This is a genomic window from Rhizobium sp. WYCCWR 11128 (genome assembly GCF_013416305.1).
Lineage (GTDB): Bacteria > Pseudomonadota > Alphaproteobacteria > Rhizobiales > Rhizobiaceae > Rhizobium > Rhizobium indicum.
In genome coordinates this window covers 288,200-344,096 of record NZ_JACCEZ010000005.1, presented here as the reverse complement: position 1 = coordinate 344,096, position 55,897 = coordinate 288,200, and the positions used below count along the sequence as shown (strand labels likewise).

The window sequence follows — 55,897 nt, the reverse complement described above, 5'->3', positions numbered from 1 at the left end:
CATCGGCGATCAGGCGGCTGCGCGCCTCGAGGATCGCCAGGTAATCGGGCAGCGTCGTCTTGCTTCCGAGACGGGTGCGCATGACGACGCGGTGGTCCATCCTGTCCGCGTCCGGTCCCGCCAAGCGTTCGCGGTGAAGTGCGAAAGCCTCCGCCGTGACCAGCGGACCATATCTCGTCATCAGATCGAATATCTCGTTGAAGGCGGGGATGACGGTGCGGGCAACCTTGGCGCCGGCCTTTTGAAGACGTCCCAGAGCTGCCTCGAACGCGGCGACGACGCCGGCTTCAGCGCCATCGAAGACGATGTTTTCAGGCACGATGAGTTCCAGCCCTTGCAGGGGAAGCCCAACGACATCGGGCGCCGTCAGGCCGCGCATCGCCGCGTCGATCCAGACCGCGTCCCTGACGCTGCGGCAGAGCGGTCCCAGCGAATCCAGGCTCTTTGCCAGCGGATAGACCCCTGCCATCGCGTGGCGGCCGCGTGTCGCCTTGTAGCCGACGATGCCGTTGAAGGCGGCGGGAATGCGCACCGAGCCGCCGGTATCGGTGCCCATGGCGACCGGCACCAGTCCGGCCGCGACAGCGACACCGGCGCCGGAGGATGAGCCGCCCGGAATGCGCCGGAGATCGGTGCCGCGCGGATTTACCGGCGTGCCGTAATGCGGATTGATGCCGAGGCCGGAAAAGGCGAACTCGCTCATATTGGTGCGTCCGACGGCGACCATGCCCGCCTGCCTGAGCAAAGCGACGACGGCCGCATCTTGCTTGGCCGGCATGTCCTTTGCCAGAACAACGGAGCCCGCCGTCGTCGGTAGGCCTTCAATGTCGAAAAGATCCTTCCAGGCGATGGGAATGCCGTCCAGCAATCCAAGCGAGCGCCCTTCCCGCAGACGTCGCGAAGAGGCGCGCGCCTCCTCCATCCCCCGGCTTTCGGACAGTGTGGTGAAGACCGCCTTGTCGGCATAATTCGCGATGGAATCGAAAACTGCCTCGGCGACCTCGACCGGATCGGCCGCGCCACCTTGAATGAGGACGGAAAGCTGCGCGACCGACATCGCGCCGAAGGATTTGCTCATGGGACTATCCAGAAGAAAGATGTTCCTCTCTGGACTACCGCGGATCATTCCGATGAACCAGAGCTTCACGATATTTTGCATTTATTGGTACGATTTTTTGAACACTGCGTTTGAAGATCGCCCCTTCAATTGCCACGATCGAAGACACACATGCTGCTCGCATGCGGAAGCGGTTCGGCACGAGGGTGAGAGTTTGCTCTTAAGAGACCGGCGCCGCATGTGTTGCAGGAGTAATTAAAATGACAGATTGTGAAACTTTAAGCCGTCGCCAGGATATGGTGACCCTCCATGTAAAAGAGGACGAAACCGCCGGTTTAGGCGAGCGCGATTATGTAGATCATGTCAGCGCCCAGAAACTTTCGGCCTTCGAGCGCATTGTCGTGGTCGGAGCGCTGGTTCTCTTGAGCTTTGCGGGTTTTGCCGCATATTCTTCCGGCAATACGGACCCGATGACGACATCGGCCATTGCCGCCCCGGCCGGCGATAACGTGCCGCAGCATCCGGCCTACGGCCATTGCCGCGACAGCAGCCCCTACGCTGAGAGGGTTTGCTGATAGCAAAACATATTGCCGGGCGTGGAAACCTTTGCCCAGGCTGCATCGACAGCAGGAAAAGGGAAAAGGACCATGGCCGGCGACATCGACTACAAGCTTCACCGCTTCATCGACGCCCAGAACGGGATCTATGAGCGGGCGCTCTTGGAGCTGAAAGCCGGGCGCAAAACGTCCCACTGGATGTGGTTCATCTTCCCGCAGATCGCCGGTCTCGGCACGTCGGCGATGGCCGAAAAATATGCGATCCGCTCGGCGGAGGAAGCCGCCGCCTATCTCGCCGATCCCATTCTCTCAAGCCGGCTGCTGCGTTGCGTCGAGGCGATCCTGTCCGTGAACGGCCGATCGGCGCACGAAATCCTGGGCTCACCCGACGACTTCAAGCTGCGCTCGTCGATGACCTTGTTTGCCGCGATCAGCGATCACGGTTCGCCCTTCCACCAGGTGATCGAGCATTTCTATCAGGGAAAATTCGACGAACGGACGATGGAAATCCTTAGCGCCAGCACAGACTGACTTTATGCCGGTCGGCTTAAAATCTGAATGCTGTTGAAAATTAAATAGTTATCGGCCCGGCCTGCTCTCCAGCGTAGCAATTTCCTCGGAAATTTCGCTCAACCGCTGACGCAGATCGCTGTCGGTGCCGTCATCGACCTCTTCCTCGCCGAAACAATAGCGCGCATCATGGAGCTCCAGCTTGGCTTCGAGCTCGGCGCGCTTGGCATATAGGCGTTTGAGATAGACGTAGTTCATCTCCCTGCCTCCACATCGCCCTCGGGTTAGTGTGAAAACGGCATGGAAGCGGTAAGGTTCCCCTCCCCACACACTTGCGGTGCTCAGGCGAAAGAAGCGATCGCCGCGTGGCACGCCTTGGCGAAATGACCGCAGCAGCCGGCAGCGCCCATGGCCTGACGGCTGACGCGTGCGCCCTCGAGCAGCAGCGTCAATGTATCGGCAAGAAGCTGGGGTTCGCGCGCGCCGGCCGCCAAACAGAGCCCGGCCAGGCGATCACGCTGTTCGGCCTTGTGCCGCTCGATCATTTCGTGGGCTGGATGGCCCTCGCCCTTCAGCTCGATGGCGGCATTGGCGAGATCGCAGCCGGCGGGCTCGCCGTTCAGACATTGCGCCCGCAGCTCCACCCAGGCGTCCAGCTGGGCGCGCGGATTGCCGGGATAGGCCGTTTCCAGATCGCGCCAGATGGCACCCGCCTTTTCGGAGGCGCGGCGAAGCGTTTCGCAGACGAGCTCGTCCTTCGAGCCGAAATGCCGGTAGAGCGTCATCTTGTTGGTCAGAGCCGCGTCGGCAATGGCATCGACGCCGATGCCGCGAATGCCGCGCTCGCGGAAAAGCTCCGAGGCGGTCGAGACGATACGCTCCCGCGGCGGGATGCGATCTTCTGGAACGGCTGCGGAGATTTCATTCGAAGTTTCTGATTTTTTTGCGGACGTAGTCCTTGACATCAATGTGACCGATCGGTAACAAATGCATTGTTACTTACCGGTAACACCACGAAACGCGAAAGTCAATGCCGAGGGCATGGCAGCGGAAAGTGGAACACGGGCGACTGCCCACGAAAGGAGGACAACCATGACAAAGACCAGAGATGACCTGACGATATCCGAAGCCCTTCGCGACCCCCTGATCGCCATGGTGTTGCGCGCCGACGGCGTAAAGCTTGAAGACTTCAAGCAACTCCTGGAGACAGCCGCCCGCAAACGCGAACCGCGCTCGACTTCGGTGGGCAATATAATCGGAGCGCTCGCAAGCCGCGCCAATCTGCCGGCAATGCCCTGCTTCGGCTGAAGAAGCCGCCTGACCAGCTTGGGGATCTCTCCCTGCCCCCGTCAAGGGCTGCCGTCTCGACCAGACGGCGGCCCTTGCCGCTTTAAGGCATGTCGCACAAAAGTGTGCAGCGGTTTTGCGGCAACGGCATGCGTAAAAACAAAGACTAAGGCGCAAGGAGTGAATCTGAAAGATCGCGACGCGCTTTAGAGGATCGGCTTGCCGCCGGTTGTCGTGCCGCGGTCTTGCGGCAGTCTAGTTTTCGGACTAAAGTGACTAGAAAATTGGTCATCAAGAGGGCGTCATGGCGAGTGTCAATTTAGCGGAAGCCAAGGCCCATCTCAGCGAATTGCTCAATCGCGTCGAAGCCGGCGAAACCGTCGAGATTTTGCGGCATGGCAAGCCGGTGGCGCAGCTCGTGCCCGTCAAGACGCGCAAAAAACCGATCGATGTCGAGCGGCTGAAGGCATTGACCGCCTCGATGAAGCCGCCGGCCAAGCCGGTCGATTCCGCGACCTTCATCCGCGACATGCGCGACACCGACCGTTACTGATGCTTTATATCGACACGTCAGTCCTCATCGCCGCCTGGACGATCGAAACCCGCACGGACGACGTGCAGCAATGGCTGGCGACGCTTCGATCCGAAGAGATCGCGGTCAGCGGTTGGACGATCACCGAATTTTCGAGCGCCGTCGCGCTCAAGGCAAGAGCCGGACAGATCGACCCGGCCGATCGCGGCAAGGCATTGGCGATGTTCAGAGAATTATGTTCGACGACGTTCGAGATCCTGCCGATATCGCGAGCGCATTTCATCGAAGCGGCACGCATGACCGATCAATTCGACATCGGTCTTCGCGCTGGCGATGCACTCCATCTCGCTGTCGCGCTCGGCAGCGATGCCGCGCTCGTCACACTGGACAAGGGGCTGGCGAAGGCTTGCACCATCGTCGGAGCAAAGCACCAGCTGTTATGATGCCACCGGCAGATCAATCCACCATCGCAGCCGTCGACACGATGCCGTAGGGTTATCTTCTGTTGCGATTTGCCTCTACGACAGCTATGCCATAGTAATGTAACATGATCGCAGTTTTATGAGGTGCGTGGAATTGGACGGAAAGACATCATCCGCAGTTTACTCCGAAGATGAGGGTGTTGCCGGCGAGACCGGTGGCAAGGGCGCGCGACGCGCGCGCGTCAGCGGCATCGACCGGGCGCTTCAGGTGATCGATCATCTTTACGAGACCGGATCGCCCGCCGGCGTCTATGCCATCGCCAAGGCGGTGAAGGCGCCGCTGTCGACCGTTTACGTCATCGTCGACGACCTCGTCGAGAAGAACATGCTGACGCGCCAGACCGACGGCTCGATCTGGCTCGGCGCGCGGCTCTACCATTACGGCCTTGCCTATGCCAGGTCGCTGGATTTCATGAGCATCGCTACCCACGAAATGCACGATCTCTGCCGGCAGGCCGGCGAAACCGTGCAGGTCTGCGGCCGTGACGGCGACTATATGCTGGTGCTGGCCATGGCCGACGGCCCGAGCCATTTTCAGGTGGCGTCCCGCGTCGGCACAAGGGTGCCGCTGAACTGGACGGCCTCCGGCCGCCTGCTCGTCGGCCACCTGGCCGAGGAGGAGCGCATCGAACTGTTCAAGCGCTGCGCCCGCTCATCACCGACCGGCCGCGCCGAGATCGATCCGGGCACGCTGTCGGAAGCCGCCGGCAAGGCCTTCGAATCGCGGCTGTCGATCCAGGCTGGGGAATCGGATTATGCGGTTGCCTGCATCGCCTCGCCGATCTGCGATCGCGACGGCCAGTGCGTCGCTACCATTTCCATCGTGCTGCCGGAACAGAAGGCGTTTTCCGACGAGAACCACTACACGGCCCATGTGCGCAGTTCAGCGGAACGGATCGAAAAACTGATGGGCTGGCGCAACCGCTGAGGATTGCGCCTCAGCGGATCCTACCTGTAGGAATAGCCGTGGCTGTGGCGCACCAGCTTGCGCGCCCGCGGCACATAGCGGCTGGCGGTGAAGGCATCGGTGCCCATCACCGCGTAGCGCGGCTCGAACAGCTTGCTCAGGACCGAAACGTCGCCGTTGGAATCCGTCGCCTCGAGATCGGAATCGACCAGATCGAAAATGGTGAATTCCGCTTGCGAGCCGACCGAAAGCCGGTTCTCCATCGACAGCTTGATGACCGATGCCGGCGCATGGGTAACGGCTTCCACCACCTTGTCGAAAGGCATGCCGACGCTGAGCAGTTTCGACATCGTCGTCGCCAGATCCCAGACCGGAAAGTTCATCGAATGGCCGTGCAGATCGGTCGAGATCGAGAACGGCAGAAGCCCGCGCGCGATCGCCGCCTCGGCGACCTTGAAGGAGAAGGAGGCGCCGCCATGGCCGATGTCTAGGCGGATGCCCTCGGAGGCGCAGCGCTCGGCGAGATTGAAGAGATCCTCGTCTTCCATGATGCTCGACCCGGCCTTGCCGTTGAAGCAATGCGTGACGACGTCGCCGGGGCCGAGAATCTCAAGCACCTCGTCATAGAGCGCCGGCGGCTCGCCGACATGCACCATCATCGGCACTTTCAAGATCTTGGCGATCTTCTTGCCGAGCTTGACCGGCGTAACGCCCCAGGATCCGGTGATGACATGGCTGGCGCGCACCTTGATGCCGACGATGTGCTCACTGTTTTCTGCATAGACCTCGAGAATACGGTCGAGATCGATATCGCGGATATCCCGTAATTCCGCGACGCGGTTGCAGGCGACGAGGCCGATCGAGCCGAGATTGAGGAAGGCCTTGATGCGCTCGCGCGAGGGCTCGATGATATATTCCCGGAAGCCATGGAAATTCGCCTCACCGGCCGAGCCGGCATCGACCAGCGTGGTGACGCCGCGCTCGACGCCGCATTCGGACGGACGGATGGAAATATCGGTGCCACCGTGCCAGATATGCACGTGCAGATCGACCCAGCCCGGCGAGATGAAGGCGCCCTTGCCGTCGATGCGCGTCACATCCTGCGAGACGGAAAGCGACGGACCGATCTCGGCGATCCTGCCGTCGGCATTGACGAGAATGTCGGTTGCCCCCTCTGATGGGCCAGAACCGAAAGCCATCGGTTTGACATTGGTGAGGAGAAGCGGCTTCTTCGCCTGGTCGCCGGACATGACATGCATTCCTTTCGAAGTCTCGGACCGGGATCGCTCCCGGTCATCCGTCTGCGGGTCATTATGGAAGAGTAATGGGTAGCGAAAGATGCACAAGGGCACCTGGATCGCCACAATTCCATAGTTATGTTATATAAGTCTTTATAATAGAATAAAGCCGAGGACGCCGCTGTCAAGAAAAATGACGCGGTCGTCATCGCTGAAGAAACGTGAGCGGCGCGCTCCATCCGAGGCGCGCCTAGTTTCGAAGAGCGGGCGAATTCGCGTTTCTTTTCAATCTCGAAGAATAGAATAGTCAAGCCGTTCCAAGTGATCCGGATCGGCGATGGCGTCGATCGCGGCGATCCTGCCATCGACGATCGTCAGCGCCACGACGACGCGGAGCTGGCCCTGGATCTCCACGACGAATCCAAGCTCACCGCCGACGTTGGCGATTTCTGCCGCCTGCGCCCGACCCTTGAAGGCTTCGGCCACGTGAGCCGCGCCGCGCATTTCGCCAATGGTGCCGAAGCGGGCGGCCGTCGCATCCGGCCGGAAGACGACATCAGGGGCAAGCACCGCGATCAATCCCTCCAGATCGCCATTGCGCGACGCCGTCAGAAAGGCCTCGGCGATCGTCCGCTTGCGGCCGAAATCGACATCAGGCGCTTCGCCCACCCCCTGCACCCGCCGGCGGGCGCGGCTTGCGAGCTGGCGGGTGGCGGCGGACGAACGGCCGATGATCGGCGCGATCTCGTCGAAGGGCAGGTCGAACATGTCGTGCAGCACGAAGGCGACACGTTCGGCGGGCGCCAGCGTCTGCAGCACGACGAGCAGCGCCAGCCCAACCGAATCGGCAAATGCGGCTTCGCGCTCGGGATCGTTCGCGGGATCGGCGATCCCGGCATGGACAGGCGCCTCCAGCGGCTCCTCGCGCCGGGTCTTGCGGGCGCGCAGCATGTCGAGGCAGATGCGGGCCACCACCGTCGTCAGCCAGCCGCCAAGATTGCCGACCCCTGTCGTATCGGTGCGGCTGAGCCGCAGCCAGGCCTCCTGAACGGCATCCTCCGCTTCGCTGCGCGAGCCGAGCATGCGATAGGCTGCGGCCCTCAGATGCGCTCTGTTCGCCTCGAATTCTTCAGTCAGCCATTTTTTCTCGTCCATTTGTCACATTCCTCCGCTGCATCCCGTCAAGGCCATGACGAATGAACCCCGGCCGATGTGACAGCGCCGGCGGATCGTCAAACAGTAAACCTATAGAGGAGACTTATCATGCAGGAGAGAATGGGAAATCCCGCCCTCGTCCTTCCCGCAGCCATGCAGGCGCTGGCGGCTCTCAGCAAGGTGCCGGCCGAAACCGGCCTTTCGCCCAAGCTGCTCGAACTCGTCAACCTGCGCGCCAGCCAGATCAACGGCTGCAGCGTCTGTGTCGACGGGCATCCGCGCATCGCAAAGAAGCTCGGTGAAACCGACGAACGGCTCTTCGCCATCGGCGCCTGGCGCGACTCGCCCTATTTCAGCGATGCCGAGCGGGCAGCCCTTGCGCTGACCGAGGCGGTGACCCGCGTCAGCGACCGCGCCGACCCTGTGCCGGATGATATCTGGGACGAAGCGACCCGGCATTATGACGGCAGGAGCCTTGCGGCACTCGTCATCGCCATCGCCAACATCAATGTCTGGAACCGGCTGAACATCGCCACCCGCCAGATCGCCGGGGCCTGGAAGCCGTAAACGGCGAAGTTGCCGGCAGCGCGTCACCCCTGCGCTGCCGGCAACCACTATCCCTAATCAGCATAGCTTCAGGCCACGCGAAACAATCGATCGTTCAGATGATGCCGCCGCCGCCGGCAGCGGAGGCCGGACGCTCGGCCGCCACCTTCCTGCGGTAACCGCTGGCGCGGTAGACGGCGATCGGGTCGATCGCGCCGCCGGCCCTGCGGCGGGCTTCGGCCAGAATCGGCTCGACATCGGCGCGATAGGCGCGCTTCAGCGTTTCCGACGCCATCAGCGCGTCATTGTCGTCCTGGTAGCCGGAGAGCGCCTTGCGGTCGACGAGCAATGCCTGCGCATAGGCGCGGCGGATTTCGTTGGAGCTGTTGATCAGGCTTTCGATCGGGTCGGTGACATTGTGCGACTGGTCGATCATATGGGCCGGATTGAAGTCGTTGACACCGCGCTGCTCGGCGTCGACCAGCTCGTTGAAGACCAGGAACAGCCGGTAGGGATCGATCGCGCCGGCGTCGAGATCGTCATCGCCATACTTCGAATCGTTGAAGTGGAAGCCGCCGAGCTTGCCGAACTGGATCAGCCGGGCGACGATCATCTCGATGTTGGTGTTCGGCGCATGGTGGCCGAGATCGACGAGGCAATAGGCCTTGGGGCCGAGCGTCTGGGCGATCAGGTAGTTGGTGCCCCAATCCTGCACGATGGTCGAATAGAAGGCAGGCTCGTACATCTTGTGCTCGGAGAACAGCTTCCAATCGTCGGGCAGCGCCTTGTAGATATCCGCCATCGAGGCGAGGTAACGCTCGAAAGCCTTGGTGAAATGGCTCTGGCCGGGGAAGTTCGAGCCGTCACCGATCCAGACCGTCAGCGCCTTGGAGCCGAGCGCCTTGCCGATCTCGATGCATTCGAGATTGTGCTCGACCGCCTGCGCCCGCGTCGCCGCGTCGGTGTGGCTGAGCGAGCCGTATTTATAGGAATGGGCCTGGCCCGGCGCATCGGAAAAGGTGTTCGAATTCATCGCATCGAAGCCGAGGCCGAGCGCGTTACCCTTGGCCTTCAATTCGCTAGCATCCGCCTTGTCCCAGGGAATATGCAGCGAGACGTTCGGGGTCGCCTGCGTCAGCTGGTTGATGACGGCGCAATCGTCGAGCTTGTCGAAGATGCCGCGCGGCTCGCCGGTACCGGGGAAACGGGCAAAACGCGTGCCGCCGGTGCCGACGCCCCAGGAGGGCACGGCAACGAAGAATTCCGCAACCTTCCGGGTGACCGCCTCGATATCGACGCCGCGACGGGCAAGCGTCGCGCCCAGTGCCTCGTAATCGGCCTTCAACGCGGTTGCCCGCTTGTCGTTATCAGTCGCGACCAGATCTGGCGCAATCCTGGAATCTGTCATCTATTCCTCCCTGGTCGCGAACCATAGGGCATGGTTCGCGTTCAAACGCTTACATGTCTTCAAACGAAGGAGCTACGATGGACGTTGTCCGCATTCTTCTTGCGATCATCCTGCCGCCCCTTGGCGTATTCTTGCAGGTCGGGATCGGCCTGCATTTCTGGCTCAATATACTGCTGACACTCTGCGGCTATCTGCCGGGGATCATCCACGCAATATGGGTGATCCTCCGGAAATAGCTCTATCCGTTTGCTTTACGCGTTCCGGACGCAAAACCGCTGCACACTGTTGCTGGAATTGCTCTAGCGCGTAAAACTCTGCACATTGCCGGCATCGACGTTGATGATGTTGCCGGTCGATTTTGCCGAAAGGTCCGATGCGAGGAAATAGATCGCCTCGGCGATATCTTCCGGAAACACGTTGAGTTTCAGCATCGAACGCTTGCGGTAATGTTCCTCGAGATCGTCCACCTCGATCTTGGACGAGGCGGCGCGCTGCTCGCGCCATTCGCCGCTCCAGATCTTCGAACCGCGCAGGACCGCATCCGGATTGACGGTGTTGACGCGGATGCCGGTATCCGCGCCTTCCAGAGCCAGGCAGCGGGCGAGATGGATTTCAGCAGCCTTTGCCGTGCAATAGGCAGACGCGTTCGGCGAGGCGGCAAGACCGTTTTTCGAAGCGACGAAAATGACATTGCCGCCGAGCGCCTGACGGCGGAACAGGCGGAAGGCTTCGCGCGAGACGAGGAAATAGCCGGTCGCGAGAATATCGATATTGCGGTTCCACGTCGCCAGTTCGGTCAATTCGATCGGCGCGGAGGAGGCAATGCCGGCATTCGAGACGAGGATATCGATGCCGCCGAATTCGACGCAGGCTTCCGCGAAGGAGGCGATCACCGCATCTTCCTTGGTGACGTCGAGCCGGACGCTGCGCACGGCGTCGGCGCCGAACTTCTTGACGAAATCGGCTTCGGTGCCTTCGAGCGCTGCCTGGTCGATATCGGCAAGCACCACGCAGGCACCTTCGCCGACGAGGCGTGCGGCCGTCGCCCGGCCGATGCCGCCGGCGCCGCCAGTGACGAAGGCAACGCGGCCGGCAAGGCTCTTTGGCTTCGGCATGCGCTGCAGCTTGGCCTCTTCAAGCAGCCAATATTCGATATCGAAGGCTTCCTGCTCCGGCAGTCCCTGATATTCGGAGACCGTCGAGGCGCCGCGCATGACGTTGATGGCGTTGACGTAGAATTCGCTGGCAATGCGGGCCGTCGCCTTGTCGCGGGCAAAGGACAGCATGCCGACGCCGGGCACCAGGAAGATGACGGGATTGGCGTCGCGGATGGCGGGCGAATTGTCGTGCTTGCAGTCGTTGTAATAGCGGGCGTAGTCGGCGCGGTAGTCCTCTAGCGCCTTGTCGAGACCGGCAACGATCGCGTCGACATCCGGCTTGGCCGGGTCGAAATCGACGATCAACGGGCGGATCTTGGTGCGCAGGAAATGGTCAGGGCAGCTGGTGCCGAGCGCGCCGAGCGGACGCAGATCCCGGGAATTGACGAATTCGAGCACGGCGTCCTGATCGTCGAAATGACCAAGCTTACGCTCCTGCTTGCCGATGCGGCCGCGGATCTCCGGCATCAGCCGGGCGGCGATGGCGCGGCGCTCAGTGACGGCCAAGCTCTGTGCGACCGCGCCGCCGAAAATGGTCTTGCCTTCGGTCTTTTCGGCAAACCAGACGATCGCCTTGTTGATGATATCGAGCGTCAACTCGTAGCAGGCCTTGGCATCGTTCGCCCAGGTGAAGAGACCGTGGCTCTCGAGCACGACGCCCTTGGCATTCGGGTTTGCGGCAACGAATGCGCCGAGGTCGAGGCCGAGCTGGAAGCCCGGACGGCGCCAGGGCAGCCAGCCGATCTCGTCGCCGAAGATCTGCTGCGTCAATTCCTTCGAATTCTTCGACGCGGCGATCGCGATGATCGCATCGGGATGCATGTGGTCGACATGAGTGAAAGGCACGAAACCGTGCAGCGGCGTGTCGATCGAGGCAGCGCGGGCATTCAGGTTGAAGGTGCAGTGCGGCAGGAAGCCTACCATGCGGTCTTCGTCCTCAACGCCCTTATAGATGCCTTTCAGCGATTCCAGCTTGTCCTGGTAGAGCGTCGCGAAACCGTCGAGCTTGATCGTGCCGACGTCGCCGCCCGATCCCTTGACCCAGAGTACCTTGACCTTTCCGCCGGTCAGCGGATCGGTTTCCAGCACCTTCGCCGAAGTGTTGCCGCCGCCATAATTGGTGATGCGCTTGTCGGCGCCGAGCAGGTTGGAGCGATAGAGCAGCTTGCCAGGCTCATCGAGGCCTGCCGCATAAGCATCATCCCACCGGTTTTCCAGAAGCCGGACGTTCGCCGCCATGTCATCCTCCCATATGAAATCTTCATCGAGACGCAAAGTTCGCGCCCCTTTTCGCTGACGGTATCGCTCATCAAAACGCAGCTTGTCAATCGAAAACGATCAAATTCGATTATTGTGCAGCGCAATATGAAAATTTATGATCGTTTTTGATTGACACATTCTCATATGTGCGAAATAAACGATCGAAGGAGGAGCCCCATGCACGAACGCGAACGTCATCGCATCATTCTGAGCGCCGTTCAGGAAAAGTCCGTCGTGACGGTTCAGGATATTTCCGAACTTACCGAGGCTTCCGAGGCGACGATCCGGCGCGACATCGCGGCTCTTCATGTTCAGGGCAAGATCCGACGTGTGCGCGGCGGCGCCGAGGCCGTGCATCCGCCGCAGCTCGGCAATCTCGCCGGGCGCCCCTTCCGCGTTTCGGAATCGGTCAATATCGACAAGAAGCGCGCAATCGCCCGCCAGGCCGTCGAGCTTTGCGATCCGGGCGACGCGATCATCATCAACGGTGGCACGACCACCTTCCAGATGGTGCATTTCATGGCGGCGCACCGCCTGCAGGTGATGACCAATTCTTTCGCCATCGCCGAACATCTGGTCAAGCATTCGAAGAACACGGTGACTGTGCCGGGCGGCGCGATCTATCGCGAGCAGAGCCTGATCCTCTCCCCCTTCGACAATGACGCGATCCGCAATTTCTACGCCCGCCGCTTCTTCATCGGCGCGCAGGGCGTCGGCCCGCTCGGCATCATGGAAGCCGATGCGCTGATTATTCAAAGCGAACAGAAGCTGATGCATCAGGCCGACGAACTGGTCGTCATGGCCGATTCCAGCAAGTTCCATCGCCGGTCGAGCCTCATTCTGTGCCCGCTCGAGCGTGTGTCTACGATCATCACCGATGACGGCATTCCAGAGGAAGCCGTCAGGATGATCGAGAATGCCGGCATCAGGCTCATTGTCGCGAGCCCGGTCGCCCAGGCAATCAAGGAGGATTCCTCGTCGGTCGCATAAGGCGCCGGGGAGGTGTGAAGAGTGTCAATCAAGTGGGAGGATGAAAGCATGAAACTCGCAAAGAAACTCGCAATCGGCGTGGCATTTGCCGTCGCCATGATGGCCGGCACGGCAAGTGCTGCCGACATCAAGATCGGTCTCGTCGTCAAGTCGCTCGGCAATGGCTTCTTCGATGCTGCCAACAAGGGTGCGCAGGAAGCCGCCAAGGAACTCGGCGGCGTCGAGGTCATCTATACCGGTCCGACGACGACGACGGCCGAAGGCCAGATCGAAGTCATCAACTCGCTGATTGCCCAAGGCGTCAGCGCCATCGCCGTTTCGGCCAACGATCCCGACGCGCTCGTTCCGGCGCTGAAGAAGGCTACACAGCGCGGCATCAAGGTCATCTCCTGGGATTCCGGCGTGGCACCTGAAGGCCGTATCCTGCAGCTCAACCCGTCGTCCAACGAGCTGATCGGCAAGATGTGCCTGACGCTCGTCAAGGACCATCTCGACGGCGGCAAGGGTGACTTCGCCATCCTGTCGGCCACGACCACCTCGACCAACCAGAACATCTGGATCGACCAGATGAAGAAGCAGCTCAAGGATTTCCCGGGCCTCAACCTCGTCACCACAGTCTATGGCGACGACCTCTCGGACAAGTCCTATCGTGAAGCCGAGGGCCTGCTGAAGGCGAACCCGAACATCAAGGTCATCGTCGCTCCGACGACGGTCGGCGTTCTCGCCGCATCGAAGGTTGTCGAAGACAAGGGCCTTGTCGGCAAGGTCTACGTCACGGGTCTCGGTCTGCCGTCCGAAATGGCCGGCGCGATCAAGTCGGGCGCCACGAAGGAATTCGCCATCTGGAACCCGATCGATCTCGGCTACTCCGCAACGCAGATCGCCTATCGCCTCGTCAAGGGCGAGACCGACGGCAAGCCGGGCAGCGAGATCGAAGTCGGCCGCATGGGCAAGATCAAGGTCGGCGACAACGGCGAAGCCGCCATGGCCGATCCGTTCGTCTACAATGCTTCGAATATCGACCAGTTCTCCAAGGTCTTCTGATCCGAAACCACCGCATTAAAGCCCGGCGGCCTGATGGCCGCCGGGATTCTCATTCGACACTGGTAGAAGCTTGATGAACGCTGCCTTTCAACAAACCGCCACGGACAGCAAAACCGGTGATGCGCCCGCCATTCTGGAAATGCGCGGCATCTCCCAGATCTTTCCGGGCGTGAAGGCGCTCGACAATGTCAGCATCGCGCTGCATCCCGGCACGGTGACCGCGCTGATCGGCGAAAACGGCGCCGGCAAATCGACGCTCGTCAAGATCCTGACCGGCATATACAGGCCGAACGAAGGCGAGATCCGGGTCGACGGCCAGCCGGTGACCTTTGCCAGCGCCCAGGCAGCAATCGACGCCGGCGTCACCGCCATCCATCAGGAAACCGTGCTGTTCGACGAACTGACGGTTGCCGAAAACATTTTCCTCGGCCATGCGCCGCGCACGCGTCTGCGCACCATCGACTGGCAGGCGATGAACAGCCGCGCCAAGGCACTGCTGACCGCGCTCGAAAGCAATATAGATCCGACAATCCGGCTGAAGGACCTCTCGATCGCGCAGCGCCATCTGGTGGCGATCGCGCGCGCTCTGTCGATCGAGGCCCGAATCGTCATCATGGACGAACCGACGGCAGCCCTTTCCCGCAAGGAGATCGACGATCTCTTCCGCATCGTCCGCGGCCTGAGGGAAAAGGGCAAGGCGATCCTCTTCATCAGCCATAAGTTCGACGAGGTCTACGAGATCGCCGACGATTTCGTCGTCTTCCGCGACGGCCGCGCCGTCGGCCAGGGCCGGCTCAAGGAAACGCCGCAAGACGAGATCGTCCGCATGATGGTCGGCCGCGACGTCGAGAATGCCTTTCCGAAGGTCGATGTTGCCATCGGCGGCCCGGTTCTCGAGATCCGCAATTACAGCCACCGCACCGAATTCCGCGACATCTCCTTCACCCTGCGCCAGGGCGAGATTCTCGGCATCTACGGCCTGATCGGCGCCGGGCGTTCGGAACTGTCACAATCGCTCTTCGGCATCACCAGGCCGCTCTCCGGCAAGATGATGCTCGAAGGCCGCGAGATCACCATCCATTCGCCGCAGGACGCGATTCGCGCCGGCATCGTCTATGTGCCGGAGGAACGCGGCCGCCACGGGCTGGCGCTGCCGATGCCGATCTTCCAGAACATGACGCTGCCGTCGCTTACCCGCACCTCGCGCCGGGGCTTCCTCAGGGCGGCAGAAGAATTCGCGCTCGCCCGCAAATATGCCGAGCGGCTGGACTTACGCGCAGCCGCCCTTTCCGTCCCGGTCGGCACGCTCTCCGGCGGCAATCAGCAGAAGGTCGTCATCGGCAAATGGCTGGCGACCGCGCCGAAGGTCATCATCCTCGATGAACCCACAAAGGGCATCGACATCGGCTCGAAGGCGGCCGTGCACGGCTTCATCAGCGAACTCGCCGCCGAGGGCCTGTCGATCATCATGGTCTCGTCCGAACTGCCCGAAATCATCGGCATGTCGGACCGCGTCCTGGTGATGAAAGAGGGGCTCGCCGCCGGGATTTTCGAACGCGCCGAGCTGTCTCCGGAAGCGCTGGTGCGCGCCGCCACTGGCAATGCATGAGGCCCGCAATGCAAGGTAAGAGCATGGCAAGACTGATCAGAAAACGCGAAACCCTGCTGTTCCTCATCATCGTCGTGATGATCGCGATCTTTTCGACGCGCGCTGCCGATTTCGCAACGCCGGAGAATCTCGCCGGCATTTTCAACGATACCTCCATCCTGATCATCCTGGCGCTGGCGCAGATGACGGTCATCCTGACGAAATCGATCGACCTGTCCGTCGCCGCCAACCTCGCCTTCACCGGCATGGCGATCGCGATGATGAATGCCGCCTATCCCGATCTGCCGCTCGTCGTGCTCATCCTTGCCGCGATCGTGATCGGCGCCTGCCTCGGCGCTATCAACGGCTTTCTCGTCTGGGCGCTCGAAATCCCGCCGATCGTCGTCACGCTCGGCACGCTCACCATCTACCGCGGCATGGCCTTCGTGCTCTCGGGCGGGGCGTGGGTGAACGCCCACCAGATGACGCCGGTCTTCTTGTCGGTGCCGCGCACGCCGATCCTCGGCCTGCCAGTTCTCGGCTGGGTGGGCATCGTCATCGTGCTTCTGATGTATGTCCTGCTCAGATACACCCAGTTCGGCCGCTCGGCCTATGCGACCGGCGGCAATCCGACCGCGGCCGTCTATGCCGGCATCGATACGGGCTGGACGAAATTCCTGGCCTTCGTCCTGTCGGGCGCGCTAGCCGGCCTTGCGAGCTATCTCTGGGTGTCGCGTTATGCCGTCGCCTATGTCGATATCGCCAACGGCTTCGAGCTCGACAGCGTCGCGGCCTGCGTCATCGGCGGCATCTCGATTGCCGGCGGCGTCGGCTCGGTCGCCGGCACCGTGCTCGGCGCGCTTTTCCTCGGCGTCATCAAGAATGCACTGCCGGTCATCGGCATTTCACCCTTCACGCAGATGGCAATCTCCGGAACCGTCATCATTCTCGCCGTCGCCTTCAACGCCAGGCGCGAGCGCAACCGCGGCCGCATCATCCTGCGCGACCGCGCCGCAGCCGAGATCAGAACGGAGGCCGTAGTATGAGCACCGTGTCCACACACGAAAAGCGGGTCATCCCCGACCGCCTCGGCACACCCTTCCGCCGCATCGCCGCGAGCTGGGAAGTGCTGCTCTTTGCCGTCGCCATCCTGATCTTCATCTTCAATTCGCTGGCCTCGCCCTATTTCCTCGATGCCTGGAACCTCTCGGACGCCACCTTCAATTTCACCGAAAAGGCAATGATCGCCTTCGCCATGGCACTGCTCGTCATATCGGGCGAGATCGACCTCTCGGTCGCCGCGATCATCGCGCTCGCCTCGACGGCAATGGGCGCGGCAGCACAGCTCGGCATCGGCACACCGGGCCTGGTCGCGATCGGCATCGGCACCGGCCTTGCCTGCGGCATCTTCAACGGCGTTCTGGTCTCGGTGCTGAAACTGCCGTCGATCGTCGTCACCATCGGCACGATGAGCCTTTTCCGCGGCATTTCCTATATCGTCCTCGGCGACCAAGCCTATGGCAAATACCCGGCTGATTTCGCCTATTTCGGCCAGGGCTATGTCGTCTGGGTATTCTCCTTCGAATTCGTGCTCTTCATCGTGCTGGCGATCCTCTTCGCCGTGCTGCTGCATGCGACGAATTTCGGCCGGCAGGTCTATGCGATCGGCAACAACGACTTCGCCGCCCGCTTCTCCGGCATTCCGGTCGAGCGCGTCAAATTCATCCTCTTCCTGTTGACCGGCGTCATGAGCGGCGTTGCCGCCGTCTGCCTGACCTCACGCCTCGGCTCGACCCGGCCGTCGATCGCCCAGGGCTGGGAACTCGAGGTCGTCACCATGGTCGTGCTCGGCGGCATCTCGATCCTCGGCGGTTCCGGCACCATCGTCGGCGTCGTCATCGCCGCCTTCGTAATGGGCCTCGTCACCTTCGGCCTCGGCCTGCTGAACGTGCCCGGCATCGTCATGTCGATCTTCATCGGCCTGCTTCTGATCATCACCATCGCCATCCCGATCATCGCCCGTCGCATCAAGGTCATGAGCTCCCGATGACTTTAGAAAAACACGCCTTCAAGATGCAGCTCAATCCCGGCATGGAAGCCGAATACCGCAGGCGGCATGACGAGATCTGGCCGGAACTGGTCGATCTTCTGCACAAGTCGGGCGCCAGCGACTATTCCATTCATCTCGATCGCGAGACCAACACGCTGTTCGGCGTGTTGACGCGGCCGGCCGACCACACGATGGCGAGCCTGCCGGACCATCCGGTGATGAAGAAGTGGTGGGCGCACATGGCCGACATCATGGCGACCAATCCCGATAATTCGCCGGTCCAGAGCGACCTGGTCACCGTCTTCCATATGCCATGAACGCCACCTCCTATCGCCGCATCGCCGTCCTCGACATCGGCAAGACGAATGCCAAGGTCGTCGTCCTCGACAGCGAGACGGGCGCCGAGATCGTCGTCCTGAAACGGCCGAATATCGCGATCAAAACCGGTCTCTATCCGCATTACGACGTAGAGGCTCTCTGGTCCTTTGCGCTCGATGCACTGAAGAGCCTTGCGCGCGAACCTGGCTTCGACGCCATTTCGATCACCACCCATGGTGCATCCGCTGCACTGCTTGCCCGAGACGACACGCTTGCCATGCCTGTCATCGACTACGAACACGAATATCCGCAGGAAATCCGCGACGCCTATACGGCGCTCCGCCCCTCCTTCGACGAAACCTTCTCGCCGCACCTGGCGATGGGTCTGAACGTCGGCGCGCAGCTGCACTACCAGAAGACCGCCTATCCCGAGGAATTTGCCAAGGTTGCGACCATCCTCACCTATGCGCAATATTGGACGGCGCGGCTGACGGGTATCGCCGCCAATGAGCTGACCTCGCTCGGCTGCCACACCGACCTCTGGAACCCGAGGGAGGGCCACTATTCCTCGCTCGTCGACAGGCTGGGCATTCGCGACCTCATGGCGCCGATCCGTTCCGCTTTCGATGCGCTTGGCCCAGTCCTGCCGGATATAGCCACGGAGCTCGGCCTCGCCGCACCCGTGCCGGTCTATTGCGGCATTCACGATTCCAATGCCTCGCTGCTGCCGCATCTCGTCCATCGCGAAGCACCCTTCGCCGTCGTCTCCACAGGCACATGGGTTATCAATTTCGGCGTCGGCGGCGATCTCGGTCACCTCGATCCGAAACGCGATGCGCTCGCCAATGTCGATGCTTATGGCCGCGCCGTCCCCTCCTCGCGTTTCATGGGTGGCCGGGAATTCGAGATCCTGTCGGCCGAAATCGGTCCTGTCGGCGAAAAAGCCGCTCAGGCGGCAATCGGCCCGGTTATCGGCAAGGGCATGATACTCCTGCCGAATATCGCGCCCGGTTCCGGACCCTTTCCGGGAAAGACAAGCCGCTGGATCGGCGCCGAAGAGGCAAGCCGCGAGGAGCGCTCTGCCGCTGCCTGTCTCTATCTCGCTTTGATGACCGATGCCTGCCTCGGCCTGATCGGTGCCAAAGGCCCCGTTATCGTCGAAGGGCCTTTTGCCCTCAATGGGACCTATCTCAAGCTGCTCGCCGCCCTGACCGGCCGCGAGGTCATGGCCCTTCCGGGCTCGACCGGCACCAGCCAGGGTGCTGCCCTTCTCACCGGCATCCGGCCGGTATCGGGTGCCGAGACGCATATTCCGCCGACCGATATCCCAGGACTGACCACCTATCGCGATCGCTGGCACGCAGCGATGGAATAGGACCTTTTCCAAGAACGGCCTTGTTCGTCCTCGTCTTGCCGCTAGTGTGGCACTCCAAAATCATGTCGAGGAGATAGCATGACAGAGACATTCGATCCGCGCGCCCTTGCCGCCCGGCTTCACAGCCTGCGCCAGGCCGGCCTGCAGGAGGCCACGGACACTTTCGCGCTGCCAGCCGATCTGCATCAGGCGATGGAGGCGCAGAATTTGCTCACTGCTGCGGACCGTATTTCGAGCAATGCCTGGAAAGTCACGGTCTCGCCGCAGGGCCAAGCGGTCGCCGGTACGCTGTATCCCTATGCCAAAGCCGTTTCGGGCGCGGACATTCCCTGGTATCCGGGCCTGAAATTCGAGACCGAGATCGCCGTCCGTCTCGGCAGCGACCTGCCGGTCCGCGCGGGCGTTCCCTACAGCCGCGCCGACGTGGTCGAGGCGATTTCCGCTGTCTATCTCGGCGCCGAGCTGCTGGTCAGCGCTGTGAAGGAAAGCGGCAGCGTTTCGTTTCTGCTGTTCGTCGCCGACCGCCTCGGCAATAGCGGCTATGTACTCGGCCCGGAGGTCGAAAAAAGTGTTGTCGACACCGTTGGGGGAACGCCGCTCAAGGTCACCCATGCCGGCCGTACGATTTATGATGGTCCGGCGCAGCATCCGAAAGGCGACGTCCTCACCTGGCTCGTCGATTACGCCAATGACGGCTTGCGCCCCGAGACATCGCTGAAATCAGGTGCACTCATCACGACAGGCACGTTGAGCGGCGCGATCGAACTGACCGAACCCGGCGAGATCGACATCCTGCTCGGCGACATCAGGCTCAGCTTCTCGGTGTCGAAGGGTTGATTTGACGCCGCGGTGCTTACGCCTTCTCGCGGAACATCTCGATAATGGCGGAAAAGTCCTTTCCGCCATTGCCCTGCTTCTCGAAGAGCGCGAAAAGCTGTGCTGCTTCCGCGCCGAGCGGGGTGGAGGCGCCGCTCGTCAGTGCCGCTTCTTGTGAAAGCCTGAGATCCTTCAGCATCAGTGCTGCGGCAAAACCCGGTTTGTAGTCATTATTCGCAGGAGAGGTCGGCACCGGTCCGGGCACCGGGCAATAGGTATTGATCGACCAGCACTGGCCCGACGAGGTCGAGGCAACGTCGAACAGCGCCTGATGCGAGAGCCCAAGCTTTTCGGCGAGCACGAAGGCCTCGCAGACGCCCACCATCGAAATGCCTAGGATCATGTTGTTGCAGATCTTCGCCGCTTGGCCGGCGCCGGCCTCGCCGCAATGGACGATCTTCTTTCCCATCGCCTCCAGGATCGGCTTTGCCTTGGCGAAGGCGTCTTCCGAGCCGCCGGCCATGAAGGTCAGCGTGCCTGCGGTCGCCCCGCTCGTGCCGCCGGAGACCGGGGCGTCGAGCGACAGGCAGCTTGCGGCCTTGGCCATCTCATGCGCTTTGCGGCTGCTTTCGACATCGATGGTCGAGCAATCGATCACCAGTGTACCTTGCGCGGCGGACTGCAGGATATCGGTCCAGGCCGTCAGCACGTGTCTGCCCTGCGGCAGCATGGTGATGATGATGTCCGCGTCCTTGACCGCCTGGCTGGCATGGCTTGCCGGCTTGACGCCGCTCTCCTCGGCCGCCTTCAGCACCGAAGCCGCGAGATCGAAGCCGAGGACCTCGTGACCTGATTTGACCAGATTGGCGGCCATCGGCCCACCCATGTTGCCGAGGCCGATGAATGCGATCCTTGCCATGGTCTTCTCCTATCGATTGTCTTCGAGGATCATCGCTGCCGCCTTTTCGGCGATCATGATGGTCGGCGAATTGGTGTTGCCCGAGGTGATCGACGGCATCACCGAGGCGTCGGCGATCCTGAGCTTGCCGAGCGCCCGGAGTCTCAGTCTGGGGTCGACGACGCTGTCCCTGTCGGCGCCCATGCGGCAGGTGCCGACAGGATGGAAGATCGTCGTGCCGATCTCGCCCGCCGCCCGCTCCAGATCGGCCTCCGTCTGATAGGCAGGCCCCGGCTTGAATTCCTCCGGCCTGAAACGGGCAAACGAAGGCTGCGCGACGATCTTGCGCGTCAACCGTATTGAACGGACAGCTATGTCACGATCGCGCTGCGTCGAGAGGTATTTCGGGCTGATCGTCGGCTGAGCGGCAAAATCCGGGCTGGACAGGTGGACCGAACCGCGGCTTTCCGGCCTCAGATTGCAGACGCTCGCAGTAATCGCCGGGAAAGGATGGACGGGATCGCCGAATTTTTCCAGCGAGACCGGCTGCACGTGATATTGCAGATCAGGCGTTTCCCGGTCCGGGCCTGATCGGGTAAAGATTCCGAGCTGGCTCGGCGCCATCGCCATCGGCCCGGAGCGGCGGACGAGATATTCGAGCCCGATCGCCGCCTTGCCGATGAGCTTTGTCGCCTTCTCGTTCAGCGTCGGAACCCCCGTCACCTTATAGGCCAGACGCAGCTGCAGATGGTCCTGCAGGTTCTCGCCGACACCCTTGACCTCGGTGACGACATCGACGCCGGCCCGCTGGAGAACCTCGCCCCTGCCGATGCCTGACAGTTCCAGGATATGCGGCGAACCGATCGATCCGGCTGACAGGACGGTTTCTTTCGCCGCGTAGGCGCGTTTCGCTACGCCCCGATGCTGGAATTCGACACCGGCAACGGCACCCTCCTCCACCAGCAGCCGCCGAACTTGCGCCTTGGTCAGCACGGTCAGGTTGGAGCGCCTCATCGCCGGCCGCAGGAAGGCCTTCGAGGTATTCCAGCGAATGCCGGAACGCTGGTTGACGTCGAAATAGCCGGAGCCCTCGTTGCTGCCGCGGTTGAAATCCGCAGTCTCCGGGATGCCCGCTTCCCTGGCAGCCTGCTGGAAGGCATCGAGCACGGCCCAGCGCACGCGCGCTTTCTCGATGCGCCATTCACCGCCGGCACCATGCATCTCGTCTTCGCCGCGATAAAAGTCCTCCGACTTGCGGAAGAAGGGCAGAATATCGTCCCAGCCCCAGCCGCTGCAGCCCATCTGCCGCCAGAGGTCGTAATCGCGCGCCTGGCCGCGCATGTAGATCATGCCGTTGATCGACGAACAGCCGCCGAGCACCTTGCCGCGCGGATAGCTCAGCGCCCGGCCGTTCAATCCCGCTTCCGGCGCCGTGGTGAAGCACCAGTCGGTACGCGGATTGTTGATGCAATAAAGATAACCGACCGGAATATGGATCCAGTGGTAGTTGTCGCTGCCGCCGGCTTCGAGCAGCAGAACCCGGCTCCTGCCGTCGGCGGACAGCCGGTTGGCGAGCACGCAGCCGGCGCTGCCTGCCCCGACGATGATATAGTCGTAACGATCCATGCCCCGCACGAGACTCCAGATGCTTGCCGCTTCCCCCTCCCCGCGGCACGGGGAGAGGAAGAGTCGCAGCGCCGCCGCCCGTCTCTTTTCCGAAAGAGTAATTCTTTCCGGAAAGAGAGAGGTCCGCCCGTTCAGCGGCGATAGACGAAGCCCAGTTTACGCCCTAGCCGCGAGGCGTAGAATTCGCCGATGATGCCGCGGCGGAAGATCAGCACGCAGACCATGAAGACGATGCCGGTGATGATCGTCACCGGGAATTCCGAGGTGGCGAGGTAGTTTTCCAGCACCACCACCAGCCCGGCGCCGAAGAGCGGGCCGATCAGCGTACCGATGCCGCCGAGCAGCGTCATCAGGATCACCTCGCCCGACATCTGCCAGGCGACATCGGTCAGCGTCGCGAACTGGAAGACGATCGATTTCACGGCACCCGCGAGACCGGCAAGAGCGGCCGACATGACGAAGGCGCCCAGCTTGTAGCGTGCTACAGAATAGCCGAGCGAGATTGCCCGTTGCTCGTTTTCGCGGATCGATTTCAGGATCATGCCGAAGGGCGAATTGATGAAGCGCCAGATGATCAGGATGCCGACCAGGAAGACGGCCAGCACGAAATAATACATGTTGGTCGAGCTGTTCAGATCGATGAAGCCGAAGAGATGGCCGCGGGGCACGGACTGGATGCCGTCCTCGCCCTCGGTGAACTCCGCCTGCAGGCAGAAGAAGAAGAACATCTGCGACAGCGCCAGCGTGATCATCGCGAAATAGATGCCCTGGCGGCGGATGGCGAAGAAGCCCATGACGAGACCGAGAAACGCCGCACCCGCCACGCCGATCAGGATGCCGAGTTCCGGCGGCAGGCCCCATTCCTTCACCGTATAGGCGGTGAAATAGGCGGCACCGCCGAAGAAGGTGGCGTGGCCGAAGGACAGCAGGCCGGTATAGCCGAGCAGCAGGTTGAAGGCGCAGGCAAAGAGCGCGAAGCAGAGCAGCTTCATCAGGAAGATCGGATAGAAAAAGAACGGCGCCAGCAGCAGAAGCAGCAGCCCGGCGACCAGGAAACCCGCCTGCACTGAAAGAGCGGTTCGGCTTTTTTCCGATTGGATGGTTTCGGTGATGTCAGCCATGTCAAGCATCCCGTCCGAAGAGGCCCGCGGGCCTGATGAGAAGCACGATCGCCATGATGACGAAGATCACGATGTTGGACGCCTCGGGATAGAAGACCTTGGTCAGGCCCTCGGCGATGCCGAGTACATAACCGGTGATGATCGCGCCCATGATCGATCCCATGCCACCGACGACGACGACGGCGAAAACGACGATGATCATGTTCGATCCCATCAGCGGCGAGACCTGGTAGATCGGCGCCGCCAGCACGCCGGCAAAGGCGGCAAGACCGGCGCCAAGCGCGTAGGTGAGCGTCAAGAGCACCGGCACGTTGACGCCGAAGACCTGCACCAGCACGGCGTTTTCCGTGGCGGCGCGCAAGTAAGCCCCGAGCTTGGTCTTTTCGATCAGCAGCCAGGTGCCGAGGCAGACGACGAGCGAGACGACCACCACCCAGCCGCGATAGATCGGCAGGAACATGAAGCCGAGGTTCGCCCCGCCGGCGAGCGCCGCCGGCGTCGCATAGGGCTGGCCGGAGGAGCCATAGAGATAGCGGAAGGTCCCCTCGACCGCGAGCGCCAGCCCGAAGGTGAAGAGCAGGCCGTAGAGCGGATCGAGATCATAGAGCCGGCGCAGGAACAGCCGCTCGATGATTGCCCCGGCAAGGCCGACGATAACGGGCGCCAGGATCAATGACGGCCAGTAGCCGATCCCGGCATAGGTCAGCAGCAGATAGGCGACGAAGGCGCCGAGCATATATTGCGCGCCATGGGCGAAGTTGATCACCCGGAGCAGGCCGAAGATGATGGCGAGGCCGAGGCTGAGCAGCGCATAGAACGAGCCGTTGATCAGGCCGATCAGCAGCTGGCCGAACAGCGCCTGCAGGGGAATGCCGAAGATCATCGTCATCTGGTCATACTCCCAGAACCTTGTGCAGCGTATCCATGCGCTGCGGCAGTTCACCGACCGGGAATTCCGACACCATCTGCCCATGATCCATCAGATAGAAGCGATCGGCAATACGGCTGGCGAAACGGAAATTCTGCTCGACGAGCAGGATCGTCATGCCGCGCTCCTTCAGCGTCTTCAGCACCTCGCCAATGCGCTGGACGATAACGGGGGCAAGCCCTTCCGTCGGTTCGTCGAGAATGAGCAGCCTGACGCCGGTGCGGAGGATTCGGGCGATCGCCAGCATCTGCTGCTCGCCGCCGGAAAGCTTGGTGCCCGGGCTGGCGCGGCGCTCGTAGAGATTGGGGAAAAGCTCGTAGATTTCGTCGAGCGTCATGCCGCCTCCTGCCACGACTGGCGGCAGCAGCAGGTTTTCCGAAACGGTGAGCGTCGAGAAGATGCCGCGCTCCTCCGGCACGAAGCCGATGCCCCGATGCGCCGTCTTGTGCAGCGGCACCTGCATCATATCGCTGCCGGCAAAGCTGATTTTTCCCTTGCGGGACCGCACGATGCCGGTGATGGTGCGCAGCGTCGTCGTCTTGCCGACGCCGTTGCGGCCGAGAATGGTGATCGTCTCGCCTTCCGCCACGCGCATGTCGACGCCATGCAGGACGTGGCTTTCGCCGTACCAGGCATTGAGCCCCTGGACCTCGAGGAGAGCGGCCATCAATGCTCCTCCGTGCCCATGTAAGCCACGCGGACGCGCTCGTCCTGGCTGACCGTGGCATAATCGCCCTCGGCGAGAATCTCGCCGCGCTGCAGCACGGTGACATGCTGGCAGATATTGGCGACGACGGACAGATTGTGCTCGACCATCAATACGGCGCGGTCGCGGGCGACTTCCCGGATGATCGATGAGACGACGCCGACATCCTCCTGCCCCATACCGGCCATCGGCTCGTCGAGCAGCAGCACTTTCGGATCCAATGCCAGCGTGGTGGCGATCTCCAGCACCCGCTTGCGGCCATAGGAAAGATCGGCGGCGATGTGATCGCGCTCCTTGGACAGTCCGACGCTGGCGAGCAGCTGCTCGGCGCGCTCGTTCAGCCGGTCGAGTGCGGAAAGCGGCCGCCAGAACTGTGTGGAAAGATTGTTCGGCCGCTGCAGCGCCACGCGCACATTGTCGAGAACGGTCAGATGCGGAAAGACAGCCGAGATCTGGAAGGAGCGCACCAGCCCCATGCGCGCCACCTTATCGGGCGGCGTTTTGGTAATATCGGTGCCCATCAGCGTGATCGTGCCCGCCGTCGGCTGCAGGAATTTCGTCAACAGGTTAAAGACCGTGGTCTTGCCGGCGCCATTCGGGCCGATCAGCGCATGCACGCTTGCGTCATGCACGTCGAGATCGACATTCTTGACGGCCGTGAAGCCGCCGAAATCGCGGCGCAGGCCGCGGGCGGACAAGACCACCCGCGGCTTTTCCTGTGTTTCAATTGCGGAAACCGCCATCGTGCTTACTTTACCAGATCGCAGCCGCTCTTGGCGGGATCGATATAGGCTTCCTTGCCGGGAATGGTGGCGAGCACGTTGAAATAATCCCACGGCTCCTTGCTCTCGGAAGGCTTCTTGACCTGCAGCAGATACATATCGTGGATCATGCGGCCATTGGCGCCGACCGTGCCGCCGCGGCCGAAGACGTCGTCGACCGGCATTTCATGCAGCTGCTTGGCGACGGCTTCCGTTTCGTCGGTGCCGGCCTTCTGCACCGCCTTCAGATATTGTGTCACCGCCGAATAGGTGCCGGCATGGATCATGTTCGGCATCTTGCCGGTGCGGGCGAAGAACTTCTTGGCGAAGGCGCGGCTCTCGTCGTCGCGGTTCCAGTAATAGCCTTCCGTCAACGTCAACCCTTGAGCCGCCTCAAGGCCGAGACCATGGACTTCGGCGAGCGTGAAGAGCAGCGCCGCCAGATGCTGGCCGCCCTGGGTGATGCCGAATTCGGCCGCCTGCTTGATGGCGTTCGCGGTATCGAGGCCGGCATTGGCAAGGCCGATCACCTTGGCGCCGGACGATTGCGCCTGCAGCAGGAAGGACGAGAAGTCCTGGGTCGACAGCGGATGGCGGACGGCGCCGACGACCTTGCCGCCGCTCGCCTTGACGTAATCGCTGGTCTGCTGCTCCAGCGAGTAGCCGAAGGCATAGTCGGCCGTCAGGAAGAACCAGCTGTCGCCGCCCTGCTTGACGAGCGCGCCGCCCGTGCCGACGGCGAGTGCATGGGTGTCGTAGGCCCAATGGAAACCGTAAGGCGAGCAGGCCTTGCCGGTGAGATCCGTCGTCGCAGCACCCGTGACGATGTCGATCTTCTTCTTTTCCTTGCCGATCGCCTGCACGGCGAGCGCCACCGACGAGGTCGTCAGTTCCATGATCGCATCCACCTGTTCGGTGTCGTACCACTGGCGGGCGATGTTGGAGGCGATATCAGGCTTGTTCTGGTGATCGGCATCAACGATCTCGACCGGAACGTCGAGCACCTTGCCGCCGAAATCCTCGACCGCCATCTTGGCGGCTTCGACGGAGGACTTGCCGCCGAAATCGGCATAGACACCCGACTGGTCGTTCAGGATGCCGATCTTGACCTTGCCGTCGGTCGCGCTCTGCGCGAGCACCGCAGTGCTGCTCGCAAGCAGAAATGCAACTGATGCAATGAGATTCTTACGCATATTCTCTCCTCCCAGAGATTGGCCAGATTGCGGATCTGTTCAAATTTGGCCAGTCGCACTCCTCAGGACGACGGACCCTCACCTTACGATCACGGAAATCCCGCCCTGAGGCAACGGGTGATTTACAACTAATTCCAAACAGTATCTGTTCATTTTTGAACAGAGAGGATCGCGATGAACAATCCACCGCAGTTTACTTGGGACGATCTGCAGTTTTTTCTAGCCGTCGCCCGCACCGGACAGCTGTCGACGGCGGCCCGTCAGCTGCGTTCCAGCCACGCCACCGTCTCACGCCGCATCGACCGGCTGGAGTTCACCCTCAAGGTCAAGCTGTTCGAGCGCAATCCGCGCGGCTACGTACTGACTGCCATGGGCACGCGCTTCGTCGAGACGGCCGAAAGGATGGAGCAGGAGACCGAGCGGCTGCGCGCCGACCTCGCCGACGGCTCGATGGCGCAGCGCGGCCTTGTGCGGCTGAGCGCGCCGGAGGGTTTTGCCAATTTCTTCTTCGCAACCGTGCTGCCGCAGTTTGCCGCCCAGCATCCGCATCTGGCGCTGGAATTGGTGACGATCCAGCAGATCATGTCGCTGTCGCGCAAGGAGGCCGATCTTTCCGTCGTGCTCGACGAGCCGAAGGGCGGGGCTTATTTCGCCGAGAAGCTGACGGACTACCACCTGCAGGTCTACGGCTCGCGCGACTATCTGGCGAAAGCCGCGCCGATCACCTGTCGCGAAGACCTGCTCGGCCATCCTTTCGTCAGCTATATCGAGGAGATGATTTTCGCGCCGGGCCTGGATTATCTCGGCGATGTGCATCCGCGCATCAAGCCGCAGTTCCAGAGCTCCAGCATCTTCGCGCAGCTCACTGCCACCAGAAACGGCCTCGGCCTCTGCATCCTGCCCTATTTCTTCGCCAGCCGTTATCCCGAACTCGTGCGCGTGCTGCCCGAGGAAATCGACCTCAAGCGCCATTACTGGATCACCTGCCATCGCGACCTGAAACAGGCGCCGCGCGTGCGCGCCGTCATCGATTTCCTGCGCGAGGCGGTGCGCGGCGAAGATGCGCGCTTCGTGCCGCCCTATGTCACGGCCGCCGGCCCTGCGCGCCGGACAAGAGCGGACGTTTAATTAGAGCATGATGCCGTCCGAAACCGCTCACAGTTTTCAGCATCATGCTCTGGTTACTTCAGGAATTCGGCCCGGTGCGGGGTGAATGCATCGATCAGCCGGCCCTTTTCCAGCGCCTTGACGCCATGCACCAGATTGGGGGGCACAATGAAGCTGCCGCCCTGCTTGAGCACCTCGGTCCGGCCATCGATCGTCACTTCGAAACTGCCTTCGGCGACGTAGCTTGCCTGGATGTGCGGATGCGAATGGGCCGCGCCCACGGCGCCGCTTTCGAAGGCCACTTCCACCAGCATCATCTCGGGCAGATAGGTCATAATGCGCCTGACGACGCCGGGCTCGGGATTGACCCATTCGGCGCCTTCGGCCGATACGAACAGATCGCTTGACGACATTTTCCGCCTCCTCGTTCCAGAATCGATCGCGGGCAAAGTGGATCATGCCGACGCTTTTGAAAAGATGGCGCGGCCGGTCTTTTCGAGACTGCCGCCTTCTGTTGACGCGGTCGGCTGGCGGGTCTATGGCCAACTTGAGCGAGGCAAGCCAGAACCGGGATGAGGAGACGCGGCCATGCAGCATACACGCGAAGTTTTCGACTGGGCCGATCCGTTCCGCCTGGTGGAGCAGCTGACCAGTGAAGAGCGCATGGTGCAGGACACCGCCCGTGCCTATGCGCAGGAAAAGCTTGCTCCCCGTGTTCTCGACGCCTTCCGCAATGAAAAGACCGATCCCGAGATCTTCCGCGAAATGGGCGAACTCGGCCTGCTCGGCCCGACGATCTCGCCCGATTATGGCGGCGCCGGCCTCGGTTACGTCGCCTACGGCCTGATCGCCCGCGAGGTCGAGCGGGTCGACAGCGGTTACCGCTCGATGATGAGCGTGCAGTCCTCGCTCGTGATGGTGCCAATCGAAACCTTTGGCTCCGAGGCGCAGAAGCTGAAATACCTGCCGAAACTCGCCACCGGCGAATGGATCGGCTGCTTCGGCCTGACCGAACCCGATCACGGCTCCGACCCCGGCTCGATGGCAACACGTGCCAAAAAGGTGGACGGCGGCTACAGCGTGACCGGCTCGAAGACCTGGATCTCCAACGCGCCGATCGCCGATGTTTTCGTCGTCTGGGCAAAGACCGAGGACGGCCTCATCCGCGGCTTCATCCTCGAAAAGGGCTGGAAAGGACTTTCGGCGCCTGCGATCCACGGCAAGGTGGGCCTGCGCGCTTCGATCACCGGCGAGGTGGTGATGGACGGGGTGTTCGTGCCTGAGGAAAACCTTCTGCCTGATGTGACCGGCCTCAAGGGACCGTTCACCTGCCTCAACTCCGCCCGTTTCGGCATCGCCTGGGGCGCACTCGGTGCTGCCGAGGATTGTTATGCGAGAGCCCGGCAATACACGCTCGAGCGCAAGCAGTTCGGCCGGCCGCTCGCCGCCAACCAGCTGATCCAGAAGAAGCTCGCCGACATGGTGGCGGAAATCTCGCTCGGCCTTCAGGGCTGCCTACGGCTTGGCCGCATGAAAGAGGAAGGCCATCCGCCGGTGGAACTGACCTCGATCCTCAAGCGCAACAGCTGCGGCAAGGCGCTGGAGATCGCGCGGGCGGCCCGAGACATGCTCGGCGGCAACGGCATCTCCGACGAATTCGGCATCGCCCGTCATCTCGTCAACCTCGAAGTGGTCAACACCTATGAGGGCACGCACGACATCCACGCGCTGATCATCGGCCGGGCGATCACCGGCATTGCCGCTTTTGCGAACTAGCGCATTGGCGCGAAAGGGCGAATTGCCACGCGCCTGACAATGTGCAACCTTCCCTACGACGGCAAGAGCCGGCAAAAAGGGGATCATGCATGTTTCTGCTTCTTGCATTGCTGATTGGTGTCATTGCCGGGCTTCGCGCCATGACGGCGCCCGCCGCCGTCGCCTGGGGCGCGGCACTTGGATGGTTCGATGTCTCGCAGACGCCGCTTGCCTTCATGGGTTACCAATGGACGCCGTGGATCTTCACGCTTCTCGCCGTCGTCGAACTGATCACCGACCAGCTGCCGTCGACGCCGTCGCGTAAGGTGCCGGTGCAATTCGGTGCCCGCATTGTTACGGGCGCGCTGGCCGGCGCCACGATCGGTGCCGCCAGCAGCCTGCTTTTCGGCGGGCTGATCGCCGGCATAATCGGCGCCGTCATCGGCACATATGGTGGCGCCGCCATCCGCAGCAGGCTTGCCGCCTCCTTCGGCAAGGATCTGCCGGCCGCTCTCATCGAGGATGCCGTCGCCGTCATCGGTGCGGTGCTGATCGTGGGGGCCGTCGCATGAAAAAATTCGACGCCATCGTTATCGGCGCCGGCCAGGCAGGCCCCTTTCTTGCCGCCAGGATGGTCGAAAAGGGCATGAAGGTCGCTCTGATCGAGCGCAAGTTCCTCGGCGGCACCTGCGTCAATGCCGGCTGCATGCCGACGAAGACACTGGTCGCCAGCGCCCGCGCCGCCCATGTCGCAAGAAACGGCGCCGTTTACGGCGTCAATCTCCCCGGCGAGATCGCCATCGACATGAAGGTGGTCAGGGCGCGCGCCGAAACAGTGACCATGAACGCCCGCAACGGCCTGATCGGCTGGTTCGCCGGCATGGACGGCATGACCGTGATCTACGGCCATGCCCGCTTCGAGGGCCCGAAGACCGTCAGCGTCAACGGCGAGACGCTGACTGCACCGCGCATCTTCCTCAATGTCGGAGCGCGGCCGGTCATCCCCGAGCTATCAGGGATCAACGATATCGATTACCTCACCAGCACCTCGATCATCCATCTCGACACGCTGCCACGGCATCTGGTCGTGATCGGCGGCAGTTATATCGGGCTGGAATTCGCGCAGATGTATCGCCGCTTCGGCGCCGAAGTCAGCGTCATCGAGCATGGCCCGAAGCTCGCGTCGCGCGAGGACGAGGATATATCCGACGCAATCGCCGATGTCCTGCGCTCGGAGGGCATCGACATTCATACCGGCGCCAGCGACATCGCCTTCGCCAAGAGCCGCGACGGAATAACGGTCGCCACCGATTCAGCGAGGATCGATGCGAGCCATGTGCTGATTGCCACCGGACGCAAGCCGAACACCGACGATCTCGGCCTCGATGCCGCCGGCGTCATCACCGACGGACGCGGCTTCATTGCCGTCGACGACAGGCTTGCCACCAATGTCGACGGCATCTGGGCGCTCGGCGACTGCAACGGCCACGGCGCCTTCACCCACACCTCCTACAATGATTTCGAGATCGCCGCCGCCAATCTGCTCGACGGCGACGATCGCAAGGTGTCGAGCCGTATCCCGGCCTATGCGCTCTATATCGACCCGCCGCTTGGCCGTGTCGGCATGACGGAGAAGCAGGCGCGCGCCTCGGGACGAAGAATCATGATCTCGACCCGGCCGATGAGCCGCGTCGGCCGCGCCAACGAGCGCGGCGAGACCAAGGGCTTCATGAAGGTGATCGCCGACGCCGAGACCAAAAAAATCCTCGGTGCGGCGATCCTCGGCATCGAGGGCGACGAGGTGATCCACGGCATCATAGACGCGATGAATGCAGGAACGACCTATCCCGCCTTGCAATGGTCGGTGCCGATCCATCCGACGGTGTCGGAGCTGATCCCGACGCTGCTTGGGGATTTGAAGCCGGTTTAGCTGTAGAAACCCGGGGCCGAGGACAGTTGCGTGTCTATCGAACTGCTGATCGAGCACTACGGCCTGTTGGCGATATTTCTGGGCGCAGCCTTCGAAGGCGAAACAGCTGCCTTCCTCGGCGGCGTGATTTCTCACCGCGGGCTGCTGACCTATTGGTCGGCGTCGCTCGCGGCAACGGCGGGCTCCTTCGCCGGCGATCAGTTCTGGTTCTTCGCCGGCCGTTATGCGGCGCGATGGGGGCTGGTCCGGCGGCTGATGGAAACACCGGCGCTGGCGCGCGTAACCCGGCTTCTGGAAAGATATCCGACCGGCTTCATCCTTGCGTTTCGTTTTCTTGTGGGGTTGCGGACGATCAGCCCGATCGTCATCGGGACGACGCGAATACCGACCGGCAAATTCATCATCCTGAATGCCGTGGCCGCGCTGGTGTGGGGGCAGCTTTTCACGGCGCTCGGTTATCTCTTCGGGCACGGCATCCAACAGACATTGGGCCACCTTCCCCTTCATCGTCATCTGCTGATCGCAGTCGGAGCCGCGGCTGTCGTTGCAGGCGCGGCTCTTGCCTTTCGGAAGATAAAACTGAGTGCCAGGCACTCATAGCCGTATGGCGTCCTAGAACAGGATGATTTTAGGCCGGGTCGGCCTAAAATCTGAATCCTGTTCTAAATTTATATAATTGGAGCATGATGTTGTCCGAAAACCGATCACACTTTTCGGCATCATGCTCTACTCCATCACGATCTGCAGCTTCACGTCGCTCGGCCGCGCCTCAACGGCGCGATCAAATGCCTTGATCGAATCTTCGAACTTAAAGGTCTCGGAAATCAGCGGCTTCAGATCCACTCTTCCCGAGCCGAGCAGCGCGATCGAGCGCTCATACTGGTGCGCGTAGCGGAACACCGTCTCGATGCGGATTTCCTTGGTGGATGCCGTCGAGACGTCGAAGCCGATCGGGTTGACCGGCAGTCCGACGACGACGATGACGCCGCCCGGGCGCGGCAGCGCCATGATGGTCTCCCAGGCCTTCGGCGAGCCGGAGCATTCGAAGACGACATCGGCGCCCCAGCCGTCGGTCAGCCGGGCAACCTCTTCGGCCAGGTTCTTCTCGCGGATATTCACCGGAATGACGCCTTGGTACTGTGCGGCGATATCGAGCTTCGGCTGGGCAAGATCGGCGACGATCGCGCGGGCGCAGCCGCCGGCAAGCGCCGCGATCGCCACCATAGTGCCGATCGGCCCAGCGCCGAGGACGACGGCAGTATCACCCGGCGTAATCTTCGCCTTGGTGGCCGCCTGCATGCCGACGGCGAAGGGTTCGACCATGGCGCCTTCGGCAAAGCTGACATTGTCGGGCAGCTTGAAGGTGTAGTTGGCGGGATGCACGACCTCGGGCGTCAGCACGCCGTGGATCGGCGGGGTCGCCCAGAAGGTGACTGCCGGGTCGATATTGTACATGCCGAGCCGGCTTGCCTTGGAATTCGGGTCGGGAATGCCGGGCTCCATGCAGACGCGGTCGCCGACTTTGAGATGCGTGACGCCGGCCCCGACCTCGATCACCGTACCCGCCGCCTCATGGCCGAGCACCATCGGCGCGTTGACGACGAAGGGGCCGATCTTGCCGTGGGTGTAATAATGCACGTCCGAACCGCACACGCCAACCGTGTGGATCCTGATCTTCACCTCGCCAGGGCCGGTTTCAAGCGGCAGATCGATATCGCGAAGCGCAAGCTCATGCTGGCGCTCGAGGACAAGCGCACGGACTTTGGTCATCGTCGGTTTCCTTCCCTAGTGGCTTGCCCATGACTCCATCGGGCAGCGTTGAAGCCGACTATAAAGCCCGAAGGCTTCCCAATTCAACCAGATTGAAAAGGCTTTTGCTCAACAAATGATAAAATGCTCACGCAGATTTGCCGGAGGGTTCAGCACCGGCAGCCGCCCGCCCGAAAACTGCGCCAGCCTGGTCCGACGACGAGCGGCCTCGTAAGCGCATTTATAAGATTTTTATATAGATGGCCTGTCGTCCGTCTCGAACCTTTATGCGCTTCGGCTCCATATTGATGGCCGAGAGATCGAAAGATCATCTCCACGCCAGAAAGCATGAAAGGCGGCCTCCCAGCGCCCTTTGTCTTGTCTGACTCCAAGAAGAACAACAGGAGTCACGATCATGATGGATATCATTCTACTCGGCACCGCGATCATATTCTTCGCGCTGTGCTTTGCCTACACCCGAGCCTGCGACAGGCTTTGACAGGAGAAGCGACGATGACCCTCGATTATCTTTTGAGCGGTGCCGTAACCGTGTTTCTCACCGTTTACCTCACCTACGCTCTCCTTCGCCCAGAACGCTTTTGAAGAGAACTGGCGCTTCTGAGGTCGCGCATGCGCGACCGAGAAGCAGCCGGGTATTGAAAGTTACCCCAAATGACCCTCAACGGATGGCTTCAGATCCTGCTTTACTGCGGGATCGTCCTTGTGCTCGTCAAACCGCTCGGCGGTTACATGACGCGTGTCTTCAACGGCGAGCGCACTTTCCTGTCACCGGTCCTCGTTCCGATCGAACGGGGGCTTTACCGCATTGCCGGCACCAGCGAAGGCGAGGAGCAGCATTGGACCTCCTATGCCTTCGCCATGCTGATGTTCAGCCTGCTCGGCGTCATCGTGCTTTACGCGCTGCAACGTCTGCAGGCCGGCCTTCCCTATAATCCAGCCGGCATGGCCGCCGTCCCGCCCGAGCTTTCCTTCAACACCGCCGTCAGCTTCGTCAGCAACACCAACTGGCAGAATTACGGCGGCGAAAGCACGATGTCCTATCTGACCCAGATGGCCGGCTTCACGGTTCAGAACTTCGTCTCTGCGGCGACCGGCATCGCCATCGCGCTCGCCTTCATCCGCGCCTTCTCGCGCGCGTCGGGCAAGGCCGTCGGCAATTTCTGGGTCGATATGACCAGGGCGACCTTCTATGTGCTGCTGCCGATCTGCATCGTGCTGACACTGGTCTACGTCTATCTCGGCGTGCCGCAGACGCTTGGCCCCTACGTCAATGCGACCACGCTCGAAGGCGCGCAGCAGACCATCGCCGTCGGGCCTGTTGCATCGCAGCTCGCGATCAAGATGCTCGGCACCAATGGCGGCGGCTTCTTCAACGCCAATTCCGCCCATCCGTTCGAAAACCCCGATGCGATTTCCAACCTCATCCAGATGGTCTCGATCTTCGCAATCGGTGCGGCCCTCACCAATGTTTTCGGCCGCATGGTCGGCAATCAGCGCCAGGGCTGGGCGATCCTTGCCACGATGGGCATCCTGTTCACCGTCGGTGTCGGTGTCACCTATTGGGCAGAAGCCGCCGGCAACCCACTGATGCATGCCTTTGGTCTTGGCGGCGGCAATATGGAAGGCAAGGAAGTCCGCTTCGGCGTCGCCCTATCCTCACTCTTTGCGGTCATCACCACGGCGGCCTCGTGCGGAGCGGTCAATGCGATGCACGGCAGCTTCACCGCACTCGGCGGCCTCGTTCCGCTGATCAACATGCAGCTCGGCGAAGTCATCGTCGGCGGTGTCGGCGCGGGTTTCTACGGCATCCTGCTGTTCATCATCGTCGCCGTCTTCGTCGCCGGCCTGATGGTCGGCCGCACGCCGGAATATCTCGGCAAGAAGATCGAGGCGAAGGAAATGAAGATGGCCGTTCTCGCCATCCTCTGCCTGCCGCTCGCCATGTTGGTCTTCACCGCGATCGCCACGGTGCTGCCTTCCGCCGTCGCCTCTATCGGCACTGCCGGCCCGCACGGCTTCTCCGAAATCCTCTACGCCTATACCTCGGCTGCGGCCAACAACGGCTCAGCTTTCGGCGGCCTGACGGGCAATACGCCCTGGTACAACGTGACACTCGGCATCGGCATGCTCGCCGGGCGCTTCCTGGTCATCATCCCGGCCCTTGCCATCGCCGGCTCGCTGATCGCCAAGAAGACAGTTCCGGCCTCGGCCGGCACCTTCTCGACGGATGGTCCGCTCTTCGTCGGCCTGCTCGTCGGCACGATCCTGATCGTCGGCGGCCTGACCTTCTTCCCGGCCTTGGCGCTCGGCCCTGTCGTCGAGCACCTGGTCATGATCGCCGGCCAGACCTTCTGAGGTGATGCCATGATCCTCCGTCACAGGCTTCGCAACGCCTTCCACCCTCGTCCCGGTGCGCCGGGACGTGGGAATGGCCCGAGACCCCAAGCCTCCGACATCATCCTGGTGATGATGGCAGGCCTCCTCGTCATCGCCGCCATCTTCAAAATCCTACAGGGCTGACCGGCTGCCGGTTCGCCATCCTCGTTTCAAAGCTGGAGTCTCTTATGAGCCAGGCAAAATCCGCGAGCGTCATGGATTCTCGCATCCTCATTCCGGCCGTGGGGGCCGCTTTCAAGAAGCTAAACCCCCGCGCGCTTGCCAGAAACCCGGTCATGTTCGTCGTGGCCACGGTCTCGGTGCTGACCACCGTCCTCTTCCTGCGCGATCTTGTGGCGGGCAACGGCAATCTCGGCTTCTCGTTCCAGATCAATCTCTGGCTCTGGTTCACCGTGCTCTTTGCCAATTTCGCCGAAGCCGTCGCCGAAGGCCGCGGCAAGGCGCAGGCCGATTCGCTGCGCAAGGCGCGCACCGAAACCCAGGCGAAGCTGCTCACCGCCAATAATGGCAGCGGTTACCGCATGGTGCCGGGCACCAGCCTCAAGGTCGGCGACCTCGTGCTCGTCGAGGCCGGCGACATCATCCCGTCGGACGGCGAAGTCATCGAAGGTGTGGCCTCGGTCAACGAAGCGGCGATAACAGGCGAATCCGCCCCTGTCATCCGCGAATCCGGCGGCGATCGCTCGGCCGTCACCGGCGGCACGCAGGTACTCTCCGACTGGATCCGCGTCCGCATCACCGCGGCTGCCGGCTCGACCTTCATCGACCGGATGATTGCGCTCGTCGAAGGTGCTGAACGCCAGAAGACGCCGAACGAGATCGCGCTCAACATCCTGCTTGCCGGCATGACGCTGATCTTCGTGCTTGCGACGGCGACGATCCCGAGCTTTGCCATCTATGCCGGCGGCTCGATCCCGATCATCGTGCTCGTCGCCCTCTTCGTCACCCTGATCCCGACGACGATCGGCGCGCTGCTCTCAGCAATCGGCATCGCCGGCATGGACCGCCTCGTCCGCTTCAACGTGCTCGCCATGTCCGGCCGCGCGGTCGAAGCCGCCGGCGACGTCGACACGCTGCTGCTCGACAAGACGGGCACGATCACGCTCGGCAACCGTCAGGCGACGACCTTCCGCGCGGTTCGCGGCGTGTCCGAACAGGATCTCGCCGATGCCGCCCAGCTCGCCTCGCTTGCCGACGAAACGCCGGAAGGCCGCTCCATCGTCGTGCTCGCCAAGGAGAAATACGCGATCCGCGGCCGCGACATGGCAAGCCTGAAAGCAACCTTCGTTCCCTTCACCGCCCAGACCCGCATGAGCGGTGTCGATCTCGAAGGCGCTTCGATCCGCAAGGGCGCGGTCGATGCCGTGCTGGCTCATGTCAACGGCGATGCATCCTCGAAGAACGGCAGCGAGGTCGTCCGTGAACTGCAGTCGATCGCCGACGAAGTCGCCAAATCAGGCGGCACGCCGCTGGCCGTTGCCCGCGACGGCAGGCTGCTCGGCGTCATCCAGCTGAAGGACATCGTCAAGGGCGGTATCCGCGAGCGCTTCACCGAGCTGCGCCGGATGGGCATCCGCACCGTGATGATCACAGGCGATAACCCGCTGACGGCAGCCGCCATCGCCGCCGAAGCCGGCGTCGACGACTTCCTCGCCCAGGCGACGCCGGAGATGAAGCTGGCGCTGATGCGCGAGGAACAGTCGAAGGGCAAGCTCGTCGCCATGTGCGGCGACGGCACCAACGACGCGCCGGCGCTCGCCCAGGCCGATGTCGGCGTCGCCATGAACACCGGCACCGTCGCCGCCCGCGAGGCCGGCAACATGGTCGATCTCGATAGCGATCCGACGAAGCTCATCGAGATCGTCGAGATCGGCAAACAGCTGTTGATGACGCGCGGCGCGCTGACGACCTTTTCGATCGCCAACGACATCGCCAAGTACTTCGCCATCATCCCGGCGATGTTCCTGACCTTCTACCCCCAGCTCGGCGTGCTCAACATCATGGGATTGTCGACGCCGCAAAGCGCCATCCTGTCGGCGATCATCTTCAACGCGCTGATCATCATCGCGCTGATCCCGCTGTCGCTGAAGGGTGTCCGCTACCGTCCGATCGGCGCCGGCGCGCTACTGTCGCGCAACCTGCTGATCTATGGTGCCGGCGGCATCATCGTCCCCTTCATCGGCATCAAGGCGATCGACATGGCTGTCGCAGCCCTCGGCCTCGCCTAAGGCCTGGAGCCATCCCGGTTCCGAGAGGATCGGAACCGGAGCTCTTCGCAAAAGAACACTCCAAGGAGTAAGACAATGTTGAAAGAACTTCGTCCGGCAATCGTCATGATCGTCGCCACCACCGCCATCACCGGCCTTCTCTATCCGCTCGCCATGACGGGTGCTGCCCAGGCCCTCTTCCCGACCCAGGCGAACGGCAGCCTGATCGAGAAGAACGGCCAGGTGATCGGCTCGACGCTGATCGGCCAGGCCTTCACCAGCGACAAGTATTTCCACGGCCGCCCCTCGGCCGCCGGCGACGGCTACAATGCGGCTGCCTCCAGCGGTTCGAATCTCGGCCCGACCAGCCAGAAGCTGATCGACCGCGTCAAGGGTGACTACGAGGCCGCCAAGGCGGCGAACCCGACGGCCGATGTCCCCGCCGACCTCGTCACGGCTTCGGGCAGCGGCCTCGATCCCCATATCTCGCCGGAAGCGGCCTATTTCCAGGTACCGCGCGTCGCCAAGGCGCGAAGCATGGATGAAGCCAAGGTCAAGGCACTGGTCGACGGCGCCCTTCAAGCCCGCGAACTCGGCATTCTCGGCGAACCCACCGTCAATGTTCTGGCGTTGAACCAGACCCTTGATGCTTCTATGACTCAGTGACGTTGCGGCTTATATCTTCGCCCTCATTCCTGTGCTTGTCACAGGAATCCGGCCACGCGAAGTCCTTCGCGTGAAAGAGTCCTTAGCGCCGCAGACGCGGCGCTGCTGGATCCCTGTGACAAGCACAGGGATGAGGAGAAGTTAGAGCAAGCCCGACCGACAGGAAAGACTGAACCGCATGCCAGACGACAATCGCGACCAGGCCGGCAGGCCCTCGCCCGATGCGCTTCTCGAAAAAGCCCGGGCGGAGACGCGGGGCCGTCTGAAGATCTTTCTGGGAGCTGCCCCCGGTGTCGGCAAGACTTACGAGATGCTCGTCTCCGGCCGTGCCAAGATCGCCGACGGTCTCGATGTCGTCATCGGCGTCGTCGAGACCCATGGCCGCAAGGAGACCGAGGCCCTCGTCGCCGGTTTCGAGATCATTCCCCGCGTCGAAATCAGCTATAAGGGCCGGCCGCTCGAGGAAATGGATCTCGACGGCATCCTCGCCCGCCGGCCCGATCTCGTGCTGGTCGACGAGCTCGCCCATACCAATGCCGAGGGCAGCCGCCATCCGAAGCGCTATCTCGACGTCAAGGAATTGCTCGATCGCGGCATCGACGTCTATACGACGCTGAACATCCAGCATGTCGAAAGCCTCAACGACGTCGTCTCGCAGATCACCCGCATCCGCGTGCGCGAGACGGTGCCGGACTCGATCATCGACCTCGCCGACGACGTCGAGATCATCGACCTGACGCCGGATGACCTGATCAAGCGTCTGCATGACGGCAAGGTCTATATGCCGCGCACCGCCGAGCGGGCGCTGACCAATTATTTCACGCCCGGCAATCTGACGGCGCTCAGAGAACTTGCGCTGCGCAAGACCGCCCAGCGCGTCGACGACCAGTTGCTCACGCATATGCAGGCTCATGCCATATCGGGCCCCTGGGCGGCGGGCGAACGCGTTCTCGTCTCGGTCGATCACCATCCGCGCTCCGCCTCGCTGGTGCGTTATGCCGCCCGCATGGCCTCGCGGCTGCGCGCGCCCTGGGCTGCGGTCTATATAGAGACCAACCGCTCGATCAATCTGTCGGAAGCCGAGCGTGATATCGTCGCCGCGACGCTGCGCCTTGCCGAGCAGCTCGGCGGCGAGGCGATCACCCTTCCCGGCCGCGAAGTCGCCGAAGAGCTCGTCCGGCACGCCACCGCCAACAACGTCACCCATATCGTCATCGGCGCTCCGAAGAAGCCGACATGGCGCGACTGGTGGAGCCGCTCGATCACCGACGAGCTGATCCGCAAGACCGGCGAGATCAGCGTCCATGTCATTTCAGGCAGCGAGAAGGACGGCACCACCGCACGCGGCGTCCGGGCGGCTGCCACCGCGCCGCCACTGGATTTCAGGGCCTATCTTCTGGCGACCGGTTATGTCGCCATCGCGCTCGGCGTCGGCGTCGTGCTCGATCAGGTGCTCGACGTGCGCAACCTCGCCCTCGTCTTCCTGATGGCGGTACTGACCTCCGCCGTCCTCCACGGCCTGCGGCCGGCCCTTTACAGCTGCATCCTCAGCGCGCTGTCCTTCAACTTCTTCTTCCTGCCGCCGCGCTACACGCTGACGATCAGCGATCCGGAAAGCGTGCTTGCGCTGTTCTTCTTCCTGGGCGTCGCCATCATCGCCAGCAACCTGACCGCGACCGTGCAGCGCCAGGCCGCAGCCGCCCGCCAGCGGGCGCGCACGACAGAGGATCTCTATCTCTTTTCGAAAAAGCTCGCCGGCACCGGCACGCTCGACGACGTGCTCTGGGCGACCGCCTTCCAGCTCGCCTCGATGCTGAAGGTCCGCGTCGTGCTGCTGCTGCCGGAAGATGGCAGCATTGCCGTCAAGGCCGGTTATCCGCCTGATGACACGCTCGACGATGCCGATATCGCCGCCGCCCGCTGGGCCTGGGAGCACAATCATGCCGCCGGCCGCGGCGCCGACACCCTGCCCGGCGCCAAACGCCTCTATGTGCCGCTTAGAACCGGGCGCACCGCCGTCGGCGTCATCGGCCTCGACAGCGACCGCCGCGACGGGCCGCTGCTGACGCCGGAGCAACAGCGGCTGCTCGATGCGCTCGCCGACCAGGCGGCCCTTGCCATCGAACGCATCCAGCTCGTCGCCGATGTCGACCGGGCAAGACTTGCGGCCGAAGCGGACCGGTTGCGCTCGGCCCTGCTGACATCGATTTCGCACGACCTGAAGACCCCGCTTGCCGCCATCCTCGGCGCCGCCGGCACGCTACGCGATTATTTCGCCTCGATGCCGGAGGAGGATCGCAGCGACCTGCTGTCGACCGTCGTCGACGAATCCGAACGCCTCAACCGCTTCATCGCCAACCTGCTCGACATGACCAAGATCGAATCCGGCGCGATGGAGCCGAACCATGCGCTGCACTATGCCGGCGACATCGTCGGCAGCGCGCTGCGCCGTGCCGCAAAGATCCTCGATCACCACAAGGCCGAGATGAGTATTCCCGCCGACCTGCCGATGGTGCGCGTCGATCCCGTCCTCTTCGAGCAGGTGATCTTCAACCTGCTCGACAATGCCGCGAAATACGCGCCCGAGGGATCGGTGATCCAAATCGGGGGCTGGGCCGATGCCGACAACGTCGTCGTGCAGGTCTCGGACGAAGGCCCGGGCATCCCGCCGGCCGATCTCACCCGCGTCTTCGACACCTTCTACCGCGTGCGCAAGGGCGATCAGGTGCGCGCCGGCACCGGGCTTGGCCTTTCCATCTGCCGCGGCTTCATCGAGGCGATGGGCGGCACGATCACCGCCGGCAACCGGACGGGCCGTCCGGGCGCCGTCTTCACCATCCGTCTGCCGAAACCCACCGACATTCCGAAACTGGATGAACTCAGATGACCGGTTCAGCCGTCAAAATCCTCGTCGTCGACGACGAGCCTCCGATCCGCAAGCTGCTCCGCGTCGGCCTGACCGCGCAGGGCTACGAGGTGCAGGAAGCGCCGAACGCCAGTGCTGCCCGTCAGTCGGTCGCCGACGTCATGCCCGACCTCATCGTGCTCGACCTCGGCCTGCCCGACACATCAGGCCACGACCTGCTGCAGGAGTGGCGCGATGAAGGGCTTTCCATGCCGGTCGTCATTCTCTCCAGCCGCACCGACGAGGCCGGCATCGTCAAGGCGCTGGAAAGCGGCGCCGACGATTACGTCACCAAGCCTTTCGGCATCAACGAGCTCGGCGCCCGCATCCGCGTGGCGCTGCGCCACCGCCTGCAGCAGCAGGGGGAAAAGGCGATCTTCCAGACAGGCGGGCTGTCGATCGATCTCGTCAAGCGCATCGTCAAGGTCGACGGCGCAGAAATAAAGCTGTCGCCGAAAGAATACGACATCCTGCGCGTGCTCGCCCAGCATGCCGGCAAGGTGCTGACACACCAGTTTCTTCTAAAGCAGATATGGGGGCCGGCGGCTGATGTGCAGTATCTGCGCGTTTATGTCCGGCAGCTGCGGCAAAAAATCGAGCAGATTCCGGACCAGCCGCACTATATCACCACGGAGACCGGCGTCGGCTACCGGCTCAGGGAACCGGACTGACGTCCCTTCCCTCCCCGCTGCCCGAACAGTATCGAGCCCGAACAGCATCGAGAATGACATGAACCTTCCCAACATCATCCGCCCGGAACACACCTTCATCGGCGTGTCGGTGCAGACCAAATGGCGCGCGCTGCAGACCATCGCCGACAAGGCCGCCAAGGCTTTCTCGGTCGACGGCCAGACCATCCTGAAGGCGCTGGAAGCGCGTGAGAAGCTCGGCTCGACGGGGATCGGCAACGGCATCGCCATCCCGCATGCGGCGATCGACGGCATGACCAGCCCGCGCGGCCTGCTCCTCCGCTTCGCCCAGCCGCTGGATTTCGAGGCGATCGACGATATCCCGACCGACATCGCCTTCGTGCTGCTCTTCGGGGAAAACAATCGCGGCGAATATCTGAACGTGCTTTCCGCCATCGCCAGGCGGCTGCAGTCGGACGGCACGCTTGTCGCCATGCGCAAGGCAAGAACGGTCGACGAATTCTATTCCGATTTCATCGCCGATTCACGGGTGTGAGTCCAAATTGAATAGCGGGAGCATGATGTCGCCTGAAAACCGCTCACACGTTTCGGCATCATAAAAAAGGCGCGGCCCGAAGGCCGCGCCCGCTCGTCTGCAATCAGACTAAGTTAGAGCGGTTCAGCTTAACGCTGAACCGCTCTAATCCTTTGATTTTACGCAATTCCGGACGGAAAACCGTTTCGCACTTTTCCTGGAATTGCTTTAGAAATCGCGCTGGAAGCGCAGGAAGCCGAACACTTCGTCGTCGCCTTCGTCCTCATCGTGATATTGCACGCTGAGCTTCGAACGCAGGTCTTCGACGATCTGGTAGTCGATGGTGACACCGGTCGTGTAGGCGCTGCCGCCGGTGAAGCCGTTGCCGTCAGCCTCGAGAGCGATGTTCTCGAAGTACTGGAAGCCCGGGGTGACCGACCACTTGTCGTTGACCTTCAAGGCATATTCTGCTGCGATCGTCCATTCGGACTCTTCGTAGTAGTAGTTGGCACCGCTTGCCCATACGCCGGCAATGCCGAGCGTGCCCGGGCCGATGTCGGCATAGACGATACCGCGGACAGCGACTTCGCTGGTGTCGGTGTCATAGCCGGCAAGCAGGTAAGCGCTGATGGCGCCGGCCTTGTAGGAGACCTGGCCTGCGACACCGAAGTTGTTCGGGCCTTCGCCCGGCTTGGTGGCGTAGTCTTCTTCGAGTTCGTCGACCGAAATGCCGGCCGCGAAAGCGCCGTTCTCGTACTGATAACGGATCGAGTTGTGGGTCGTCTCGTTGCTGGCGAGCGTATCGGTCTCGCCGCTCATGTCGTCATCCCACCAGCTGTACAGTTTACCGGCGCGGAAACCGGCAATGTCGAGATAGCCTTCATCGAGCAAAGCTTCCTGATCGGAGGCATTGTCGACATTGTAACGCAGCGTGATGACGCCGGTGAGCGTACCGTACTCGGTGTCGTTCTTAGTCTGGAAGGTGACCTGACCGCGAGTCCAGAAGTTTACGTCGGAATCGCCGGAGATCTGCTCACCGAAGCGCACTTCGGTACGGATGTAACCGCCGATCGAAAGGCATGTTTCCGTCCCCGGAATATAAAAATAGCCGGTACCGTAGGCGTCGCAAACGCGAACATATTCCACGGGCTCGGGTTCCGCCGCCACGATGGCGTCGGCTGCGCGGGCTCCGGAGGCCGCGGCAAGGGCGGCAACGGAGGCAAAAAGGATAGTTCTGATATTCATTTTAAATGGCCCTTAACAGGTTTGGAATGCGAGGCGCACTTCAAGGGTTGCCCCCGCGTAGCAGTCGGCGAATACGACCGCACGGGAGCCATATAGGAATCCGCAAGTGTCATCGCGGCAAAATCTTGGCAAAAATCCGCATCACCATGTCGTTTTCGTGGAGGAACTGTGGCCAAAAAAACACGGCCCTGCGGCAGGCAGCGCCCGGCGACCAATTGGCCGCGGCCAACTTCGGCACGTCCATTTCCAAATTGCCCCTTAAATGGAATGGCATTCTAACAGCCATGCCGGAACCGGAAGAACCTTTGTTTCATTATACGACCGAGTTGATAGAGTTAAGACAGAAAACAGGAGGGTTCCCCATGCAGACACAACGGCTCACCCGGCTCCTCGCGGCGGCGGTCATGGCAGGCAGCTTCGCGATCGGAAGCATTGCTCCGGCATTCGCAGATCAGACGCTTCTTAACGTTTCCTACGATCCGACCCGCGAATTGTATAAGGATTTCAATGCCGCCTTTGCCGCCAAGTGGCAGAAGGACAACGGTGAAACCGTGACGATCCAGGCTTCGCATGGCGGTTCCGGCGCCCAGGCCCGCTCGGTCATCGACGGCCTCGACGCCGATGTCGTGACACTTGCCCTCGAAGGCGATATCGACGCCATCGCCAAGGCGACCGGCAAGATCCCGGCCGAGTGGAAGACCAAGTTCCCCAACAATTCGACGCCCTATACGTCGACGATCGTCTTCCTCGTCCGCAAGGGCAACCCGAAGGGCATCAAGGATTGGGGCGACCTGGTCAAGGATGACGTGCAGGTCATCACCCCGAACCCGAAGACATCGGGCGGCGCCCGCTGGAACTTCCTTGCCGCCTGGGCATGGGCCAAGCAGGCGAATGGCGGCGACGAAGCCAAGGCGCAGGAATACGTTGCGAAACTGCTGCAGCATGTTCCGGTTCTCGACACCGGCGCTCGCGGCGCCACGACCACCTTTGTCCAGCGCGGACTCGGCGACGTGCTGCTCGCCTGGGAAAACGAAGCCTATCTTTCGCTCGAAGAACTCGGTCCCGACCAGTTCGAGATCGTGACGCCGGCCTTCTCCATCCGCGCCGACCCGCCGGTTGCTATCGTCGACGGCAATGTCGACAAGAAGGGTACGCGCAAGGTTGCCGAAGCCTATCTCAACTACCTCTATTCGGACGAAGGCCAGAAGATTGCTGCCAAGCACTACTATCGGCCGACCAAGCCGGAAGCCGCCGATCCGGCTGACATCGCCCGCTTCCCGAAGCTGACGCTCGCGACCATCGACGACTTCGGCGGCTGGAAGGACGCACAGCCGAAATTCTTCGGCGACGGCGGCGTATTTGACCAAATCTACAAGCCGGCCCAATAATAGACTTCATGAAAGCACATAGCCCCACGCGGTGGCGGTTCAAACGGCCGAGCGTCATTCCGGGTTTCGGAATGGCGCTCGGCTTTACCTTGACCTGGCTCACCCTTCTGATTCTCATCCCGCTCTCGGGCCTTGCCGTCCGGTCGAGCGCACTCGGCTGGGAGAAATTCTGGTCGATCGCGCTCGATCCGCGCACGCTGAACGCGCTGCGCATCAGCTTCGGCAGCGCCTTCATCGCCGCGATCGTCAATGCCGTCTTCGGTATCATTCTCGCCTGGGTCCTGGTGCGTTACCGCTTCCCCGGCAAGCGCATCATCGATGCCATGGTCGACCTGCCTTTCGCGCTGCCGACCGCCGTTGCCGGCATCGCACTGACGACGCTCTATGCGCCGAACGGCTGGATCGGACAGTTCCTGACGCCGCTCGGCATCAAGATCGCCTTCACGCCTGCCGGCATCGTCGTGGCGCTGATCTTCGTTGGCCTGCCCTTCGTGGTGCGCACCGTGCAGCCGGTCATGGAGGAGATCGACAAGGAAGTGGAGGAGGCCGCGGCAACGCTCGGCGCCAACCGCTTCCAGACGATTTTCCGCGTGTTGCTGCCGGGGCTGGCGCCTGCCGTGCTCACCGGCTTCGCGCTCGCCTTTGCCCGCGGCGTCGGCGAATACGGCTCGGTCATCTTCATCGCGGGCAACCTGCCGTTCAAATCGGAGATCGCGCCGCTGCTGATCATCATCAAACTCGAAGAGTATAATTATGCGGCAGCGACCGGCATTGCGGCGATCATGCTGATCATCTCGTTCGGCATGCTGCTGGTCATCAATCTCATCCAGAGCTGGAGCAGACGGAGGTACGGCTATGGCGCTTGATGCGACCGCTCAACCAACAAAGCTGCGTTCGGTGACCACCGAAAACAGGATCGCGCGCTTCAGCCTGATTATCCTCTCGCTCGTCTTCCTGTTGCTGATCCTGCTTCTACCGCTCGCAGCCGTCTTCGTCGAGGCTTTCCGCAAGGGGGCCGGCCCGTTCTTCCAGGCGCTCGCAGACGCCGAGACCTTCTCGGCGATCCGCCTGACACTGATCGTTGCCGGCGTCAGCGTGCCTCTCAACCTCGTCTTCGGGGTCGCGGCTGCCTGGGCGATCGCCAAGTTCGAGTTCAAGGGCAAGGCTTTCCTAACGACGCTGATCGACTTGCCGTTCTCGGTCTCGCCCGTCATATCGGGCCTGGTCTTCGTTCTGCTGTTCGGCGCCAATACCTGGCTCGGCCAGTGGTTCAGCGCTCACGACATCAAGATCCTGTTTGCCGTGCCGGGGTTGATCCTCGCCACCATGTTCGTCACCTTCCCCTTCGTCGCCCGCGAGCTGATCCCGCTGATGCAGGAACAGGGAACGGCTGACGAGGAGGCAGCCCTTTCGCTCGGCGCCAGCGGCTGGCAGACCTTCTGGCACGTGACGCTGCCGAATATCAAATGGGGCCTGCTCTACGGCGTGCTTCTCTGCAACGCCCGCGCCATGGGCGAATTCGGCGCCGTCTCGGTGGTATCAGGCCACATCCGCGGCCAGACGAACACCATGCCGCTGCAGGTGGAAATTCTCTATAACGAGTATAATTTCACCGGCGCTTTTGCGGTCGCCACGCTTTTGGCCTTGCTCGCGCTCGTAACTCTTGTTTTGAAGACGCTGCTGGAAATGCGCTATAGCGCCGAAATCGCCGCCAGCCGGCGGCACTGAAGGATTTGGAATGGAAGTACGCGTTCAAAACATTCGCAAGGAATTCGATCGTTTTCCGGCGCTGCACGATGTCTCGCTGGACATCCGCTCCGGCGAGCTGATCGCACTGCTCGGCCCTTCGGGTTCCGGCAAGACGACATTGCTGCGGCTGATCGCCGGCCTCGAAAGCCCGACGGAGGGGCTGATCTTCTTTGGCGACGAGGATGCCTCGAAGAAATCAGTGCAGCAGCGCAACATCGGCTTCGTCTTCCAGCACTATGCTCTTTTCCGCTACATGACGGTGCTCGAAAACGTCTCCTTTGGCCTGAAGGTCAGAAACAGTGCGCGGCGACCGCCGAAGGCCGATATCCGCAGGCGGGCGCTGGAACTGCTCGACCTCGTCCAACTTTCCGGTCTCGAAAAACGCTACCCAGCCCAGCTTTCCGGCGGCCAGCGCCAGCGTGTGGCGCTCGCCCGCGCCATGGCCGTCGAGCCGAACGTGCTGCTGCTCGACGAACCCTTCGGCGCGCTCGACGCCCAGGTGCGCAAGGACCTGCGCAAATGGCTGCGCGATATCCACGATCGCACCGGACATACCACAGTCTTCGTCACCCACGACCAGGATGAGGCGCTGGAGCTTGCCGACCGCGTCGTCGTCATGAGCCAGGGCGCGATCGAACAAGTGGGCACGCCGGACCAGGTTTACGACAATCCGAATTCTCCCTTCGTCTTCGGCTTCATCGGCCAGTCGAACTGCCTGCAGGTCGAGATATCAGACGGCGACATTCGCTTCGAAGGCCGCTCGCTCGGCCTTAATGCCGAAGGCGAGCCGGATGGCACGGCGCAGCTCTATTTCCGCCCGCATGACGTCAGGCTCTGCGAATCAGCTGAAAACTGTATCGCCGGCCAGCCGGTCTCCAGCCGCCGCGTCGCCGGCACCCGCCATATCGAATTGGATATCGGCAACGATCGCCCGCATATCGAGATCGAATTGCCGCCGAGCGAGGCCGACAGGCTCGACCGCAACCGGGTAGCCTTCAAGCCGACCCGCTGGAAACTGTTCCGCGGCTGATGGAGATTGGAGACACTGTAACACCTTGAATTCTTGCATAATTTTATCCCTAAATCGATTCCGATTTAGGGAATTATGCAGGAGGCCATCGCCGGAATCGTATTTGGCGAGAGTCCCTTAAGATTTTTGTTATCTAAGGTTGTTTGTATTTCAGTCATATGACGAGTAAAACGTTTTCGCTTAATCATTAAGGGCTGGACTAATCCCATAGGAGGCACCTGGCGTTGAGGGCGGAGATTTCCTTTGGAAAATCCCTGATCGGGATTTTGTTCGTAGGACTGGCAGCTGCAAGCTGCACAACGACATCGAAACCGGCGGCAACGGCGGCGAACACCAAGACGAAGCAGGGCCAAGCGGCGAAAGTCACGTTCAATTATACGGCCAAAGACCGCGACTGCCTGCAGCGCGCCATGTATTTCGAATCGCTGCATTCGGACGAGGACGGCTACATGGCTGTCGGGACCGTTGTCATGAACAGGCTCACCTCCGGCGCCTATCCCACATCGATCTGCGGCGTGGTGGCCCAGAAAAGGCAGTTCGCGCCCGGCGTGATGACGCGTGAAGTCAAGCCGCAGGCAGAAACCGAGCTTGCCAGCGCGGCCGATGCAATCCTTGTTAAAGGCGCACGCCATCCTGCGGTGAAGGACGCGATGTTCTTCCACACCGATGGGCTGAAATTCCCCTACGACAACATGCATTATGTGACGGTTGCCGGCGGCAACGCCTTCTACGAGAAGCGCGACTCCAACGGCATGCTTCAAACGCCGCCGCCGCTGCCCTCTTACGAGGTGGCGATGAACTATGTGCCCGGCGAAAGCATGCTGCCACCGCAATTCGAGGCATTGATACCCTCGGCGGTTCCCGTTCCTCTGCCGGCTCCGGACCCCATGGCTACGGCGAGCACGGGGCAGATGCGGATAACGGCGCCGGTGACCGCGCCGGAAACATTGCCGGTAACATCGGTCGAGCCCGAGCCGGGAATGCCCATCGCGATCCCGACGCCCCGGCCCGCCTATGACAGCGTGATGCTGCGTGAAAGTCTTCCGGCGAACGGCGGTTAAACCGCCCTTCCGGTTTGAGAGTTAGGTGGAAGCGCGTTTTTGTTTCTGCGCAATTTCGGACGCAAAACCGCCGCGCACTTTTGCTGGACTTGCCTTAGGCGCGCTCTTCCCAGACTCTCGCCAGTTCCACAATCGTTTTGACGGCCTTTTCCATATCCTGCCGGCTCACCCATTCGAGCGGCGAGTGGAAGGCATGGCCGCCAGCGAAAATATTCGGGCACGGCAGTCCCATGAAGGAAAGGCGCGAGCCATCCGTGCCGCCGCGGATGCTGCCGCGCACTGGCGTCATGCCGGCCCGGCGCACCGCCTCGATCGCATTCTCGACGATCTCCGGGTGTCGATCGAGCACCACCTTCATGTTGCGGTACTGCTCCTTCACCTCGAAGCGATAGGTCGAGCCGGGATAGCCAGCCATCACGTCCTTGACGATGGCTTCGAGCATCGTCTCCTTTTCCGTCAGCCCCTTGTCGGTGAAGTCACGGATGATGAAGCTCAGCGACGCCTTTTCCATCGAGCCGATCACGCCGGTCGGATGGATGAAGCCCTGCCGGCCTTCCGTGGTCTCGGGGGCAGCATCCCTCGGCAGCCGGTCGATGATGGCGCCGGCGATCTTGATGGCGTTTTCCATGCGGTCCTTGGCGAAACCGGGATGGATTGCCACACCTGATATGCTGATCTCCACGCCGTCGGCCGAGAAGGTCTCATCCTCGATATGGCCGGCCGTCTCGCCGTCCATCGTATAGGCGAAGTCGGCACCGAGTTTCTTCAGGTCGACCTTGTTGACGCCGCGCCCGACTTCCTCGTCGGGCGTGAACAGGATCTTGATCGTCCCGTGCCTGATATCTGGATTGCCGATGAGCATCGCAGCCGCGGTCATGATTTCGGCCAGTCCGGCCTTGTCGTCGGCGCCGAGCAATGTCGTTCCATCGGTCGTGACGATATCGTTGCCGATCTGGTTTTGCAGTTCGGGATGATCGCTGACGCGGATCGCCCGGCCCGTGTCGCCGGCAAGCTTGATATCACCGCCCGCGTAGTTCCTGACGATCTGCGGTTTGACATCGGTGCCGCTGAAATCGGGCGCCGTATCCATGTGCGAGCAGAAACAGATGACCGGCACCGTCTTGTCGCTATTGGTCGGAATGGTCGCATAGACATAGCCGTGTTCATCGAGATGCGCGTCCGCCAGACCGATCTTCAGCAGTTCGTCGACCAGAACCCGGCCGAGATCCTTCTGCTTGGCCGTGGTCGGCTGCGTCGACGAAGCAGGGTCGGACTGCGTGTCGATAACGACATAACGGAGAAAGCGGTCGAGAACAGTGTCGGTCATGGCATCCAATCCAGCAAGATCACACGCACGATATAGCCCTCCTGGGCGATGCGGCAAAAGATTTTTCCGCTCGCAGCACGTGAGGGTTTCGCCATTCAATCCGTCTCTCAGCCACCACCGCGGCAGCGAGCAACCTACCTCAACCACTCAGTCGGCGCGTTTTCCTTCGCCGTCAAAGACATGCAGATATTGGGCCGGGAAGGCCACATTGACCTTCGGACCTGCCTTCAGCGCTTCGCGGTTCAGCGTGAAGATCTTAAACGGCAGGCCATGCAGGGCAAGGTGCAGGATGATGCCGAAGCCTGTCGGTTCGACGAGTTCCACATCCGCTGCAAGCCCCGCCCCGCCATCGCTCATCAGCACATGCTCCGGCCGGATGCCGAGCGTCACCTTTGCTCCGTCGACAAGCGGCAAAGGCTTTGCAAGCGGCACGATCGTGCCGTCCTTCAGCTTCACGCCGCCGGCATCATAGGTGGCCTCGAGGAAATTCATCCCCGGCGAGCCGATGAAGCCGGCAACGAAGAGATTGGCGGGGTGGTCGTAGAGTTCCAGGGGACTGCCGACCTGCTGGACCACCCCGCCATGCATGGCGACGATCCGGTCCGCCAGCGTCATTGCCTCGATCTGATCGTGGGTCACGTAGATCGAGGTCGCCTTCAGGTCGCCATGCAGTTTCTTGATTTCGGCGCGCATCTGTTCGCGCAGGCGCGCATCAAGGTTGGACAGCGGTTCGTCGAACAGGAAGGCCTTGGGCTGGCGCACGATGGCGCGGCCCATGGCGACGCGCTGGCGCTGGCCGCCGGAAAGCGCCTTCGGCCTGCGTTCGAGCAGCGGATCGAGGCCGAGTTTGGCGGCGGCTGCAGCCACCGCACTGGTGATTTTCTCCTTCGCCACCTTCCGCAGCCTGAGGCTGTAGCTCATATTGCCGGCGACGTTCATATGCGGGTAAAGCGCATAGGATTGGAACACCATGGCGATGTCGCGATCCTTGGGATGCAACTCGTTTACCCTATTGCCGGCGATGCGTATCTCGCCTGATGTGACCTCCTCCAACCCGGCGATCATCCGCAGCAGCGTGGACTTGCCGCAGCCGGACGGGCCGACGAGCACGACGAATTCGCCGTCCTGGATTTCCAGGTTGACGCCGTGCAGCACCTGCACATGGCCATAGGCTTTGCGGATATTCTGGATATCGATCGATGCCATTTGTTTAACCCTTGACCGCGCCGGCCGTCAGGCCCTGGACGAGATAGCGCTGGATGAGCAGGAAGAAGAGGCCGGCCGGAATGAGCGCCATGACGCCCGCCGCCATCATCTGCCCGAAATCCACCGAGAATTTCGAAACAAAAGTGAGAAGGCCGACGGGGAAGGTCGCCGCGTCATTGCCGTTGATCAGCATCAGCGCGAAGAGCAGTTCGCTCCAGGCGGCGGTGAAGACGAAACCGAGTGTGGCGGCGATCCCCGGCAGCGTCAGCGGCAGGATGATCTGGCGAAACGCCGTGAACTGCGTCGCCCCGTCGATCTTCGCCGCCTCTTCGAGATCCCTCGGGATGCCGTCGAAGAAGGACTGCATCAGGAAGGTGGCGAAAGGCACGTTGAAGGCAGTGTAGACGATGACGAGCCCGGTCAGGCTGTTGGTCAGATGCAGCGGCGACAGGATCTTGAAGATCGGCGCCACCAGCATGACCAGCGGGAACATCTGGGTCAGCAGCATCAGGGCGACGATCCAGTACTTTGCCCGGAAATTGAAGCGCGACAGCGCGTAGCCGGACAGCGAGGCGCAGATCGTCACGGTGACGGCCGTCGAGGCCGAGACGATCAGGCTGTTCTTGAAGAAAGTCGGAAAGGCGCTGTGCCGCAGCACGAAAGCATAATGATCCCATGTCGTGCGCGACGGCCACATGCGCACCCCTTCGCTATAGAGCAGGTCGTTCGGCGTCACCGACACCTTGAGCAGCCAGAACAGCGGAAAGAGCGCGAAGGCGATGTAGCAGAGGATCGCCAGACGGTGTGCGATGGTGGGAATGACGGATCGTCTCATGATCTCAATCCTTGTTCAGCAACGTCTGCCGGAGCAGGATGATCAGCATCGAATAGGCAAGCAGCAGTACGAGCAGCACCAGCGCGATCGCCGACGCATAACCGAAATCGAGCCGCCTGAAGGCTGTCGTGAAGATGTAACTGGCGACGATCTGCGTCCGGTCCGCCGGCCCGCCGTTGGTCATGACGACGATGAGATCGGCGAAATTGGAAATCCACACGGTGCGCAGCAGCACGGTGATGGCGATCGTCGGCGCCAGAAACGGCAGGGTGATTGAGCGGAAGCGCTGGAACCAGCCGGCGCCGTCGATCGATGCCGCCTCATAGAGATCGCGCGGGATCGCCTGCAGCGCCGCAAGCAGCGTGATGGCGAAGAAGGGAATGCCCCACCAGACATTGGCGACGATCGGTCCCCACATCGCATAATTGGGATCGGAGAGGATATTGCCCGGCTCATGCATCAGCCCGAGCGCGAAGAGCCAGTGCGGGATCGGCCCGATGACGGGATTGAACAGCCAGGCCCAGTTGAGGCCGGCGAGAAAGGACGGCACCGCCCAGGGCAGGAAGACCAGCGCCTGCGCGATTGCCCTGCCCTTAAAGGGCTTGTCGAGCAGCAGCGCCAGGATCAGCCCGAAGACGAATTGCAGGACGACGGAGGCGCCCGTCCACCACAGCGTGTTCCGCAGCGCCCCGTAGAAGGCGGCATCGCCGGCAAGCTCGCGGAAATGATCGAGCCCGATGAAGCCGCCGGAAAACGGATTGAGCAGCTGGATATCGCGGAAGGCGTAGGAAATCCCCACCGTCAACGGCACCAGCATCACCGCAATGATCAGGATCAGCGACGGCGCGCTGTAGAGATAGGGCTCCGAAGCATCGGCAACGCGACGCAGCCATGGCCTGCGGTCGCGACGCATGTCGAGCGTATCGGCGGAAATGGTCATCAGCCAGAAGTTCCCATTCGCGGCGTTCAGGCGCCGTCTGTGTCATCAAAAAAGCGGCGGCGGCCTGTTCCGAGGCCGCCGCCGTCGATCCGTCGCTTATTTCTTGGCGAGGAACTTCTGCTGCGCCTTGGTGAGGTATTCGGCCCACTGGTCGGCCAGATCCTTCGCCGAGATATCGCCGAGCAATGCCTGCTGCGAGGTCTTGATCGCCAGCGAATCCTTGAAGAAGGCGAACTCCTCGAGGTAGGTCGGCATGACCGTTGGTACCGTGTTCGGGTCCGCCAGTTCCTCGAACCAGCCCTTGAACTGGTCACCGGCATAGAAGGGATCCTTCTCGGCCGCCGTATAGGCCGGCAGGGCACCGATGCGCTTGTTCCACTCGATATTGCCTTCTGGCCCTTCGAGGGTGGCGATCAGCTTCCAGGAGAGGTCCTTGTTGCCGCTGGTCGTGAACATCGACCATCCGCCATAGCCGATCGTCGGGAAGGACTTGCCGTCAGGCCCCTTCGGCAGCGGCATGACGCCGAAATCCTCCTTCTTCATGCGTTCGGCGATGGCGATCAGCGCATCCGGATCCTGATCGAGGAATGCGCAGGTGCCGGAATAGAAGCCGGCGACGACTTCGTTGAAGCCCCAGTTGACGCTGTCCTTCGGCGCATAGCCCTTCTTGTAGAGATCGACCATCCATTCGATGCCCTTGGCCCAGCCGGGGCTGTTCATCGTTGAGGTGCCGTCGTCGTTGAAGTATTTGTTCGAGCCGGCCATCGAGGCGGCAAAGATCATCCAGCCATTGAGGCCGCCCGCTCCGCCGCGCATGCAGTAGCCATATTTGCCGGACAGTTTGGAAACCTTCTCCGAAGCGGCGGTGAATTCTTCCATCGTCTTCGGCGGCGCGGCGACGCCAGCTTCGGCAAGCAGCTTCTTGTTGTAGAACATCGCCCTGAGATAGAAGCCGTAGGGCAGCATATAGGCGGTGTTCTTGACGTCGCGGCCGAGTTCGAGTGCGCGCGGCGTCAGTTCCTTGGTGTGCTCCCACTTTTCAAGGTAGGGCTCCAGGCTCTCGAGCATGCCGTTATTGGCATAGAGCGACAGCCAGGTATCGGGCATTTCCATCACATCGGGCACGTCGCCGGCCGACACCATGGTCGCGAACTTCTGGAACGCTTCGTTCCAGGGCAGCGAGATGATGTCGACCTTGGTGCCGGGATTGGCGGCTTCGAATTTGCCGACGATCGATTTCAGCGTTTCGGTACGCTCCGGGCTGGTGATGACTTCGACGAGCTTGAGCGTCGTATCGGCAAAGGCCGTACCCGCCATCATCGAAGCAAAGAGCGTCGAGATTATCAGTTTTTTCATGGCTCAGTTCCCCCTTATTAGGTTTCTCTCGGGTTTCGGGATTGTGAGGCGGCGGCGAGCGCCTCCTCGATGTCTCTCCACAGAGCCTCGGTTCCTTCGAGGCCGACATGGAGACGTACGGATCGCGCATGGATGCCGAAGGCATGTGCGGAATTCGGCTGTGCCTTCTGCTGAAGCACCACCTCGCCCGGTACGATCAGGCTTTCATGTCCACCCCAGCTTACGCCCAGTTTGAAGAGCTTGAGGTGATCGGCGAAGGCGCGGATATCGACGCCTTCGCGGAATATGAAGGAAAACAGACCCGAGGTGCCGTTGAGCCCGGTGGGCAGACGGTTGGCGAGCCCCGGAT

Annotated in this window: 56 protein-coding genes (2 of these 56 cut by a window edge); 33 read left to right on the top strand and 23 right to left on the bottom strand. The window is 61.9% G+C overall.

From position 1 onward, the window contains the following. A protein-coding gene (locus tag HX898_RS18465) for an amidase (RefSeq protein ID WP_180195341.1) crosses the window boundary here: on the bottom strand, positions 1–1,078 show its 5' portion. 293 nt of this gene lie to the left of the window's left edge; 1,078 of the gene's 1,371 nt are visible here — the first part of the coding sequence; it begins with the start codon at positions 1,076–1,078; its stop codon lies off the left edge, out of view. A 275-nt stretch (positions 1,079–1,353) separates the two neighbouring features. Between HX898_RS18465 and HX898_RS18460 the strand changes: the two genes are divergently transcribed. Both HX898_RS18460 and HX898_RS18455 read left to right on the top strand, forming a co-directional pair. Continuing rightward, complete coding sequence (locus tag HX898_RS18460) at positions 1,354–1,632, top strand: hypothetical protein (RefSeq protein WP_027665604.1); 279 nt, start codon at positions 1,354–1,356, stop codon at positions 1,630–1,632. A gap of 72 nt (positions 1,633–1,704) precedes the next feature. Then, on the top strand, positions 1,705–2,145 hold the full coding sequence (locus tag HX898_RS18455) for a DUF1810 domain-containing protein (protein ID WP_138331370.1): 441 nt from the start codon (positions 1,705–1,707) through the stop codon (positions 2,143–2,145). Positions 2,146–2,193: 48 nt separating this feature from the next. On the opposite strand, the gene HX898_RS18450 is transcribed toward HX898_RS18455, so the two are convergent. Further along, entirely contained in the window at positions 2,194–2,382 is a 189-nt protein-coding gene (locus HX898_RS18450) for a hypothetical protein (RefSeq protein WP_003547852.1), read from the bottom strand. A gap of 83 nt (positions 2,383–2,465) precedes the next feature. Continuing rightward, entirely contained in the window at positions 2,466–3,089 is a 624-nt protein-coding gene (locus HX898_RS18445) for a TetR/AcrR family transcriptional regulator (RefSeq protein WP_138389666.1), read from the bottom strand. 127 nt (positions 3,090–3,216) lie between these two features. On the opposite strand from HX898_RS18445, the gene HX898_RS18440 reads away from it, so the two are divergent. From HX898_RS18440 to HX898_RS18425, 4 genes are all read left to right on the top strand, one after another. Beyond that, a complete protein-coding gene (locus HX898_RS18440) occupies positions 3,217–3,432 on the top strand; it encodes a hypothetical protein (protein ID WP_138389667.1) in 216 nt (71 codons plus the stop codon). A gap of 283 nt (positions 3,433–3,715) precedes the next feature. Further along, positions 3,716–3,964 carry a type II toxin-antitoxin system prevent-host-death family antitoxin gene (locus HX898_RS18435; protein ID WP_138389668.1) on the top strand — a complete coding sequence of 83 codons (249 nt, stop codon included), beginning with the start codon at positions 3,716–3,718 and terminating at the stop codon, positions 3,962–3,964. Further along, complete coding sequence (locus HX898_RS18430; protein WP_180195340.1) at positions 3,964–4,386, top strand: type II toxin-antitoxin system VapC family toxin; 423 nt, start codon at positions 3,964–3,966, stop codon at positions 4,384–4,386. The genes HX898_RS18435 and HX898_RS18430 overlap by 1 nt, the downstream gene beginning before the upstream one ends. A gap of 118 nt (positions 4,387–4,504) precedes the next feature. Continuing rightward, complete coding sequence (locus tag HX898_RS18425; protein ID WP_131139660.1) at positions 4,505–5,353, top strand: IclR family transcriptional regulator; 849 nt, start codon at positions 4,505–4,507, stop codon at positions 5,351–5,353. 20 nt (positions 5,354–5,373) lie between these two features. On the opposite strand, the gene HX898_RS18420 is transcribed toward HX898_RS18425, so the two are convergent. Further along, a complete protein-coding gene (locus HX898_RS18420) occupies positions 5,374–6,582 on the bottom strand; it encodes an amidohydrolase/deacetylase family metallohydrolase (RefSeq protein WP_138389670.1) in 1,209 nt (402 codons plus the stop codon). 273 nt (positions 6,583–6,855) lie between these two features. Further along, positions 6,856–7,725, bottom strand: coding sequence for a sigma-70 family RNA polymerase sigma factor (locus tag HX898_RS18415; protein ID WP_180195339.1), 870 nt, complete (start codon positions 7,723–7,725; stop codon positions 6,856–6,858). Positions 7,726–7,833: 108 nt separating this feature from the next. Between HX898_RS18415 and HX898_RS18410 the strand changes: the two genes are divergently transcribed. Next, entirely contained in the window at positions 7,834–8,292 is a 459-nt protein-coding gene (locus tag HX898_RS18410) for a carboxymuconolactone decarboxylase family protein (protein ID WP_003547836.1), read from the top strand. Positions 8,293–8,386: 94 nt separating this feature from the next. Here the strand turns inward: HX898_RS18410 and rhaI are convergent, their stop codons facing one another. Then, positions 8,387–9,679: an L-rhamnose catabolism isomerase gene (gene rhaI, locus HX898_RS18405; protein WP_180195338.1), complete on the bottom strand. Its 1,293-nt coding sequence runs from the start codon at positions 9,677–9,679 to the stop codon at positions 8,387–8,389. A 77-nt stretch (positions 9,680–9,756) separates the two neighbouring features. On the opposite strand from rhaI, the gene HX898_RS18400 reads away from it, so the two are divergent. Then, positions 9,757–9,915, top strand: a complete 159-nt coding sequence (locus HX898_RS18400; protein ID WP_017958027.1) for a YqaE/Pmp3 family membrane protein — start codon at positions 9,757–9,759, stop codon at positions 9,913–9,915. A 63-nt stretch (positions 9,916–9,978) separates the two neighbouring features. On the opposite strand, the gene HX898_RS18395 is transcribed toward HX898_RS18400, so the two are convergent. Next, entirely contained in the window at positions 9,979–12,075 is a 2,097-nt protein-coding gene (locus HX898_RS18395; protein WP_180195337.1) for a bifunctional rhamnulose-1-phosphate aldolase/short-chain dehydrogenase, read from the bottom strand. A 198-nt stretch (positions 12,076–12,273) separates the two neighbouring features. Here HX898_RS18395 and HX898_RS18390 point away from each other — a divergent pair, with 198 nt between their 5' ends. The 8 genes from HX898_RS18390 to HX898_RS18355 all read left to right on the top strand — a co-directional run bounded on the left by HX898_RS18390 (position 12,274) and on the right by HX898_RS18355 (position 20,298). Next, the gene (locus tag HX898_RS18390; protein ID WP_018246533.1) at positions 12,274–13,086 is read left to right on the top strand and encodes a DeoR/GlpR family DNA-binding transcription regulator; all 813 of its coding nucleotides are present in this window, start codon (positions 12,274–12,276) and stop codon (positions 13,084–13,086) included. 48 nt (positions 13,087–13,134) lie between these two features. After that, positions 13,135–14,130, top strand: a complete 996-nt coding sequence (rhaS, locus tag HX898_RS18385; RefSeq protein WP_024320014.1) for a rhamnose ABC transporter substrate-binding protein — start codon at positions 13,135–13,137, stop codon at positions 14,128–14,130. Between the two features lie 73 nt (positions 14,131–14,203). Next, entirely contained in the window at positions 14,204–15,739 is a 1,536-nt protein-coding gene (locus HX898_RS18380; RefSeq protein WP_138389674.1) for a sugar ABC transporter ATP-binding protein, read from the top strand. A 23-nt stretch (positions 15,740–15,762) separates the two neighbouring features. Then, entirely contained in the window at positions 15,763–16,764 is a 1,002-nt protein-coding gene (locus tag HX898_RS18375; protein WP_138389675.1) for an ABC transporter permease, read from the top strand. Continuing rightward, entirely contained in the window at positions 16,761–17,768 is a 1,008-nt protein-coding gene (locus tag HX898_RS18370) for an ABC transporter permease (protein WP_138389676.1), read from the top strand. Before HX898_RS18375 ends, HX898_RS18370 begins: the two co-directional genes overlap by 4 nt. Next, entirely contained in the window at positions 17,765–18,085 is a 321-nt protein-coding gene (rhaM, locus tag HX898_RS18365; protein WP_138389677.1) for an L-rhamnose mutarotase, read from the top strand. Before HX898_RS18370 ends, rhaM begins: the two co-directional genes overlap by 4 nt. After that, positions 18,082–19,461 carry an FGGY-family carbohydrate kinase gene (locus tag HX898_RS18360; protein WP_180195336.1) on the top strand — a complete coding sequence of 460 codons (1,380 nt, stop codon included), beginning with the start codon at positions 18,082–18,084 and terminating at the stop codon, positions 19,459–19,461. Before rhaM ends, HX898_RS18360 begins: the two co-directional genes overlap by 4 nt. A 78-nt stretch (positions 19,462–19,539) precedes the next feature. Further along, the gene (locus tag HX898_RS18355; RefSeq protein ID WP_180195335.1) at positions 19,540–20,298 is read left to right on the top strand and encodes a fumarylacetoacetate hydrolase family protein; all 759 of its coding nucleotides are present in this window, start codon (positions 19,540–19,542) and stop codon (positions 20,296–20,298) included. Positions 20,299–20,314: 16 nt separating this feature from the next. On the opposite strand, the gene mmsB is transcribed toward HX898_RS18355, so the two are convergent. From mmsB to HX898_RS18320, 7 genes are all read right to left on the bottom strand, one after another. Beyond that, entirely contained in the window at positions 20,315–21,196 is an 882-nt protein-coding gene (gene mmsB / locus HX898_RS18350) for a 3-hydroxyisobutyrate dehydrogenase (RefSeq protein WP_180195334.1), read from the bottom strand. Positions 21,197–21,205: 9 nt separating this feature from the next. Continuing rightward, the gene (locus HX898_RS18345) at positions 21,206–22,801 is read right to left on the bottom strand and encodes a GMC family oxidoreductase N-terminal domain-containing protein (RefSeq protein ID WP_180195333.1); all 1,596 of its coding nucleotides are present in this window, start codon (positions 22,799–22,801) and stop codon (positions 21,206–21,208) included. A 131-nt stretch (positions 22,802–22,932) separates the two neighbouring features. Beyond that, a complete protein-coding gene (locus tag HX898_RS18340) occupies positions 22,933–23,922 on the bottom strand; it encodes a branched-chain amino acid ABC transporter permease (protein ID WP_029874928.1) in 990 nt (329 codons plus the stop codon). Position 23,923: 1 nt separating this feature from the next. Further along, positions 23,924–24,811, bottom strand: a complete 888-nt coding sequence (locus HX898_RS18335) for a branched-chain amino acid ABC transporter permease (protein WP_003547797.1) — start codon at positions 24,809–24,811, stop codon at positions 23,924–23,926. 4 nt (positions 24,812–24,815) lie between these two features. Beyond that, on the bottom strand, positions 24,816–25,517 hold the full coding sequence (locus HX898_RS18330; protein WP_180195332.1) for an ABC transporter ATP-binding protein: 702 nt from the start codon (positions 25,515–25,517) through the stop codon (positions 24,816–24,818). Continuing rightward, positions 25,517–26,299, bottom strand: a complete 783-nt coding sequence (locus HX898_RS18325) for an ABC transporter ATP-binding protein (protein ID WP_180195331.1) — start codon at positions 26,297–26,299, stop codon at positions 25,517–25,519. Before HX898_RS18325 ends, HX898_RS18330 begins: the two co-directional genes overlap by 1 nt. Before the next feature lie 5 nt (positions 26,300–26,304). Next, entirely contained in the window at positions 26,305–27,510 is a 1,206-nt protein-coding gene (locus tag HX898_RS18320; protein WP_138331349.1) for an ABC transporter substrate-binding protein, read from the bottom strand. 174 nt (positions 27,511–27,684) lie between these two features. On the opposite strand from HX898_RS18320, the gene HX898_RS18315 reads away from it, so the two are divergent. Then, entirely contained in the window at positions 27,685–28,638 is a 954-nt protein-coding gene (locus tag HX898_RS18315; RefSeq protein WP_180195330.1) for a LysR family transcriptional regulator, read from the top strand. Between the two features lie 53 nt (positions 28,639–28,691). Here the strand turns inward: HX898_RS18315 and HX898_RS18310 are convergent, their stop codons facing one another. Next, on the bottom strand, positions 28,692–29,030 hold the full coding sequence (locus HX898_RS18310; protein WP_138331347.1) for a cupin domain-containing protein: 339 nt from the start codon (positions 29,028–29,030) through the stop codon (positions 28,692–28,694). Between the two features lie 175 nt (positions 29,031–29,205). Here HX898_RS18310 and HX898_RS18305 point away from each other — a divergent pair, with 175 nt between their 5' ends. The 4 genes from HX898_RS18305 to HX898_RS18290 all read left to right on the top strand — a co-directional run bounded on the left by HX898_RS18305 (position 29,206) and on the right by HX898_RS18290 (position 32,902). Then, positions 29,206–30,393 carry an acyl-CoA dehydrogenase gene (locus HX898_RS18305; protein WP_180195329.1) on the top strand — a complete coding sequence of 396 codons (1,188 nt, stop codon included), beginning with the start codon at positions 29,206–29,208 and terminating at the stop codon, positions 30,391–30,393. Positions 30,394–30,482: 89 nt separating this feature from the next. Then, a complete protein-coding gene (locus tag HX898_RS18300) occupies positions 30,483–30,944 on the top strand; it encodes a DUF4126 family protein (protein WP_180195328.1) in 462 nt (153 codons plus the stop codon). Further along, the gene (locus HX898_RS18295) at positions 30,941–32,302 is read left to right on the top strand and encodes an FAD-containing oxidoreductase (protein WP_180195327.1); all 1,362 of its coding nucleotides are present in this window, start codon (positions 30,941–30,943) and stop codon (positions 32,300–32,302) included. Before HX898_RS18300 ends, HX898_RS18295 begins: the two co-directional genes overlap by 4 nt. Before the next feature lie 30 nt (positions 32,303–32,332). Beyond that, complete coding sequence (locus tag HX898_RS18290; protein WP_138331343.1) at positions 32,333–32,902, top strand: DedA family protein; 570 nt, start codon at positions 32,333–32,335, stop codon at positions 32,900–32,902. A gap of 126 nt (positions 32,903–33,028) precedes the next feature. Here the strand turns inward: HX898_RS18290 and HX898_RS18285 are convergent, their stop codons facing one another. Next, positions 33,029–34,072: an NAD(P)-dependent alcohol dehydrogenase gene (locus tag HX898_RS18285; protein WP_180195326.1), complete on the bottom strand. Its 1,044-nt coding sequence runs from the start codon at positions 34,070–34,072 to the stop codon at positions 33,029–33,031. Positions 34,073–34,564: 492 nt separating this feature from the next. On the opposite strand from HX898_RS18285, the gene kdpF reads away from it, so the two are divergent. The 7 genes from kdpF to HX898_RS18250 all read left to right on the top strand — a co-directional run bounded on the left by kdpF (position 34,565) and on the right by HX898_RS18250 (position 43,432). Further along, positions 34,565–34,654: a K(+)-transporting ATPase subunit F gene (kdpF, locus tag HX898_RS18280; RefSeq protein ID WP_085739897.1), complete on the top strand. Its 90-nt coding sequence runs from the start codon at positions 34,565–34,567 to the stop codon at positions 34,652–34,654. A gap of 69 nt (positions 34,655–34,723) precedes the next feature. After that, on the top strand, positions 34,724–36,427 hold the full coding sequence (gene kdpA, locus HX898_RS18275; protein WP_180195325.1) for a potassium-transporting ATPase subunit KdpA: 1,704 nt from the start codon (positions 34,724–34,726) through the stop codon (positions 36,425–36,427). Between the two features lie 209 nt (positions 36,428–36,636). Continuing rightward, a complete protein-coding gene (gene kdpB / locus HX898_RS18270) occupies positions 36,637–38,697 on the top strand; it encodes a potassium-transporting ATPase subunit KdpB (protein ID WP_180195324.1) in 2,061 nt (686 codons plus the stop codon). Between the two features lie 75 nt (positions 38,698–38,772). Continuing rightward, positions 38,773–39,342 carry a potassium-transporting ATPase subunit KdpC gene (gene kdpC / locus HX898_RS18265; protein ID WP_180195323.1) on the top strand — a complete coding sequence of 190 codons (570 nt, stop codon included), beginning with the start codon at positions 38,773–38,775 and terminating at the stop codon, positions 39,340–39,342. Positions 39,343–39,520: 178 nt separating this feature from the next. After that, positions 39,521–42,229, top strand: a complete 2,709-nt coding sequence (locus tag HX898_RS18260; protein WP_180195322.1) for a sensor histidine kinase KdpD — start codon at positions 39,521–39,523, stop codon at positions 42,227–42,229. Beyond that, positions 42,226–42,918: a response regulator transcription factor gene (locus tag HX898_RS18255; RefSeq protein WP_180195321.1), complete on the top strand. Its 693-nt coding sequence runs from the start codon at positions 42,226–42,228 to the stop codon at positions 42,916–42,918. Before HX898_RS18260 ends, HX898_RS18255 begins: the two co-directional genes overlap by 4 nt. 58 nt (positions 42,919–42,976) lie before the next feature. After that, positions 42,977–43,432: a PTS sugar transporter subunit IIA gene (locus HX898_RS18250; protein WP_138389693.1), complete on the top strand. Its 456-nt coding sequence runs from the start codon at positions 42,977–42,979 to the stop codon at positions 43,430–43,432. A gap of 207 nt (positions 43,433–43,639) precedes the next feature. Here HX898_RS18250 and HX898_RS18245 read toward each other — a convergent pair whose 3' ends face one another. Next, positions 43,640–44,656, bottom strand: a complete 1,017-nt coding sequence (locus tag HX898_RS18245) for a porin (protein WP_029874803.1) — start codon at positions 44,654–44,656, stop codon at positions 43,640–43,642. Positions 44,657–45,018: 362 nt separating this feature from the next. Between HX898_RS18245 and HX898_RS18240 the strand changes: the two genes are divergently transcribed. The 5 genes from HX898_RS18240 (at position 45,019) to HX898_RS18220 (ending at position 49,884) form a co-directional block, all read left to right on the top strand. Beyond that, on the top strand, positions 45,019–46,044 hold the full coding sequence (locus tag HX898_RS18240) for a sulfate ABC transporter substrate-binding protein (protein ID WP_180195320.1): 1,026 nt from the start codon (positions 45,019–45,021) through the stop codon (positions 46,042–46,044). 8 nt (positions 46,045–46,052) lie between these two features. Further along, positions 46,053–46,910 (top strand): sulfate ABC transporter permease subunit CysT, encoded by an 858-nt coding sequence (gene cysT / locus HX898_RS18235; protein ID WP_138331333.1) that lies wholly within the window; start codon positions 46,053–46,055, stop codon positions 46,908–46,910. Beyond that, positions 46,900–47,772 (top strand): sulfate ABC transporter permease subunit CysW, encoded by an 873-nt coding sequence (gene cysW / locus HX898_RS18230; RefSeq protein WP_113547670.1) that lies wholly within the window; start codon positions 46,900–46,902, stop codon positions 47,770–47,772. The genes cysT and cysW overlap by 11 nt, the downstream gene beginning before the upstream one ends. A 10-nt stretch (positions 47,773–47,782) precedes the next feature. Next, a complete protein-coding gene (locus HX898_RS18225; RefSeq protein ID WP_138331332.1) occupies positions 47,783–48,823 on the top strand; it encodes a sulfate/molybdate ABC transporter ATP-binding protein in 1,041 nt (346 codons plus the stop codon). Between the two features lie 224 nt (positions 48,824–49,047). Then, complete coding sequence (locus HX898_RS18220) at positions 49,048–49,884, top strand: cell wall hydrolase (protein WP_180195319.1); 837 nt, start codon at positions 49,048–49,050, stop codon at positions 49,882–49,884. Between the two features lie 94 nt (positions 49,885–49,978). Here the strand turns inward: HX898_RS18220 and pepT are convergent, their stop codons facing one another. The 6 genes from pepT to HX898_RS18190 all read right to left on the bottom strand — a co-directional run. Then, complete coding sequence (pepT, locus tag HX898_RS18215) at positions 49,979–51,211, bottom strand: peptidase T (protein WP_180195318.1); 1,233 nt, start codon at positions 51,209–51,211, stop codon at positions 49,979–49,981. Between the two features lie 147 nt (positions 51,212–51,358). Further along, positions 51,359–52,417 (bottom strand): sn-glycerol-3-phosphate ABC transporter ATP-binding protein UgpC, encoded by a 1,059-nt coding sequence (ugpC, locus tag HX898_RS18210; RefSeq protein WP_138331329.1) that lies wholly within the window; start codon positions 52,415–52,417, stop codon positions 51,359–51,361. Between the two features lie 4 nt (positions 52,418–52,421). Then, complete coding sequence (locus tag HX898_RS18205) at positions 52,422–53,252, bottom strand: carbohydrate ABC transporter permease (protein WP_027665653.1); 831 nt, start codon at positions 53,250–53,252, stop codon at positions 52,422–52,424. Positions 53,253–53,256: 4 nt separating this feature from the next. After that, positions 53,257–54,192, bottom strand: a complete 936-nt coding sequence (locus HX898_RS18200) for a sugar ABC transporter permease (protein ID WP_011655107.1) — start codon at positions 54,190–54,192, stop codon at positions 53,257–53,259. 96 nt (positions 54,193–54,288) lie between these two features. Beyond that, positions 54,289–55,548, bottom strand: a complete 1,260-nt coding sequence (locus HX898_RS18195; RefSeq protein ID WP_003547731.1) for a sugar ABC transporter substrate-binding protein — start codon at positions 55,546–55,548, stop codon at positions 54,289–54,291. Between the two features lie 17 nt (positions 55,549–55,565). Beyond that, positions 55,566–55,897, bottom strand: partial view of a PLP-dependent transferase gene (locus tag HX898_RS18190; protein WP_180195317.1) — the 3' portion only. Its footprint extends 859 nt past the window's final position; the window shows 332 of its 1,191 coding nt (coding positions 860–1,191); its start codon lies off the right edge, out of view; the stop codon is at positions 55,566–55,568.

Coding starts and splice junctions, on each gene's coding strand:
- HX898_RS18460 (WP_027665604.1), top strand. CDS start 1,354: ATGGTGACCCTCCATGTAAAAGAGGACGAAACCGCCGGTTTAGGCGAG.
- HX898_RS18455 (WP_138331370.1), top strand. CDS start 1,705: ATGGCCGGCGACATCGACTACAAGCTTCACCGCTTCATCGACGCCCAG.
- HX898_RS18450 (WP_003547852.1), bottom strand. CDS start 2,382: ATGAACTACGTCTATCTCAAACGCCTATATGCCAAGCGCGCCGAGCTC.
- HX898_RS18445 (WP_138389666.1), bottom strand. CDS start 3,089: ATGTCAAGGACTACGTCCGCAAAAAAATCAGAAACTTCGAATGAAATC.
- HX898_RS18440 (WP_138389667.1), top strand. CDS start 3,217: ATGACAAAGACCAGAGATGACCTGACGATATCCGAAGCCCTTCGCGAC.
- HX898_RS18435 (WP_138389668.1), top strand. CDS start 3,716: ATGGCGAGTGTCAATTTAGCGGAAGCCAAGGCCCATCTCAGCGAATTG.
- HX898_RS18430 (WP_180195340.1), top strand. CDS start 3,964: ATGCTTTATATCGACACGTCAGTCCTCATCGCCGCCTGGACGATCGAA.
- HX898_RS18425 (WP_131139660.1), top strand. CDS start 4,505: ATGAGGTGCGTGGAATTGGACGGAAAGACATCATCCGCAGTTTACTCC.
- HX898_RS18420 (WP_138389670.1), bottom strand. CDS start 6,582: ATGTCCGGCGACCAGGCGAAGAAGCCGCTTCTCCTCACCAATGTCAAA.
- HX898_RS18415 (WP_180195339.1), bottom strand. CDS start 7,725: ATGGACGAGAAAAAATGGCTGACTGAAGAATTCGAGGCGAACAGAGCG.
- HX898_RS18410 (WP_003547836.1), top strand. CDS start 7,834: ATGCAGGAGAGAATGGGAAATCCCGCCCTCGTCCTTCCCGCAGCCATG.
- rhaI (WP_180195338.1), bottom strand. CDS start 9,679: ATGACAGATTCCAGGATTGCGCCAGATCTGGTCGCGACTGATAACGAC.
- HX898_RS18400 (WP_017958027.1), top strand. CDS start 9,757: ATGGACGTTGTCCGCATTCTTCTTGCGATCATCCTGCCGCCCCTTGGC.
- HX898_RS18395 (WP_180195337.1), bottom strand. CDS start 12,075: ATGGCGGCGAACGTCCGGCTTCTGGAAAACCGGTGGGATGATGCTTAT.
- HX898_RS18390 (WP_018246533.1), top strand. CDS start 12,274: ATGCACGAACGCGAACGTCATCGCATCATTCTGAGCGCCGTTCAGGAA.
- rhaS (WP_024320014.1), top strand. CDS start 13,135: ATGAAACTCGCAAAGAAACTCGCAATCGGCGTGGCATTTGCCGTCGCC.
- HX898_RS18380 (WP_138389674.1), top strand. CDS start 14,204: ATGAACGCTGCCTTTCAACAAACCGCCACGGACAGCAAAACCGGTGAT.
- HX898_RS18375 (WP_138389675.1), top strand. CDS start 15,763: ATGGCAAGACTGATCAGAAAACGCGAAACCCTGCTGTTCCTCATCATC.
- HX898_RS18370 (WP_138389676.1), top strand. CDS start 16,761: ATGAGCACCGTGTCCACACACGAAAAGCGGGTCATCCCCGACCGCCTC.
- rhaM (WP_138389677.1), top strand. CDS start 17,765: ATGACTTTAGAAAAACACGCCTTCAAGATGCAGCTCAATCCCGGCATG.
- HX898_RS18360 (WP_180195336.1), top strand. CDS start 18,082: ATGAACGCCACCTCCTATCGCCGCATCGCCGTCCTCGACATCGGCAAG.
- HX898_RS18355 (WP_180195335.1), top strand. CDS start 19,540: ATGACAGAGACATTCGATCCGCGCGCCCTTGCCGCCCGGCTTCACAGC.
- mmsB (WP_180195334.1), bottom strand. CDS start 21,196: ATGGCAAGGATCGCATTCATCGGCCTCGGCAACATGGGTGGGCCGATG.
- HX898_RS18345 (WP_180195333.1), bottom strand. CDS start 22,801: ATGGATCGTTACGACTATATCATCGTCGGGGCAGGCAGCGCCGGCTGC.
- HX898_RS18340 (WP_029874928.1), bottom strand. CDS start 23,922: ATGGCTGACATCACCGAAACCATCCAATCGGAAAAAAGCCGAACCGCT.
- HX898_RS18335 (WP_003547797.1), bottom strand. CDS start 24,811: ATGACGATGATCTTCGGCATTCCCCTGCAGGCGCTGTTCGGCCAGCTG.
- HX898_RS18330 (WP_180195332.1), bottom strand. CDS start 25,517: ATGGCCGCTCTCCTCGAGGTCCAGGGGCTCAATGCCTGGTACGGCGAA.
- HX898_RS18325 (WP_180195331.1), bottom strand. CDS start 26,299: ATGGCGGTTTCCGCAATTGAAACACAGGAAAAGCCGCGGGTGGTCTTG.
- HX898_RS18320 (WP_138331349.1), bottom strand. CDS start 27,510: ATGCGTAAGAATCTCATTGCATCAGTTGCATTTCTGCTTGCGAGCAGC.
- HX898_RS18315 (WP_180195330.1), top strand. CDS start 27,685: ATGAACAATCCACCGCAGTTTACTTGGGACGATCTGCAGTTTTTTCTA.
- HX898_RS18310 (WP_138331347.1), bottom strand. CDS start 29,030: ATGTCGTCAAGCGATCTGTTCGTATCGGCCGAAGGCGCCGAATGGGTC.
- HX898_RS18305 (WP_180195329.1), top strand. CDS start 29,206: ATGCAGCATACACGCGAAGTTTTCGACTGGGCCGATCCGTTCCGCCTG.
- HX898_RS18300 (WP_180195328.1), top strand. CDS start 30,483: ATGTTTCTGCTTCTTGCATTGCTGATTGGTGTCATTGCCGGGCTTCGC.
- HX898_RS18295 (WP_180195327.1), top strand. CDS start 30,941: ATGAAAAAATTCGACGCCATCGTTATCGGCGCCGGCCAGGCAGGCCCC.
- HX898_RS18285 (WP_180195326.1), bottom strand. CDS start 34,072: ATGACCAAAGTCCGTGCGCTTGTCCTCGAGCGCCAGCATGAGCTTGCG.
- kdpF (WP_085739897.1), top strand. CDS start 34,565: ATGACCCTCGATTATCTTTTGAGCGGTGCCGTAACCGTGTTTCTCACC.
- kdpA (WP_180195325.1), top strand. CDS start 34,724: ATGACCCTCAACGGATGGCTTCAGATCCTGCTTTACTGCGGGATCGTC.
- kdpB (WP_180195324.1), top strand. CDS start 36,637: ATGAGCCAGGCAAAATCCGCGAGCGTCATGGATTCTCGCATCCTCATT.
- kdpC (WP_180195323.1), top strand. CDS start 38,773: ATGTTGAAAGAACTTCGTCCGGCAATCGTCATGATCGTCGCCACCACC.
- HX898_RS18260 (WP_180195322.1), top strand. CDS start 39,521: ATGCCAGACGACAATCGCGACCAGGCCGGCAGGCCCTCGCCCGATGCG.
- HX898_RS18255 (WP_180195321.1), top strand. CDS start 42,226: ATGACCGGTTCAGCCGTCAAAATCCTCGTCGTCGACGACGAGCCTCCG.
- HX898_RS18250 (WP_138389693.1), top strand. CDS start 42,977: ATGAACCTTCCCAACATCATCCGCCCGGAACACACCTTCATCGGCGTG.
- HX898_RS18245 (WP_029874803.1), bottom strand. CDS start 44,656: ATGAATATCAGAACTATCCTTTTTGCCTCCGTTGCCGCCCTTGCCGCG.
- HX898_RS18240 (WP_180195320.1), top strand. CDS start 45,019: ATGCAGACACAACGGCTCACCCGGCTCCTCGCGGCGGCGGTCATGGCA.
- cysT (WP_138331333.1), top strand. CDS start 46,053: ATGAAAGCACATAGCCCCACGCGGTGGCGGTTCAAACGGCCGAGCGTC.
- cysW (WP_113547670.1), top strand. CDS start 46,900: ATGGCGCTTGATGCGACCGCTCAACCAACAAAGCTGCGTTCGGTGACC.
- HX898_RS18225 (WP_138331332.1), top strand. CDS start 47,783: ATGGAAGTACGCGTTCAAAACATTCGCAAGGAATTCGATCGTTTTCCG.
- pepT (WP_180195318.1), bottom strand. CDS start 51,211: ATGACCGACACTGTTCTCGACCGCTTTCTCCGTTATGTCGTTATCGAC.
- ugpC (WP_138331329.1), bottom strand. CDS start 52,417: ATGGCATCGATCGATATCCAGAATATCCGCAAAGCCTATGGCCATGTG.
- HX898_RS18205 (WP_027665653.1), bottom strand. CDS start 53,252: ATGAGACGATCCGTCATTCCCACCATCGCACACCGTCTGGCGATCCTC.
- HX898_RS18200 (WP_011655107.1), bottom strand. CDS start 54,192: ATGACCATTTCCGCCGATACGCTCGACATGCGTCGCGACCGCAGGCCA.
- HX898_RS18195 (WP_003547731.1), bottom strand. CDS start 55,548: ATGAAAAAACTGATAATCTCGACGCTCTTTGCTTCGATGATGGCGGGT.